This window comes from Streptomyces canus (genome assembly GCF_030815415.1).
In the GTDB taxonomy this organism is placed as follows: Bacteria; Actinomycetota; Actinomycetes; order Streptomycetales; family Streptomycetaceae; genus Streptomyces; species Streptomyces canus_F.
Genome location: NZ_JAUSWW010000001.1, coordinates 9,500,917 through 9,557,044 on the forward strand (window position 1 = coordinate 9,500,917; position 56,128 = coordinate 9,557,044).

Annotated in this window: 54 protein-coding genes and 6 pseudogenes (1 of these 60 cut by a window edge); 34 read left to right on the forward strand and 26 right to left on the reverse strand. The window is 69.0% G+C overall.

What is annotated here, in order from left to right:
• Positions 1–28: 28 nt before the first annotated feature.
• Positions 29–2,296 (forward strand): M4 family metallopeptidase, encoded by a 2,268-nt coding sequence (locus QF037_RS44120; protein WP_307035334.1) that lies wholly within the window; start codon positions 29–31, stop codon positions 2,294–2,296.
• Positions 2,297–2,429: 133 nt separating this feature from the next.
• A pseudogene (locus QF037_RS44125) lies at positions 2,430–2,753 on the forward strand (hypothetical protein); the annotation flags it as partial.
• Positions 2,754–2,807: 54 nt separating this feature from the next.
• On the opposite strand, the gene QF037_RS44130 reads toward QF037_RS44125, so the two are convergent.
• The 5 genes from QF037_RS44130 to QF037_RS44150 all read right to left on the reverse strand — a co-directional run bounded on the left by QF037_RS44130 (position 2,808) and on the right by QF037_RS44150 (position 8,849).
• Positions 2,808–3,446 carry a BlaI/MecI/CopY family transcriptional regulator gene (locus QF037_RS44130; protein WP_307035336.1) on the reverse strand — a complete coding sequence of 213 codons (639 nt, stop codon included), beginning with the start codon at positions 3,444–3,446 and terminating at the stop codon, positions 2,808–2,810.
• Positions 3,447–3,702: 256 nt separating this feature from the next.
• The gene (locus QF037_RS44135; protein ID WP_307035338.1) at positions 3,703–4,659 is read right to left on the reverse strand and encodes a phage baseplate protein; all 957 of its coding nucleotides are present in this window, start codon (positions 4,657–4,659) and stop codon (positions 3,703–3,705) included.
• A gap of 319 nt (positions 4,660–4,978) precedes the next feature.
• Positions 4,979–5,854, reverse strand: a complete 876-nt coding sequence (locus QF037_RS44140) for a geranyl diphosphate 2-C-methyltransferase (RefSeq protein ID WP_307035340.1) — start codon at positions 5,852–5,854, stop codon at positions 4,979–4,981.
• A 16-nt stretch (positions 5,855–5,870) separates the two neighbouring features.
• Positions 5,871–7,349 carry a family 2 encapsulin nanocompartment cargo protein terpene cyclase gene (locus QF037_RS44145; protein WP_307035342.1) on the reverse strand — a complete coding sequence of 493 codons (1,479 nt, stop codon included), beginning with the start codon at positions 7,347–7,349 and terminating at the stop codon, positions 5,871–5,873.
• A gap of 78 nt (positions 7,350–7,427) precedes the next feature.
• Complete coding sequence (locus QF037_RS44150) at positions 7,428–8,849, reverse strand: family 2B encapsulin nanocompartment shell protein (protein WP_307035344.1); 1,422 nt, start codon at positions 8,847–8,849, stop codon at positions 7,428–7,430.
• A 673-nt stretch (positions 8,850–9,522) separates the two neighbouring features.
• Here QF037_RS44150 and QF037_RS44155 point away from each other — a divergent pair.
• Positions 9,523–9,963: an OsmC family protein gene (locus QF037_RS44155; RefSeq protein WP_307035346.1), complete on the forward strand. Its 441-nt coding sequence runs from the start codon at positions 9,523–9,525 to the stop codon at positions 9,961–9,963.
• A gap of 297 nt (positions 9,964–10,260) precedes the next feature.
• Entirely contained in the window at positions 10,261–11,157 is an 897-nt protein-coding gene (locus tag QF037_RS44160) for an alpha/beta hydrolase (protein WP_307037688.1), read from the forward strand.
• A 191-nt stretch (positions 11,158–11,348) separates the two neighbouring features.
• Here the strand turns inward: QF037_RS44160 and QF037_RS51155 are convergent, their stop codons facing one another.
• Positions 11,349–11,564 (reverse strand): hypothetical protein, encoded by a 216-nt coding sequence (locus tag QF037_RS51155; protein ID WP_373464007.1) that lies wholly within the window; start codon positions 11,562–11,564, stop codon positions 11,349–11,351.
• Here QF037_RS51155 and QF037_RS44165 point away from each other — a divergent pair.
• From QF037_RS44165 to QF037_RS44175, 3 genes and pseudogenes are all read left to right on the forward strand, one after another.
• A pseudogene (locus QF037_RS44165) lies at positions 11,484–12,038 on the forward strand (AraC family transcriptional regulator); the annotation flags it as partial. The gene QF037_RS51155 and the pseudogene QF037_RS44165 sit on opposite strands and share 81 nt — an antisense overlap.
• Positions 12,039–12,245: 207 nt before the next feature.
• A complete protein-coding gene (locus QF037_RS44170) occupies positions 12,246–13,949 on the forward strand; it encodes a glycosyl hydrolase family 28-related protein (protein WP_307035348.1) in 1,704 nt (567 codons plus the stop codon).
• Positions 13,946–15,211, forward strand: a complete 1,266-nt coding sequence (locus QF037_RS44175) for an alginate lyase family protein (protein WP_307035350.1) — start codon at positions 13,946–13,948, stop codon at positions 15,209–15,211. Before QF037_RS44170 ends, QF037_RS44175 begins: the two co-directional genes overlap by 4 nt.
• A 34-nt stretch (positions 15,212–15,245) precedes the next feature.
• Here the strand turns inward: QF037_RS44175 and QF037_RS44180 are convergent, their stop codons facing one another.
• Positions 15,246–16,268 (reverse strand): S66 peptidase family protein, encoded by a 1,023-nt coding sequence (locus QF037_RS44180; protein WP_307035352.1) that lies wholly within the window; start codon positions 16,266–16,268, stop codon positions 15,246–15,248.
• A gap of 245 nt (positions 16,269–16,513) precedes the next feature.
• On the opposite strand from QF037_RS44180, the gene QF037_RS44185 reads away from it, so the two are divergent.
• Positions 16,514–17,161, forward strand: coding sequence for a DUF6461 domain-containing protein (locus QF037_RS44185; protein ID WP_307035354.1), 648 nt, complete (start codon positions 16,514–16,516; stop codon positions 17,159–17,161).
• A gap of 292 nt (positions 17,162–17,453) precedes the next feature.
• Here the strand turns inward: QF037_RS44185 and QF037_RS44190 are convergent, their stop codons facing one another.
• A complete protein-coding gene (locus QF037_RS44190) occupies positions 17,454–18,305 on the reverse strand; it encodes a class I SAM-dependent methyltransferase (RefSeq protein WP_307035356.1) in 852 nt (283 codons plus the stop codon).
• A 212-nt stretch (positions 18,306–18,517) separates the two neighbouring features.
• Here QF037_RS44190 and QF037_RS44195 point away from each other — a divergent pair, with 212 nt between their 5' ends.
• The 7 genes and pseudogenes from QF037_RS44195 to QF037_RS44225 all read left to right on the forward strand — a co-directional run bounded on the left by QF037_RS44195 (position 18,518) and on the right by QF037_RS44225 (position 24,820).
• On the forward strand, positions 18,518–18,988 hold the full coding sequence (locus tag QF037_RS44195) for a hypothetical protein (RefSeq protein ID WP_307035357.1): 471 nt from the start codon (positions 18,518–18,520) through the stop codon (positions 18,986–18,988).
• Between the two features lie 107 nt (positions 18,989–19,095).
• Positions 19,096–19,527 carry a hypothetical protein gene (locus tag QF037_RS44200; RefSeq protein ID WP_307035360.1) on the forward strand — a complete coding sequence of 144 codons (432 nt, stop codon included), beginning with the start codon at positions 19,096–19,098 and terminating at the stop codon, positions 19,525–19,527.
• Positions 19,528–19,698: 171 nt separating this feature from the next.
• Positions 19,699–20,820, forward strand: coding sequence for a lipid II:glycine glycyltransferase FemX (locus tag QF037_RS44205; RefSeq protein ID WP_307035362.1), 1,122 nt, complete (start codon positions 19,699–19,701; stop codon positions 20,818–20,820).
• A 193-nt stretch (positions 20,821–21,013) separates the two neighbouring features.
• Positions 21,014–21,881, forward strand: a pseudogene (locus QF037_RS44210) (MFS transporter).
• Positions 21,882–22,025: 144 nt separating this feature from the next.
• The gene (locus QF037_RS44215; RefSeq protein WP_373463894.1) at positions 22,026–23,366 is read left to right on the forward strand and encodes a ferredoxin reductase family protein; all 1,341 of its coding nucleotides are present in this window, start codon (positions 22,026–22,028) and stop codon (positions 23,364–23,366) included.
• A gap of 181 nt (positions 23,367–23,547) precedes the next feature.
• A complete protein-coding gene (locus QF037_RS44220; RefSeq protein WP_307035365.1) occupies positions 23,548–24,429 on the forward strand; it encodes a S66 peptidase family protein in 882 nt (293 codons plus the stop codon).
• 28 nt (positions 24,430–24,457) lie between these two features.
• Positions 24,458–24,820, forward strand: a complete 363-nt coding sequence (locus QF037_RS44225; RefSeq protein WP_307035367.1) for a nuclear transport factor 2 family protein — start codon at positions 24,458–24,460, stop codon at positions 24,818–24,820.
• Between the two features lie 63 nt (positions 24,821–24,883).
• Here the strand turns inward: QF037_RS44225 and QF037_RS44230 are convergent, their stop codons facing one another.
• The 3 genes from QF037_RS44230 to QF037_RS44240 all read right to left on the reverse strand — a co-directional run bounded on the left by QF037_RS44230 (position 24,884) and on the right by QF037_RS44240 (position 27,714).
• Positions 24,884–25,438 (reverse strand): hypothetical protein, encoded by a 555-nt coding sequence (locus QF037_RS44230; protein WP_307035370.1) that lies wholly within the window; start codon positions 25,436–25,438, stop codon positions 24,884–24,886.
• 52 nt (positions 25,439–25,490) lie between these two features.
• Entirely contained in the window at positions 25,491–26,672 is a 1,182-nt protein-coding gene (locus QF037_RS44235) for an LPXTG cell wall anchor domain-containing protein (RefSeq protein WP_307035371.1), read from the reverse strand.
• 535 nt (positions 26,673–27,207) lie between these two features.
• Entirely contained in the window at positions 27,208–27,714 is a 507-nt protein-coding gene (locus tag QF037_RS44240) for a MarR family winged helix-turn-helix transcriptional regulator (protein WP_307035373.1), read from the reverse strand.
• A 118-nt stretch (positions 27,715–27,832) separates the two neighbouring features.
• Between QF037_RS44240 and QF037_RS44245 the strand changes: the two genes are divergently transcribed.
• On the forward strand, positions 27,833–29,065 hold the full coding sequence (locus tag QF037_RS44245) for an MFS transporter (protein WP_307035374.1): 1,233 nt from the start codon (positions 27,833–27,835) through the stop codon (positions 29,063–29,065).
• Positions 29,066–29,127: 62 nt separating this feature from the next.
• A complete protein-coding gene (locus QF037_RS44250; protein ID WP_307035376.1) occupies positions 29,128–29,649 on the forward strand; it encodes a cupin domain-containing protein in 522 nt (173 codons plus the stop codon).
• Between the two features lie 149 nt (positions 29,650–29,798).
• Here the strand turns inward: QF037_RS44250 and QF037_RS44255 are convergent, their stop codons facing one another.
• Positions 29,799–31,244 (reverse strand): SulP family inorganic anion transporter, encoded by a 1,446-nt coding sequence (locus QF037_RS44255; protein ID WP_307037692.1) that lies wholly within the window; start codon positions 31,242–31,244, stop codon positions 29,799–29,801.
• A gap of 368 nt (positions 31,245–31,612) precedes the next feature.
• Between QF037_RS44255 and QF037_RS44260 the strand changes: the two genes are divergently transcribed.
• The 3 genes from QF037_RS44260 (at position 31,613) to QF037_RS44270 (ending at position 33,650) form a co-directional block, all read left to right on the forward strand.
• On the forward strand, positions 31,613–32,020 hold the full coding sequence (locus QF037_RS44260; RefSeq protein ID WP_307035378.1) for a MerR family transcriptional regulator: 408 nt from the start codon (positions 31,613–31,615) through the stop codon (positions 32,018–32,020).
• Positions 32,021–32,094: 74 nt separating this feature from the next.
• Positions 32,095–32,370, forward strand: a complete 276-nt coding sequence (locus QF037_RS44265) for a hypothetical protein (RefSeq protein WP_307035380.1) — start codon at positions 32,095–32,097, stop codon at positions 32,368–32,370.
• A 122-nt stretch (positions 32,371–32,492) separates the two neighbouring features.
• Positions 32,493–33,650 carry a serine hydrolase domain-containing protein gene (locus QF037_RS44270; protein WP_307035382.1) on the forward strand — a complete coding sequence of 386 codons (1,158 nt, stop codon included), beginning with the start codon at positions 32,493–32,495 and terminating at the stop codon, positions 33,648–33,650.
• Positions 33,651–33,773: 123 nt separating this feature from the next.
• On the opposite strand, the gene QF037_RS44275 is transcribed toward QF037_RS44270, so the two are convergent.
• Entirely contained in the window at positions 33,774–34,385 is a 612-nt protein-coding gene (locus tag QF037_RS44275; RefSeq protein WP_307035384.1) for a TetR/AcrR family transcriptional regulator, read from the reverse strand.
• Positions 34,386–34,454: 69 nt separating this feature from the next.
• On the opposite strand from QF037_RS44275, the gene QF037_RS44280 reads away from it, so the two are divergent.
• Both QF037_RS44280 and QF037_RS44285 read left to right on the forward strand, forming a co-directional pair.
• Positions 34,455–35,387 (forward strand): DMT family transporter, encoded by a 933-nt coding sequence (locus QF037_RS44280; RefSeq protein WP_307035386.1) that lies wholly within the window; start codon positions 34,455–34,457, stop codon positions 35,385–35,387.
• 10 nt (positions 35,388–35,397) lie between these two features.
• Positions 35,398–35,787, forward strand: a complete 390-nt coding sequence (locus tag QF037_RS44285; protein WP_307035388.1) for a hypothetical protein — start codon at positions 35,398–35,400, stop codon at positions 35,785–35,787.
• 61 nt (positions 35,788–35,848) lie between these two features.
• On the opposite strand, the gene QF037_RS44290 is transcribed toward QF037_RS44285, so the two are convergent.
• The gene (locus QF037_RS44290) at positions 35,849–36,664 is read right to left on the reverse strand and encodes a helix-turn-helix domain-containing protein (protein WP_307035390.1); all 816 of its coding nucleotides are present in this window, start codon (positions 36,662–36,664) and stop codon (positions 35,849–35,851) included.
• 61 nt (positions 36,665–36,725) lie between these two features.
• On the opposite strand from QF037_RS44290, the gene QF037_RS44295 reads away from it, so the two are divergent.
• Positions 36,726–37,316, forward strand: coding sequence for a TIGR03086 family metal-binding protein (locus QF037_RS44295; RefSeq protein ID WP_307035392.1), 591 nt, complete (start codon positions 36,726–36,728; stop codon positions 37,314–37,316).
• A 26-nt stretch (positions 37,317–37,342) separates the two neighbouring features.
• On the opposite strand, the gene QF037_RS44300 is transcribed toward QF037_RS44295, so the two are convergent.
• The 3 genes from QF037_RS44300 to QF037_RS44310 form a co-directional block, all read right to left on the reverse strand.
• The gene (locus QF037_RS44300) at positions 37,343–38,092 is read right to left on the reverse strand and encodes an alpha/beta fold hydrolase (protein ID WP_307035394.1); all 750 of its coding nucleotides are present in this window, start codon (positions 38,090–38,092) and stop codon (positions 37,343–37,345) included.
• 50 nt (positions 38,093–38,142) lie between these two features.
• Positions 38,143–39,339 (reverse strand): RNA-guided endonuclease InsQ/TnpB family protein, encoded by a 1,197-nt coding sequence (locus QF037_RS44305; RefSeq protein WP_307035396.1) that lies wholly within the window; start codon positions 39,337–39,339, stop codon positions 38,143–38,145.
• 290 nt (positions 39,340–39,629) lie between these two features.
• Positions 39,630–40,202: a TetR/AcrR family transcriptional regulator gene (locus tag QF037_RS44310; RefSeq protein WP_307035398.1), complete on the reverse strand. Its 573-nt coding sequence runs from the start codon at positions 40,200–40,202 to the stop codon at positions 39,630–39,632.
• Positions 40,203–40,326: 124 nt separating this feature from the next.
• Here QF037_RS44310 and QF037_RS44315 point away from each other — a divergent pair, with 124 nt between their 5' ends.
• The 4 genes from QF037_RS44315 to QF037_RS44330 all read left to right on the forward strand — a co-directional run bounded on the left by QF037_RS44315 (position 40,327) and on the right by QF037_RS44330 (position 43,143).
• A complete protein-coding gene (locus tag QF037_RS44315) occupies positions 40,327–41,121 on the forward strand; it encodes an amidase family protein (protein WP_307035400.1) in 795 nt (264 codons plus the stop codon).
• A 190-nt stretch (positions 41,122–41,311) separates the two neighbouring features.
• On the forward strand, positions 41,312–42,535 hold the full coding sequence (locus tag QF037_RS44320) for an RNA-guided endonuclease InsQ/TnpB family protein (protein WP_307037694.1): 1,224 nt from the start codon (positions 41,312–41,314) through the stop codon (positions 42,533–42,535).
• Between the two features lie 75 nt (positions 42,536–42,610).
• Positions 42,611–43,027 carry an AMP-binding protein gene (locus QF037_RS44325; RefSeq protein WP_307037696.1) on the forward strand — a complete coding sequence of 139 codons (417 nt, stop codon included), beginning with the start codon at positions 42,611–42,613 and terminating at the stop codon, positions 43,025–43,027.
• Positions 43,009–43,143, forward strand: coding sequence for a hypothetical protein (locus QF037_RS44330; RefSeq protein WP_307035402.1), 135 nt, complete (start codon positions 43,009–43,011; stop codon positions 43,141–43,143). The genes QF037_RS44325 and QF037_RS44330 overlap by 19 nt, the downstream gene beginning before the upstream one ends.
• Here the strand turns inward: QF037_RS44330 and QF037_RS44335 are convergent.
• The 6 genes and pseudogenes from QF037_RS44335 to QF037_RS44355 all read right to left on the reverse strand — a co-directional run bounded on the left by QF037_RS44335 (position 43,119) and on the right by QF037_RS44355 (position 47,482).
• Positions 43,119–43,742, reverse strand: a complete 624-nt coding sequence (locus tag QF037_RS44335; protein WP_307035404.1) for a winged helix-turn-helix transcriptional regulator — start codon at positions 43,740–43,742, stop codon at positions 43,119–43,121. The genes QF037_RS44330 and QF037_RS44335 overlap by 25 nt on opposite strands.
• A 137-nt stretch (positions 43,743–43,879) precedes the next feature.
• Positions 43,880–44,047, reverse strand: a complete 168-nt coding sequence (locus QF037_RS44340) for a hypothetical protein (protein WP_307035406.1) — start codon at positions 44,045–44,047, stop codon at positions 43,880–43,882.
• A 115-nt stretch (positions 44,048–44,162) separates the two neighbouring features.
• A pseudogene (locus QF037_RS51160) lies at positions 44,163–44,348 on the reverse strand (SDR family NAD(P)-dependent oxidoreductase); the annotation flags it as partial.
• A complete protein-coding gene (locus QF037_RS44345) occupies positions 44,349–44,516 on the reverse strand; it encodes an SDR family NAD(P)-dependent oxidoreductase (RefSeq protein ID WP_307035408.1) in 168 nt (55 codons plus the stop codon).
• 53 nt (positions 44,517–44,569) lie between these two features.
• Positions 44,570–46,459: a propionyl-CoA synthetase gene (locus QF037_RS44350; protein WP_307035410.1), complete on the reverse strand. Its 1,890-nt coding sequence runs from the start codon at positions 46,457–46,459 to the stop codon at positions 44,570–44,572.
• A 111-nt stretch (positions 46,460–46,570) separates the two neighbouring features.
• Positions 46,571–47,482: an alpha/beta hydrolase fold domain-containing protein gene (locus QF037_RS44355; RefSeq protein WP_307035412.1), complete on the reverse strand. Its 912-nt coding sequence runs from the start codon at positions 47,480–47,482 to the stop codon at positions 46,571–46,573.
• A 298-nt stretch (positions 47,483–47,780) separates the two neighbouring features.
• On the opposite strand from QF037_RS44355, the gene QF037_RS51525 reads away from it, so the two are divergent.
• Both QF037_RS51525 and QF037_RS44365 read left to right on the forward strand, forming a co-directional pair.
• Positions 47,781–47,939, forward strand: coding sequence for a hypothetical protein (locus tag QF037_RS51525; RefSeq protein ID WP_444972123.1), 159 nt, complete (start codon positions 47,781–47,783; stop codon positions 47,937–47,939).
• A 69-nt stretch (positions 47,940–48,008) separates the two neighbouring features.
• Positions 48,009–49,019: an enoyl-CoA hydratase/isomerase family protein gene (locus QF037_RS44365; protein WP_307035415.1), complete on the forward strand. Its 1,011-nt coding sequence runs from the start codon at positions 48,009–48,011 to the stop codon at positions 49,017–49,019.
• 146 nt (positions 49,020–49,165) lie between these two features.
• On the opposite strand, the gene QF037_RS44370 is transcribed toward QF037_RS44365, so the two are convergent.
• A complete protein-coding gene (locus QF037_RS44370; protein ID WP_307035417.1) occupies positions 49,166–50,179 on the reverse strand; it encodes an NADP-dependent oxidoreductase in 1,014 nt (337 codons plus the stop codon).
• Positions 50,180–50,477: 298 nt separating this feature from the next.
• Positions 50,478–51,056, reverse strand: a complete 579-nt coding sequence (locus QF037_RS44375) for a TetR/AcrR family transcriptional regulator (RefSeq protein WP_307035419.1) — start codon at positions 51,054–51,056, stop codon at positions 50,478–50,480.
• Between the two features lie 304 nt (positions 51,057–51,360).
• Here QF037_RS44375 and QF037_RS44380 point away from each other — a divergent pair, with 304 nt between their 5' ends.
• The 5 genes and pseudogenes from QF037_RS44380 to QF037_RS51165 form a co-directional block, all read left to right on the forward strand.
• The gene (locus QF037_RS44380; protein ID WP_307035421.1) at positions 51,361–52,152 is read left to right on the forward strand and encodes an SDR family NAD(P)-dependent oxidoreductase; all 792 of its coding nucleotides are present in this window, start codon (positions 51,361–51,363) and stop codon (positions 52,150–52,152) included.
• A 194-nt stretch (positions 52,153–52,346) separates the two neighbouring features.
• On the forward strand, positions 52,347–53,408 hold the full coding sequence (locus QF037_RS44385; protein ID WP_307035423.1) for an alkene reductase: 1,062 nt from the start codon (positions 52,347–52,349) through the stop codon (positions 53,406–53,408).
• 189 nt (positions 53,409–53,597) lie between these two features.
• Positions 53,598–54,026 (forward strand): ester cyclase, encoded by a 429-nt coding sequence (locus QF037_RS44390; protein ID WP_307035425.1) that lies wholly within the window; start codon positions 53,598–53,600, stop codon positions 54,024–54,026.
• A gap of 285 nt (positions 54,027–54,311) precedes the next feature.
• A pseudogene (locus QF037_RS44395) lies at positions 54,312–54,519 on the forward strand (TetR/AcrR family transcriptional regulator); the annotation flags it as partial.
• Positions 54,520–54,899: 380 nt separating this feature from the next.
• Positions 54,900–55,358: pseudogene (locus tag QF037_RS51165) on the forward strand (alpha/beta hydrolase fold domain-containing protein); the annotation flags it as partial.
• A 669-nt stretch (positions 55,359–56,027) separates the two neighbouring features.
• On the opposite strand, the gene QF037_RS44405 reads toward QF037_RS51165, so the two are convergent.
• Positions 56,028–56,128, reverse strand: the 3' end of a protein-coding gene (locus tag QF037_RS44405; protein WP_307035427.1) for a winged helix-turn-helix transcriptional regulator. Its footprint extends 367 nt past the window's final position; the window shows 101 of its 468 coding nt (coding positions 368–468); its start codon lies beyond the right edge, outside the window; its stop codon occupies positions 56,028–56,030.

Genomic DNA, 56,128 nt, shown 5'->3' on the forward strand with positions numbered 1-56,128 from the left:
GCCGGCCGTCGTTTCGAAGGAGAACTCGTTGCCCCTGCGACACCGCGCTCTTGTACGGCGCAGACGCGCCACCGCCCTCGCCCTCACGGCCGTAGGGTCCCTGCTCGCCCTGTCCGCCCCCGACGTCGCCGCCGCGGCCCCGGCGGACCCGGGCCCCACGCAGATCACCGCCACCCCCCGGGCCGGCGCCGCCCAGCCTTCCCTGACCCCCGCCCGCCGCACCGCCCTGATCAAGAGCGCCCGGTCCGCGGCGGCCGGCACGGCGCGGCACATCGGCCTCGGCGCCAAGGAGAAGCTCGTCGTCAAGGACGTCATCAAGGACGCCGACGGCACCCTGCACACCCGCTACGAGCGCACCTACGCCGGATTGCCCGTCCTCGGCGGCGACCTGGTCGTCCACGACAAGAGCGGTCGTACGACCGTCACCAGGGCGAACGCGGCCCGCCTCCAGGTGCCTTCGCTCAGCCCGAAGATCACGGCCGCCGGCGCCGCCGCCAAGGCCCTCACCGTCTCGAAGAACGCCGACGTCAAGGGTTCCGAGACGGAGCAGACGCCCCGCCTGGTGGTCTGGGCCGGCAGCGGAAAGCCCGTGCTGGCCTGGGAAACCGTCGTCGAGGGCGTCCAGGAGGACGGCACCCCCAGCGAACTCCAGATCGTCAGCGACGCCGCCACCGGCAAGCAGCTCCAGGCCGCCGAGCAGGTGCACACCGGCTCCGGCACGGGCCAGTACGCCGGCGAAGTCCCGCTGGGCAGCACCCTGTCCGGGTCGACGTACCAGCTCGTCGACCCCGACCGCGCCGGACAGAAGACGTACGACCTCAACCAGGGCACCTCGGGCACCGGCACCCTGTTCACGGACGACAACGATGTCTGGGGTGACGGCCAGCCGTCCAACCGCCAGACCGCCGGTGTCGACGTGGCCTTCGGCGCCGCGGCCACCTGGGACTACTTCAAGGACAACTACGGCCGCAACGGCATCCGCAACGACGGTGTCGCCGCCTACAGCCGCGCCCACTACGGCAACAACTACGTCAACGCCTTCTGGCAGGACTCCTGCTTCTGCATGACGTACGGCGACGGCTCGGGCAACACCCACCCGCTGACCGCGCTCGACGTGGCCGCCCACGAGATGAGCCACGGGGTCACCGCCGCCACCGCGGGCCTGGTCTACTCGGGCGAGTCCGGCGGCCTCAACGAGGCGACCTCCGACATCTTCGCCGCCGCCGTCGAGTTCTCCGAGAACCTGCCGGCCGACCCCGCCGACTACCTCGTCGGCGAGAAGATCGACATCAACGGTGACGGCACCCCGCTGCGCTACATGGACAAGCCCTCCAAGGATGGTGACTCCCGCGACAACTGGAGCCCCACCCTGGGCGGCATCGACGTCCACTACTCCTCCGGTCCCGCCAACCACTTCTTCTACCTGCTCTCCGAGGGCAGCGGCGCCAAGACCGTCAATGGCGTGGACTACGACAGCCCGACGTACGACGGCCTGCCTGTCACCGGCATCGGCGTCCAGAACGCCGCCGCCATCTGGTACCGCGCGCTCACGACGTACATGACCTCGACGACCGACTACGCCGGCGCCCGCACCGCCACCCTGTCGGCCACCGCCGACCTGTTCGGCGCCTACAGCCCCACCTACCTCGCCGTCGCCGACGCCTGGGCCGCGACGAACGTCGGCAACCGCGTCGCCCTCGGCGTCAATCTCGCCCCGACCGCCGACCAGATCAGCGGTGTCAACCAGACCGTCAACCTCCAACTGGACGCCTACACCACCAACACCGGCGCCTCCCTGACCTACGAGGCCTCCGGCCTGCCCGACGGCCTCAGCATCAGCCCGAACGGCCTGATCAGCGGCACACCCACCGCCCTCGGCACCAGCGACGTCACGATCACCGTGACCGACAGCACCGGGGCGACCGCCTCGGACACCTTCACCTGGCAGATCGCCTACGTCTACGCCAACGCCACCCGCGTGGACATCCCCGACAACGGCGCCGCCGTCGAGTCGCCGGTGACCATCACGGGCCGCGACGGCAACGCGTCCGCGACCACCACGGTCTACGTCAACATCGTCCACACCTACCGCGGTGACCTCACCGTCGACCTCGTCGGCCCGAACGGCACCGTCTACTCCCTGCTCAACCGCACGGGCGGCTCCGCCGACAACGTCGACCAGACCTTCACGGTCGACGCCTCCACACAACCGCTCAACGGCACCTGGACACTGCGCGTGCAGGACCGGGCGTCCATCGACGTCGGGTACATCGCACGCTGGCAGCTGACCCCCTGACCCCCTGACCCACACCAGCAGCACACCGCCGCCCGGATCCACGGGATCCGGGCGGCGGTGTGGTGTGCACCCGCCAGTTGGAGAACACCCGGCTCGCCGACCACCGTTTCCCGGGGCGGGAACGCCGCTGGTGTACGGCAAGCATGGCTCCTATGACGGTGCGCTGCTCAGCAACGGGGTGCTGGGTGGCGGCTCACGCGGTGATGACTACCGCGTCGACCTGCGGTCACCCACATCCCGGAGAGGACGCTGGAATCACACCTGCGCTTCGCCGTATTCACGTTCCGCGACATCGTGCACCACAGGCTCGGCGATCGAAACCCGTTCAGTAACGACCGGGTGCGGTACACAGATTCACACGACGGCAAGGCGCACTGAACGAAGGCGTCGAACGCTTCTCGCGGTCCGGCGTGACCTGTCCTACGACAGCGACCTCACCGGCCGGGTCTCGTCGCCACGCGGTCGGCGCGTGCGCCCTCTCGGGCGCACGCCGCCGGCGGTCCGGGGTGGGTTATGTGGCGGTGTCGGTCTGCGCGTCCGTCGACGCCTGCTCCTCGGCGGGCTGTGCCGCGTCGGAGGCGGTGTAGTAGACCGAACTACCCTGCTTGACGCGCTGAACCAGGCCCTTGGCCACGAGCCCTTCGAGAGTGGTCCGCACCACGGTGGCCTTGATACCGCGGTCAGGGTGGGTCTGGCCCATCGCGGCGGCGATCTCGGCCGTGGAGCGGGGTTCGCTCTGTGCGGCGAGGTGGTCGCGGATCAAGCTGACCAGTGTGGGCTCCGCCGACTTGGCTTCGGACTTCGCGGCGGCCGACGTGGAGGCCTTGGGAGCCTTGGGAGCCTTGGGAGTGGTGCCCTTCTTCGGCTGGCGGGACCGACGGGTGCCGGCCTTCTTGGCGGGAGCCGGTGCGGGGGAGGTGTCGGCCTCGGCGGTGGGCTCGGGCTCGGCGGTGGGCACAGTGAGGCCGAGTGCTTGGTGCATGTTCACGAGTACCGAGTGGTCCTGCTGCAAGGTGGCCAACTGCTGCTGCAGGGCGGCGATTTCCTGGTGGATGCGCTCCTGCTCTTTGAGGTTGCGCTCAAGGTCGGTGGTTACCTGGGCGGTGTACTGGGACGTTAGTTCCGTGGACGTGGTGGTGTTCTCGGACATGTTGTCGACCTCTCCTTGAACTCCCTGCCCAAGTACCTGCGGCAAGCGAGTTCCTGGGCGGATTGCGTACATGGCTCGCGGACGATGGACCATGTAGATGCAGAGTTGCTTGGTCTTGAGATACTACGTTCGGACGGAGCCAGTTGTTCCGCACGGTAGCTCACTGGACGGCTCAGGGGTGGGTGGGAGGCTCAGGACCACCCCGGAGCGCTTCGGTTGCCGCGGCACCATCCTGCTGGTGTTTACCACGAGTTGCTTACCCGGCGAGGTCGCTCTTGTAGAAGACGGTCGCCTGGAACTCGTCAGGGTTGACGGCAATCTTGCTGGAGAAGCCGAACGCGAGCCGCGGGCCGCTGGAGGACCGCCAGATCGCCATTCCCTGAGGTTCGCGCCCGGGCAGTGAGTTGCCCGCGGTCGTCGGGAACTTCTCGTTGTACTGCCCGCCGGTCTGGTTCATGTCGAGACGGACCAGATAGGACGGCCTGGCAGGATCCGAGGGCGTCGCGGGTCCACCACCGTAGGACAGGTAGGCGTACTGGCCGTACGAGGTCACGCCCTGGAAGAGGTCGGACTCGCTGAGACCCAGTTGGGCGTTGGTCGGCAAGGCGCGCTTGGCCTGGGGCTTCGTGCTGTCGTTGATGCCCCGCGCTATGACGTCGGAGAGGTGGAACAGCGCGAGGCGCCATGGACTTGTCGTCCCCATGTACCGCAGAAGCAGCATGTTCGTGTAGGGGTCGATCGACGGTCTCGGACAGTCCAGGAAATCGGAGAGGCCGATCTTGAATTCCGTGATGCCGGCACTGGTGTGGTAGTCGAGCAGCCCGCCGTCCTGGTACTTGATGCGGCAGATCGTGTGGCTGTTGGGGGCGGTGCCGGAGCTCAGGCTCCGGTAGTCGCCGGCGAGCCAGATGTAGGGAGAGCCGGACGTATCCGGCTGGATGCCGATCGAGGAGCCGTGGTCGAACGAGTGCAGAGCCATGGAGCCCAGTACGTTGCCGCTGAAGTCGGTCCTGCTCACCCAGAGGTCGCCGGTACTGCTTCCGGGCTTGGTCTGCACGAAGTAGATGTGCCCGTGGACATGGTCGAAGGCGAAGGACTGCATCGCCCAGTAGGGCTGGTGGAGGGTCTTTCGTACGACGGGATCGTCGCCGTCCCCTTCGAAGACGAAGTACTGCGAAGGGTCGACCACCGCGTGCGCCGTCTGTGCCGTCAACAACGAAAAGCCGCCGCTCGCGGCGGCGACTATTCCGGTGCCGGTCCGAAGGAGCGTGCGGCGGCTTATGTCGCTCCCTCTACCGCTTTGGTCTGTTTCGCTCAATTTCGTCACCATATCCCCTAGTTCGGCCCTTCTCGCTGGGCGCGATCAACTTAGCAACCGGGCCTTTGGACGTCGACATGCCGAACTGCAGGCGGGATGCGCCCTCTTCACCCGTCAGAAGCCATATCCCGTACCGGGCACCGGGATCCGGACGTGGCGGCCCAGGGTGGGCCGCCACGCGCACTGGCTGCCGTGTGCGGCGTCTGATGGTGTGTCAGACGCGGTCGGCCGCGATCAGCACGTACTGGAAGGAGCCGTCCCGGTACGACTCGATGAACGCCTCCTCGATCCCGGTGACCAGTGAGGACGTGGCCCGCAACTCCCAGTACGGCAGCGTGTCGGGGGTCAGGTCGATCACGGTCTGCGGCACGAGGCGGTTGTCGGCCATGGCCCGCAGGTATTCACGGCGGGAGTGGATGTTGCACTCGAAGTGGGCGTTGATCTGGGAGACCCACTTCGAGGGCTGGCCGTAGCGGGGATTCCAGCAGCCGGTGATGGTCACGTACCGGCCGCCCACCTTGAGGAAGCGTGAGTGCTCGGCGAACAGGTCGTGCAGGTCGACGTACATGGTCGACTCGTTGTTCCACGAGGCGGTGACGCTGCCCTTCTCGAAGGGGGTGTCGAGCATGTTGCACACCCGGGAGCGCACGTGGTCCTGGATACGGAGCTCCTGTGCTCGCCCGTTGCCGAAGTCGGCCTGGGCGGAGGAGAGGGTGACGCCCTCGACCTTGCAGCCGAAGCGCTGATGGGCCATGACCATGGATCCGCCACGCCCGCAGCCGGCATCGACGAGAGTGTCCTTGGGCGTGATGGGGCCGAGGTGGCCCAGGAGGAAATCGGCCTGGGCGGACTCGAGCCGGTGCAACTCGGCGATCAGCTTTTTCTCGTACGCGCTGTGCTCCGGATCGCCGAGCGCGGAATGGTCGACGGCGCCGATGCCGTAGTGGTGGTGGTAGAGCCCGTCCACATCACCGAGGCGCAGGTTCACCGGCCGTGCCTCGGTGTTCCAGTACCGGGCGATGTCCCCTTGGTAGGGGGTTGCCGGGGCCGGAATCGTCGCGGAGACGGTGGGGGTGATTTCTGTGGTCACTGAGGTGTCCGTTTCCTTACCAGAAGGCGGGCAGGCTGTATCGGTAGGTGTTGGTGCGGTGCCAGTCGTGGTTGCCGTCGACCCACGCGGCGACGCCCTTGAGGAAGCGCACCACGGGGGGCAGGGGGCAGGCCGCGGCGAGGTCGGCCGCTGCCGCCTCGAAGGCGTGCATGAGTTCGTTGTGGACCTCGACCGCCTTGAGATAGCCGTTGCGCTCCGAGAGCTGTTCGCGTTCGGCGATCACCACCGGCAGGTTCAGATGGCGGCCGGGGGCGGCGAGTTCCTTGGTGTAGGAGTACAGGTCGTTGACGATGGTGGTCGCGTTCCCGGCCAGCGCGATGACCCGCTGCATCTCGGGCCGCGCGTGCAGGTCCGCTGGGAGCTCGTAGCCTCCGATGGTGTCGGTGATGGTGGGGCAGGGGCGGAAGTTGTTGAACTGGCGCATCGCCAGGTACTCCCACACCTCAGGGACGTGATCGGTCTCGGCCCAGGCGGCCTCGGCCAGATAGCCCAGATGCAGCCGGGCCATGTCGTGGCGGTAGCGGTCGATCTGGGAGGGCGTGGCCATCCGGACGAAGTAGTCCATCGCGCTGCGATAGGCGCGCCGCGGAGGGTCCGAGCCGAGCGACTCCTCCCACGCCGGTGCGTATTCCGGGGTGGTGTGGAGAGGATCGAGCGCGGTGTGCGCCAGGAGAAGGCGTCCGCCGAGGCCGATGGGCGAGCCGCCGAGGTCCTCGCAGTAGCAGTCGTCGACGGCGTTCTCCGCGACCATCAGCCGGGTGGCGATCATCAAGTGATCGACCGTGGGAGCGTCCGGGTGGCAGCCGACCATGTACCGCCCGACGGAGAAGCCGTCGAACTGGCCTTCCCACTCCTCGGGGTAGAGCTGGACTTCGTCCTCGGCCCAGCGCTTGATCCGGGAACTCACCTCCTCGACACGTACCGGATCGGGCTCCGGGACCGGGTGGTGGTACAGCCCGGGAACGGCCTGGCCCTCGGCGGGCGGTCTGGCGGCGGGGAGCACCGGGGCGGATTCGGGCAGCAGCCGCCGCGGAGTGTGGGCCAGGGACAGCGAGGTCGTGCCCAGGCCGGTCGGCCCGCCCAGGACCCGCTGAAATGCAGGGTCGCTTACGGGAGCCGCGGCCGCTTCGGCCGAAGCGGCCGGCGGATGCCGAGGAGGGGGCTGCGGTGTGCTCGTCGGCTGCGAAGTGCCCGCCAGGGACAGCGAGGTCGTGCCCAGGCCCGTCGGTCCGCCCAGGACCCGCTGAAGGGAGGGCTCGGCGGCGGGGAGGGGCGGCGTGGCGGGCAGCGTGCCGGTGGCCGGCGGGGGAGGGGGCGGCGGAGTGATCGGCCGACGCGGTAGTGCCGCGAGGCCAAAGGCCGCCGCTGCGGTCGGAAGATCGGGGATCGCCGGCGTGGGGACGTCCGGCACAGCGGTCGTCGCCTTCGACCGCTGCCCGGGGATCGACGGGTCAAGGGGCCCGGAATCGGGCATCTGCTACTCCTTACTGCGATGGCGCGAGCGCACGTACGGCGTGGACGGGGGCGTCAGCCCGTTCCGCGTGGCATGCCCTCAGCCACGTCCGCGGGCGATCTGCACGTTCTCCATCACGCCGAGCGCGTCGGGCAGGAGCACCGCGGCGGAGTAGTACGTGCTGACGAGATAGGAGATGACCGCCTGCTCGTTGACGCCCATGAACCGTGCTGAGAGCCCCGGCTCGACCTCGTCCGGCAGCCCTGTCTGCCACAGGCCGATGACTCCTTGGTTCTTCTCTCCCGTACGCATGGCGAGGATGGAGCTGGTCTGCTCCTTGCTGATCGGGATCTTGTTGCAGGGCAGGATCGGGACCCCGCGCCAGGCCGGCACGGACTGCCCGCCGAGATCGACGTGGTCCGGGTAGAGCCCGCAGGCGTTGAAGCCGCGTCCGATCGCGGCGATCGTCCTCGGGTGGGCGAGGAAGAACTTGGTGCCGCGGCGGCGACACAGCAGCTCATCCATGTCGTCCGGGGTCGGCGGGCCGGAATGCGTCTGGATGCGTTGCTTGAAGTCGGCGTTGTGCAGCAGCCCGAACTCACGGTTGTTGATGAGCTCGTGCTCCTGGCGCTCGCGCAACGCCTCGATGGTCAGCCGGAGTTGCTCCTCGGTCTGGTTCATCGGACCGTTGTAGAGGTCGCAGACCCGAGTGTGGATCCTCAGAACGGTCTGCGCGACGGAGAGTTCGTACTCACGTGGCTTGAGCTCGTAATCGACGAAGGCGCTCGGCAGATCGGCCTCGCCGACATGGCCGGCCGACATGGCGATCTCGGCCTCACCGTGCTTGTTCTGCCGTCGCCGGGTGCCGGAAGCGAACTCGGTGACGTGGGCGCGGAGAAGGGGCGCGGAGTCCTGCACGGCGGCGAAGTCGCTACGGGAGAGGGTGAGCAGGGTGCCGGACGTCTCGGCGGTGGCCGTGTAGTCGTAGTGGGCGTCGGCGTCCAGGAGGGCATGCTCACCGAAGTGGTCGCCGTCCGCGAGCACCGCGAGGATGATCTCTCCGCCGTACTTGCCCTCGGCGCACTGGCTGATGCGTCCGTGGGCGATCAGATGGATCCGGTCCGCCGGGCTGCCGCGCTCGACGATGACCTCGCCGACAGTGAAGTCGCGCTGTGTGCAGCGCTCGGCGAGGGCGGTGAGGGCGTCCAGGTCCTCGAAGCCCCGCAGCAAGGCCAGTTCACCGAGTTCGCGGGGGATCACACGGACCGTGGAGCCTTCCTGCACGAACTCGATGCGCCCGTCGCCGACGGTATGACGCAACCGTCGGTTGACCCGGTAGGCACCGCCGTTGGTCTCGACCCAGGGGAGCATCCGCAGCAACCAGCGGGAGGTGATCTCCTGCATCTGCGGGGCGGACTTCGTGGTGGTGGTGAGGTTGCGTGCGGCGGCGGTACTCAGGGACTGCTGCGGCACGGGCGCGGCTGGTGCGGCCTGGGTTTCCGGGCTGCTGTCCACGGTCATCGGGGTGGGCTGCTCCTTGCGTGGCCGGGCGGCCGGCGCACAGGTGTACGCCGGTAAGGGGACAGGGAGAACTCGGCAGTGGGAAGGGAGGACTTGAGTGATCCATCCACGTGCAGGACGGTAAAGGCCGGTTGAGCCGCCCGCCCGAAGATCCCAGCGGCTTCCTTCGAAGCGGTGACAATCAATCGAATCCGGTTTGTCGGACCAAGGAGCGACATTGCGCCACCCTCATCGAGCAGCGACGGGTCCCGCAGGGCTCAGCGTGGTCCCGCGTCGAGGCAGCGCTTGACGCTGGGGGAGAGGCGAGCGACCACCCAAGGCGGCTTGCCCCCCGAGCCGGCCCGCGACGGCGAGCAGGAAGTGATCCGATCAGCGGTACGGACTCTGTTCCGTGGGTGCACCGACAGGTGCGGCTCATACGACGCTCAGGTGCCCGCGTCCGGCCGGGAAGCCGGAGACGCTGGACGCCCGCGCCGGCGACGGGCATGGGCACTTCGACTTCCGGCGATTCCGCTACCAGGACAGAATCCCTCGCCGCGAGTCCGGCACCCGACCATGCCGCCGGGACCGGACCAAGTCCGAATCGGTGCGATCAGAAGGTCAGCCGGCGGGACACTTCGACTCGCCTCACCGCCTCCTCCGAGCTGCCCGCCACCCGGATAGTCTCGACGGCATGACCGACAACTCCCTGCGCTCCGTCACCGTCGAGCGAACCAGCCTCGGCCACTTCACCGCGACGAACGCGCGCGGCAGCACGATCAGCTTCGGTACCGGTTCCGATGCCGAGGGGGATGCCGTTTTCACGCCGGTGGAGCTGTTGCTCGCCGCGATCGGAGGCTGCACGGCGGTGGACGTCGATGTGGCGACCAGCCGCCACGCGGAGCCGGTCAAGTTCTCCGTCGAGGTGACGGGGAACAAGGTCGGCGACGAGCTCGGCAACAGGATGACCGACCTGGTCGTCACGTTCTCCGTCGACTTTCCGGACGGCGAAGGCGCGGAACGGGCCCGGATCGTGTTTCCCCGGGCGGTCAAGGCCTCCCACGACCGGCTCTGCACGGTGAGCCGCACCGTCGAGATCGGCACGCCCGTCAAGGCGGTGATCGAGGGCGCCTGACCGCTTCGAGGCGCGCGGGTCGCCGAATGCGATGCACATGGGGGGAGCGATCGCCTGTGTACGGGGCCTTCGGGAGCGCATCCGAATGCAGGCGGCCGAGTTGCCGGTCCTGGCCCTGTCCCCGGAACGGCCGCATGGGAAGGTGGTGCTGGGTCCACCCCCGTGGTGGTGCTGGACCGCTGGCAGGACAAGCGGCCCGTTCATAGCGTCGTCCTCATGACGGATGACACGAACGAAGAACGAACAGGTGCGACCAGGCGGACGGCATTGCGTGGGCTGGGACTGGCGGTGGGGGGCATGGCACTGGCCACCGGGCTCGGTACCTCGCCGGCCGCGGCGAACCCGCGTCGCGGGCCCACCACCTACGTGTTGGTGCACGGTACGCACAGCGCCGGCGCGTTCTGGATGCCGATCGCGCGGGAGCTGACGCTGCGCGGTCACCGCGTCGTCATGGTGGACCAGCCGCACCATGGCGCGGAGGCTTTCGTGCCGGAGTCGTATCAGCGGCAGGACCTCGAAGCGATGGCGGCCGAGCCTTCTCCGCTGAAGGGGATCGGGCTGGAGGACTACGAGGCGCGGGTCACGGGCATCGTGCGGCGGGCGGCTCGCAACGGCCCGGTGGTGCTGGTCGGGCACAGCCTGGGTGGCGTATCGGTCAGCCGTGTCGGCGATGCCGTCCCGCATCTGCTGCACCACATTTGCTACATGGCGGCGTTCTGTCCCAGCCGCGCCCTGCCCACAGCGGACGCCTGCACGGCGGCACCCGAGAACGCGAACGCCGTCAGTCCGGTCGAGCTGGCGGTGGGTGACCTGGACCGGCTCGGTGTATTCCGACTGAACTTCCGGACAGGTGACAGCCGTGCGCTGGCCCTCCTGAGGGAGATGATCTGCGCGGACTACCCCGACGCCGAATTCCGCCGGATGCTGGCCGGCATGCAGACCGACGAGCCCATCACCGCGTATGCGGGCCGAGCGGTCGGCCGCGCCGGTAGCTGGGGACGCATTCCCCGCACCTACCTGCGTTTCGGCAAGGACCGGACGATCGCCACCGCCCTCCAGGACAGAATGATCGCGGAAGCCGACGCGTTCACACCCGGCAACAGCTTCCGCGTGCACGACTTTCCCGAGGCGTCACACGTCGGCCCTCTGGATCCCATCCCGGTCGCGGAGATCCTGGACACGCTCGCAGGGTAGGGGGACAGGCCACGCGAAGAAATCGCAGGCCACGGGTGCCGGTGCCGCTCGGAGCGTGGAGGGTCCTCGCGGAGCCGGGTGGCCAATCGCCCCTCGTACCAGGACAGTTCGGGGGACTCGGTGCCCGTGACCCCCGCCGATCGACCGATGGGCCGAGCGCGAGCTCACGTTCGCGGTGGTGTTCCAGATGGTCAGGCGTTCCGGACACCCTCGCGGGCGGCGGCCTCGACATAGTCGGAGAAGTCCCGGGGAGCGCGGCCCAACGCACGCTGGACGCCGTCGCCGAGCGAGGCCAGGCCGCCGGAGCGGACGTGCTCGTACAGGCCGATGGACAGCTGCGGCTGCTCGCGGCCCTGCCACCGCCGGCCGTGATCGAGGCGTCCGTGGGGACCTGTCCGGTCAGTCACTCGACCTTCGCAGAGATCACCCGTGAAGAACCCGGGCAGCGGATCCTGCTGGACCGGACGATGGACCTGCTGCTGATCACAGCCCTACGTGCCTGGTTCACCCGCCCAGACGCCCAACTCCCCACCTGGTACCGGGCCCAGAGCGACCCTGTGGTCGGCTCCGCACTGCGCTTGTTGCAGGCCGACCCCGCCCACCCGTGGACGCTGCCCGCTCTCGCGGCGAAGGCCGGCGTGTCACGGGCCCACCTCGCCCGACGCTTCACCGCCCTGGCCGGACAACCGCCCATGACCTACCTGCGGCAACACCGCCCGGCGCTCGCCGCCGACCTGCTGCGTGAGCCCGACACGACCCTCGCTGTGGTGGCCGACCGCGTCGGCTTCGCCAACGCCTTCGCCTTCAGCAACGCGTTCAAGAAAGAACACGGCATCAGCCCGAGCGAATACCGCATGCGCGAGACACGGTCGGCGAGCTGACGCCACTCACCCACTTTGCCCGGCTGGGCCGGTCCCGCGCCAGGTCTGTACCAGAAACCTGTGCGCGACCTCTTTCGTCGGCATGGGGTGCGTGGCATGCTCACCGCTCGACACGGACTTGAACCTCGTTCACATCCATGAAAGCGCATGGAAGGGCGGACGGATATGGGGATTACGAGAGCGGGCACCGAAGACTCCCGGAATGTCATGAGCCTGACAAGGCGAACCCTGCTGGGTGGCGCCGTCGCCGTGGCGGCAGGAGCCGGGACTGTGACGGCCGGAGCCCACTCCGCGGCAGCGACCGGACCCGGAGCCGGTACGACGACCGAAGTACCGCGGCTGTGGGGCGAGTTCACCCGCACGCCCCTCACCCACCCCCAGATCCCCTTCGTCGGGCGGGCAGGCTGCCGCGGCGGGGCGAGCCGCCTCCCGCGCTACCGGGTCGTCGCCGACGTCCGTGACTTCGGCGCCGTGGCGGACGGCACGACGGACTGCGCACCCGCGATCAACCGTGCCATCGCCGCTGCCGGTCGGGCCGGCGGTGGCACGGTCACCATCCCGCCGGGCACATACCGCATCGACGACGTGATCCGCATCGGCCACTGCCACGTGGTCCTCCGCGGCGCCGGCAGCGGCCGCACCACGCTCCGCGCGACCAAGAGCCTCACCGAACTCATCGGGGTGTACGGCTCCCGCTACGGCGGCGACAAGTCCTCCTGGTCCTGGGCGGGCGGCCTGATCTGGCTGGCCCCCGAAGCCCGCTGGACCACCCTCGTCGCCGCGATCCGGGCCCGCGCCTGGCCCTTCGAGGGCTGGACCGGAAACCGCCGCGACGAATGGCGCCCGCTCACCGCCCTGGATCCGGCCCGCCAAGGCTCCTGGACGGTGACGGCCGCCGACCCATCGTCGCTGCGCCCCGGCGACCTGGTCCTGCTGCGACTGTCCGACGACACCGACCACACGCTGCTGGAGCACATGTGCGGCGGCGGCCCCGGACCCCAGGGCTACGTCTGGGACGACAAGACGAAACTGACCTCGTACGTCCCCTACGAATGGCCCGTACGCATCACCCGCGTCCGCGGCCGCCGGATCACCCTCGAACGACCGCTCCCTTTGGACCTGCGCCCGCAGTGGAACCCGCAACTCACCACCCACGTAAAGGCGTTGACCGGCGCAGGAGTGGAAGGCCTGGCCCTGGAGGCCGTGCAGACCCCGCAGCAGCCGCATCTGCTCGACACCGGCTACAACGGCGTCGTCCTGCAGTGCGCCTACGACTGCTGGGTGGACGACGTCACCGTCCGCCACGTCGACAACGGCTTCGGACTGGTGGCCGCCTCCGCGTGCACCCTGCGCCGCACGAAGGTCACGGGCCGCGGCTCCCACCACCCCTACTTCTGCCGCGAGGGCTCGCACGACAATCTCGTCGAGGACTTCACCATCGAGGAGCGCACCACCCCGGCCCCGGCCAACACCCAACTGCACGGCATCAACGTCGAGGGGCTGTCGTCGTACAACGTATGGACGCGCGGCGAGATGCGGATGGGCACCTTCGACAGCCACCGCGGCCTTCCCTTCGCCAACGTCCGCACCGACATCACCGTCAACAACACCGGCCGCCACGGCGGGGACGCGAGCGCCGGACCGCTCTTCGGCGCCCGCTTCGTCCACTGGAACATCCGCGTCACCAACCACCGCGCGGGCCTGGTGCGGATCGACGGCCTGGCCCCCTACTCCGCGACCGTCGGCATCGACGAGGTCGAGGAGTTCGACCAGATCGACGTACCCGACTTCACGGGCGACCTGCACACACGTCTGGAGCTGTACGGCAGCCCGCACGCCGTTCGGCCGCCGAACCTGTACGAGGCCCAACGCAGACTCGCACCCACCGACAGGGACGAGGGCCGACGATGAGCACGCGCTCCCGCCTCTGCCTCCTCGTCATGGTCCTCGCCGCCTGTACCACCGGCCTCTCGGCGCCGACAGCTGCTCACAGCACGCCGCGCCTCCCGTACACGGTGGTCCTGGACGGCCCCCGGATGCAGCAGACCAAGCTGCGCCTGGACCGCGGGGACCGACAACTCCGGCGCACCGTAGCGGCGTTGACGGCCCACGCCGACCGATGGCTGGACCAGGGCCCCTGGACGGTCGTCGACAAGCCCCGCCCCGCGCCCGGTGGCGACGTCCACGACTACCTCAGCCAGGCCCCCTACTGGTGGCCCAGCCAAGCCCCCACCACCGACAACCCCTGGGGCTGCCCGTACGTCCAGCGCGACGGCGAGCGCAACCCCGAGGTCGACTCCGGCACCGACCGCCAGGACGTCGAGAAGACCTTCGACTCCGCCTACGACCTCTCCCTCGCCTGGTACTACACCGGCGACCGGCGCTACGCCGAGAAGGCCGGGCAGGTGCTGCGCACCTGGTTCCTGGACCCCGACACCCGGATGAACCCGAACCTGGACCACGCGCAGTCCATCCCCTGCAAATACGACGGCCGGGCCATCGGCATCATCGACTTCTCCCAGTCCTACACCGCCGTCCTCGACGCGATCGCCCTGCTGGAAACCGGCGCACCGGGCTGGAGCCGAACCGACCGCACCGCCATGACGCGATGGAACGCCGACTTCCTCGACTGGCTCGCGCACAGCGACTTCGGTACGCAGGAGGCCGCCGCCACCAACAACCACGGCACCTTCTACGACCTGCTGCTCGCCGGTCTCGCCTACGCGACCGGCGACAAGGGCCTCGCCCGCCGGACCGTGCTGGACGCCCGTGCCCGGCGCATCGCACCGCAGATCGCCGCCGACGGCAGCCAGCCCCAGGAACTGGCCCGGACCAGGAGCTGGCACTACTCCACCTTCGACCTCGTGGCCTACACCCGGCTCGCTGACATCGGACGCCACGTCGGGGTGGATCTGTGGGCCTACCGGGGACCCGACGGACAGAGCCTGTTCAAAGCGGTGGACTACCTGCTGCCCGCGGCGACGGCCACGGCCCCCTGGCCACATCCGGAGTTGGACTTCCACCGGTACGCGGCCACCGACGTGGTGCACGCGGCCGCCGACGCCGGAGGCAACCGGGCCCGGCGCGCGGTCCCCCTGCTCCAGGAACCGCCGGGCGGCGACCTGTGGGCGCTGCGCCCGGCGGCGGAGCAGCTGGACTCGATCGCGGGCTGACCGGCCAGGACGCCCGCCGGACCACGGACCGGGCTCAGCCGCCCGGCGCGGTCGCCGCGAGCGGGCGTACCGCCGGTTCGAGCAGCGACAAGGTCCGCTGGTGCGCGTCGAGGGCGACGCGAATACCGACGGGCATCGGCAGATTCGGGCCGGCATGACCGAACTCGACGTTGCCCACGACCGGGATGTCCCGGTCGCCGAGGACATCGAGGACGATCTCACGCAGGGTCGGTGACGCGTCGGGCGAGTCGAGTCCGTCGATCGCGTGCGGGATGCCCACGACCATGCCGGAGATCCGATCGAGGATTCCGGCATGGCGCAGTACCTGGAGATAACTCCACACGTACGCGGCCTGGCCGCCCGCCTCCTCCCAGAACAGCACCGCGCCGTCGAACCGTTCGAGCGGCAGCGCGAAAGGCGTCGCCTGCGCCAGCACGATGCGATTGATCACCCCGCCGATGAGGCGGCCTTCGGCGCGACCGGTACGCCAGCACTCCCACGACGGGGTGGCCGGCAGCGCACCGATCGGCTCCGTACCGGTCAGCAGCGTCGAGTAGAGCTTCTCCAGTTCCGTGCTGCGTGCTGCGGGCGCGCGCTGCCAGTGCCCGCCGAGTCCCGGGGTGGCCAGGTCGGTATGGAAGCCGACCAGACCCGTGCGCGCGTAGAGCACCAGATGCAACAGGGAGATGTCGCTGTAGCCCAGGATCGGCTTGGGATCGGCGGCAATCGCCTCCACGTCGATCAGGTCGAGGTAGCCGAGCACGCTCTGGCCGCCGTCATGCGCGATGATGGCGCGCACCTCGGGATCGCGCAGCAGTCCATTGAACTCCTCGGCGATCTCCGCCGGTCGAGCCGCGCTCCACCAACGATGCCGCCCCGCTTCGAGCAGCGGCGCCCGACGCACACGGAAACCCATCCGCTCGAGCACGACCACCGCCTGCTCGAGGTCGGGCTCGTTCACGGCGTGGAGCGGCCCTGACAGCGCTGCGATCACGACGAGATCGCCGATCCTCAGGGCGCGAGGACGAAGCAGTTGAGGCAACGCGGTAAGGCTCACCGAGGAAGTATCCCGACACTCTCAGCACCACGCGACACAATTGGCCGACCGGCTGCGCGTCTTGGGGCAGGACCACCCGGGCACCCTCAACACCCGTGTTCAGCTTGTCTATTGGCGGGAGCAGGCCAGGAGCGTCTGCGTGAAGCTGTGACGTCGTCGAGGCGGTCCTGGTCAAGTTGCCATAGCCTCGACGGTCAACAGGCAGGACCGGTGAGCGGTACTGAGGTGAACGACGGGGGCAGGGCATGAGGACAGGCGCGGACACGGATTCATTGCGCTGGGCGGTGGCCTGGATGTGCGTCACCTTCACCCGCGACCTGAACACCGAGGAGGTCTTCACCCGGTACGGGGCCGATCCGGAACAGGCACGCCCGCTCGACTGGGACACGGCCTCGGACCTGGTCCCGGGTGACTCCGGTGACGGCATGGTCTCGCTGCTGCGGGCAGGCAGGATCGGTGAATGGGCGTTCTGCGTCGAGGAGGAAGGCGGCATCGGCTTCGGGGAAGGGACGCTCGCGGGACTGTCCCGTGGCACTGAGACGTACAGCCTGGCGACGACCGACGGCATCGACGTCTTCCAGTACTGGCGTGACGGCGAGTGCGTCGAGTACTTCGAGCCCGGCATGGAGCACACCCGGTCCGAACCGCTGGGTCCCTGGTGGGATCGGGTCGAAACGGCGCTTGCCGCGCACGAAGGCGAGGATGCCGGGATGGCACCTGCGGTGGCCCTCGTACTGGACCACCTCGGCATCACCCTGGACGACGCCACCCTCGCCAGACCCTGGCCCACTCTGACGCTCGTCGAGGACGACGGGCCGTCGGCGCCACTGGGGGATACCTACGCGGGCGAGGGACCGGTTCCGCCTGGGACTGTCGAGATCCATCGGCGATGAGAGCCTCGGCGGGCCCCTGCGGGGTCGGCTGATCATGGGGTTGGAGGCCTGTCGCATACTGACCGGAAGGACAGCGCCTCCATCCGGGACTTCTATGACGCGGTCGCGGAGGTGTACGCACACGAGTCTGCCTTGATCCACGTGCCGTCAGCCGCAGGCTACTGCCGCGGATCTCGTCCTCTTTCCTGCCCGAGCCGGAGACTCCCTGCGCTCGCGCCCGGCCCTGCACACTGTCCCGCTGACAGTGACCCACGCACTGCGCAATCGATCTTGCGGGGAACGGGGAGGCGCTCTACGGGCGGACCGCCGAGATCAGTCCGCCGGGTCCCTCCTCGTGCTGCGGCGGGGCGCTGATCGGGCGGCCGTAGGCGGCAGCGCGCTCGCGCAGGGTGTGGCTGTCGGCCTCCCAGCCGTGCCCGGCCAGCCAGACCACCGGGTCGTCGGGCATCTCCGAGACCCACATGGACGCCGCCGATCCCGGCGCGGCGTCCGCGCCGAAGCGCTCGATCACGCCGCGCGAGCCCAACGTCAGGCCCATCCGACTGCCCGGCGCCGACTGCGTGCTGATCCGGGCCAGAAGCAGCTCCACCGCGTCCTCCGGCAGATAGATCAGCAGTCCCTCGGCGATCCACACGGTGGGCACCGTCGGGTCGTGGCCTGCGGCGGCCAGCGCGCCGGGCCAGTCCTCCCGCAGATCCACCGGGACGGGGATCCGCTCGCAGCGTGCGACGGCCCGCTCCTGGCGCAGCACCGCAGCCTTGAAATCCAGTGGCGCGGCGGTGTCGACCTCGAACAGCCGGGTGTTCTCGGGCCAGTTCATCCGGAAGGCCCGGCTGTCCATGCCGGCGCCGAGCAGCACGACCTGCCGGACCCCGGACGCGGAGGCCTGCTGCAACAAGTCGTCGAGGAACCGCGTCCTGATGACGATGGAGAACGACACGGCCAGTCGGCGGCGTCGCGTCGCCTCATCGTCGGGCAGCGGCGGCGAGGAGGGCCACAGGCCGCCTGCGGTGGCGAAGGCCTGTGCCAGTGGGTCGCGGAACAGCGCGTTCTCCCGCTCGGTCTCCAGCGCCCGCACCCTGGCCACCCCCACGGCCGTGGCCCACACTCCCGACGGCTGCACCCGCTCCTGCTCATCAGTCACCGCGCCAGCCTAGAAGGTCGATTCCAAGGGTCCTTATGAGGGGAGCCGGCCGGGGCGGGCGCTCACCGTGACAGTGGGGCCTGTCGCAACTGCGTTCTGGGACGGGGTTGCCCTGACAAGTGTCAGGAGCTGAGCGGCCGCTGTCTGGCTATGGTCTGTCCACGTCGCTGTTTGTAGGACTGATCCTCTACTTCCGAGACGAGGGGGAACCCATGAGTCGCTCCATGGACCGCAGGATGTTGTTGAGGTCGGCCGGGTCCGCGGCGGTGGCGGGATCGCTGGGCGCGCTGGGTGTCGCGGCCTTCGCCACACCCGCGCACGCGGCACCCGCAACGATCAACACCGACCAGGTAATGGCCACCACCAATCGCGTGACCCACGCCCCGAACCAGCGCGGCACCATCGGCATCGAGCTCCGCTCCGGCACGTACAACGGCTACCAGTACGGCTGGGGGCGCCTCGTCGGCTCCGGCTGGGACCTGCGCGGCTGGATCTGGCTGGACATCAGCACGGACGGTGGCAGGACCTGGTCCTTCGCCGACGGCACCTACCTTTCGGACGGCACCGGCTACGCGCACACGTCCGGTTGGCTCACCCAGTCCGACCCGAACTATGTGTTCAGGGCCAGCTACGACAGCAATTTCCGGGCCGTCAACCCGTATGTCCAGAGCGGCGTCTGGTGACAGCCGTGCGATCGGCGGCCTGCGTCGCGGGCCGCCTGACCGTCGCGTCCGCAGCCGCGGTGTGCACTCCACTCAAGTCCTGGATCAGGCGGCAGGAGCAGTTCGGGATGGATGTCAAGAAGAGCATGGGGACGGCCCTCGCGGCCGCGGTGATGGCGACCGGGACTCTCGTCGGGGCCTCGCCGGCCTCTGCGGCGGCCGGCTGCTCGGGGGCGGGCCCGAGGGTCACCGACTACGCCGGAACCACGTGGAACACGACGTACTGCTACAACTACCAGAGCGGCGATGTGGGCCGCGGCAGCAACTCCGCGTACTTGAAGACGGGTTACCTCTACGCGGGTACCAACTGGTTCGCCTGTCAGAAGCGAATCCCGGACTGGGAGAACCCGGCGGTCGGAAACGCTCGTAACAACTGGTGGCTGTGGACCCAGGGCGACGAAGCCGTACAGTACGGCGGCTGGGGCTGGTTCCCCGCCACCAAGGTCTCCGGAGGCAACAACTACGAGCCGGTTCCCGGACTTCCTCTCTGCCCCGCCTGACAAGGCAGAGCGGGGCCCTTCAGTTCGGTGTCGCATGAGGGTCCGTCAGTTTGCTGGCGGACCCTTGGTCCCGTCGGCGTTCTCGGCGGTCCGCGCGTCCGTTGTGCACGGCGAACCTGGATGTGACGTACGCCTCAGTATGCTTGTGCATCGAGCTAAGGAGCGCTGCGCATGAGCTTTCGCCTGAAGGCGATCACCCGTGAGGATCACCTGGCCTTCGTCCGGGCCCGGCCTGCGGTCAGTCACATGCAGGTTCCCTCGTGGGGCGATGTGAAGCCGGACTGGCGGGCGGAGAGCCTGGGATGGTTCGACGAGAGCGACCGTCTCGTCGGCGCGGGACTGGTACTGCTGCGGCCGTTGCCGAAGCTGAAGCGCTACCTGGCCTACCTGCCCGAGGGGCCGGTCATCGACTGGGCCGCGCCGGATCTGGAGCGATGGCTCGAGCCGATGCTCGCGTACCTGAAGGAGCGGGGCGCGGTCTCGGTGAAGATGGGGCCGCCCGTGGTGGCTCGCCGCTGGAGTGCCGAGGCGGTCAAGGCGGCGATCGCCGACCCGCGGGCGGGGCGACTGCGGGACGTGGAGGCGACCGTGCGCGAGCCGCGCGCCTTCGACCTCGCCGACCGGCTGCGCCGGATGGGCTGGCAGCAGACCGAGCCCGGAGGCGAGGACGGCTTCGCCGCGGGCCAACCGCGCTACGTCTTCCAAGTGCCCTTCGCCGGGCGGTCGTTGGAGGAGGTCCAGCGGGGCCTGAACCAGCAGTGGCGCCGCAACATCAAGAAGGCGGAGAAGGCCGGCGTCAAGGTCGTCCAGGGCGGATACGAGGACCTGCCCGCCTTCTACGAGATCTATGTGGAGACCGCCGAGCGGGACCGGTTCATTCCCCGCCCGCCAGCCTACTTCCAGCGGATGTGGACCGCGCTCAAGGCCGAGGACCCTGACCGCATGCGCCTCTACCTCGCCCAGCACGAAGGCGAGGTGCTCGCGGCGGCCACGATGCTGATGGTCGGCGAGCACGCCTGGTACTCCTACGGCGCCTCCACCAGCCGCAAGCGCGAGGTCCAGCCGAACAACGCCATCCAGTGGCGGATGATGAGCGACGCCCACGCGCTCGGAGCTGCCGTCTACGACTTCCGCGGCATCACCGACACCCTGGAGGAGAGCAACCACCTGCTGGGACTGCTGCGGTTCAAGGTCGGCACCGGCGGCGAGGCCGTCGAATACCTCGGCGAGTGGGACTTCCCCATCAGCAAGGTGCTGCACAAGGCTCTCGACCTCTACATGTCCCGCCGCTGACGCTGCGGTTGCCGCGTGCTGATCGTCGACGCGGATGCGCCGCCGGATGCGGTTGCAGTGGGATGGGGGAGGTCGGTGAGGTAGCTCCATGGACGGTGCCACGGAGCAGGCCCGACGGGCGAGGCCAGGACGAAACCGCGGGACTGCGACGCACCCGGGTCCATGGCACAGGCCGGCGGTGCTCGGGGGCCTGATGCTGGCCGCCTTCACCTTCAATACGGCGGAGAACCTGCCCGTCGGCCTGCTGGAACTCATCTCCGAAGGCCTGCGGGTGCCTCTGCCGGCGGTCGGCTTCCTGGTCACGGGATACGGCGTGACGGTGGCCGAGGCATCCGTGCCGCTCGCCCACGCCGTACGGGCCGTCCCGCGACGTCATGTGCTCACGGGGGCCCTCGCCGCCCTGGTCGTGTCCAGTCTCATGGCCGCGCTGGCGACCTCGTACTGGCTGCTCCTGGCGGCGCGGCTGCTGACCGCGCTCGCTCAGGCGCCGTTCTGGGCTGTGATGGGACCGGTCGCGGTAGGCCTGTTCGCGCCCGAGGTCCGCGGCCGTGTCGTGGCGGCACTGTCGGTTGCCGGCTCGCTCGCGCTCGTACTCGGTGTTCCCGTCGGGACCTGGCTGGGCCGGCAGAGCCACTGGCAAGCACCCGTCGCCGTACTGGCGGTCCTGGGACTCGTCTCTCTTGTGACCATCGCCGTGCTGTTGCCGACCTCGTGTCCGGGAGAAGAGGTGTTGCCTGTCTGGCCGGGGTGAGCATGACCGGGGTGCTGCTGGACCGCTTTCCGCAGGCCGCGCTGACTGCTGATGGGCGGTACTCTCGGGCCGGTGTTCAATGACCACCCAGAACGCGATGCTGCATTGCGCACCGGGCCGTACCGACATCGCCCTCGCGGCGAACTCCGGCGCCTACAACGCCGGCATCGCGGCGGGCGCCGCGCTCGGCGGACTGATCCTGTCGCTCGCCGATGTGCGTGCCGCCATCCTCGCAGGAGGGCTGCTGACTGTCGTGGCCTGCACGGTACTGCTCGTCGGGGGCTGTATGCGCCGATTGGCGGTCAGATAGGAAGGTTCCGGCATGAACGGAACCGGCCCATCGGCCGTATTCTTACGCGATCGAGGTGCGTATCCGGCCAAAATCCTCGGTCTTCATGGGTTTGTGCACACGGGTCGCACGCGTACCGCGGCCCCGGGGGAGTGAGGGGCAACCATGGTGGCGGAGAGTCATACGGTGCGGACGGGCACTGTGCTTCCGGTGGACGCGGCGCGCTGGGCGATGTGGACATTCGTCATCGCCAACGTGGTGATCGTCGAGGCGCTGTTCGTCAGTGCCGGATCGGGCAAGAACGAGGTGCTCACGGTCGCCAAGTTCTTCGGACTGCACGCGGCCCTGCTGATGCTGCTGCAACTGCTTCTCGTGGCCCGGCTGCCGTGGCTGGACCGCCGTATCGGCATGGACCGGCTCACGGTGTGGCATCGCTGGGTCGGCTTCACCCTGCTGTGGACCGTCCTGACCCACGCGACACTCGTGGTCCTCGGCTACGCGACACTCGACGACACCTCCATGGCGAAGACGTTCGTCGCGCTGAGCGGGGTGCCGGCCTCACTGCTGGGCATGCTGGCCGCGGCCGTCATCGTCGTGATCGCCCTGGTCTCCACCCGGTCCCTGCGCAGGCGGTTGCGGTACGAGGTCTGGCACGGTCTGCACCTGCTGCTCTACGTGGCCCTGGGCCTGGCGTTCGTACACCAGTTGCAGGAGACGACCACGTTCACGTCCTCCGCTTTCGCCACCGCCTACTGGTGGATCCTGTGGCTGTTCGCCTTCGGCGCGCTGCTGACCGGGCGCCTCGTCGTGCCGCTGTGGCGCAACGCCTACCACCGGTTCAGCGTGGCGGCCGTGGTGCCGGAGTCGCACGACGTGGTCTCCGTGTATGTCACCGGCCGACACCTCGACAAACTCCCGGCCCGGGCGGGTCAGTTCTGCATCTGGCGGTTCCCCGGCCACAACCACTGGTGGCTCGCGAACCCCTTCTCGCTCTCGGCGGCGCCCGACGGGCGCGGACTGCGCCTCACGGCGAAGGCCGTGGGCAGCGCCAGCGCCGGCCTGCGCAACCTCCCCGTCGGCAGCCGCGCCTACGTCGAAGGACCCTACGGCGCGTTCACCTCGCTGCACCGGAGCCGACCCGGGGCCTTGCTGATCGCCGGTGGCGTGGGGATCACGCCGGTGCGGGCCATGCTGGAGGAGCAGACGAGCGGTGACGTCGTCGTGCTGTACCGGGTGCGCAGTGAGGCCGAAGCCGTCCTGCTGAACGAGGTGCGCCGCCTGTTGGCCCTGCGGGGCGGACGCCTCCGCCTGCTCACCGGCCGGACCGGCGAGGGTGGCGTCCCGCCGTTCGGCGCGGGCAGCCTGTACCAGTTGGTTCCCGACATCACCACGCGCGACGTATACGTGTGCGGGCCGCCGGCCATGACGGCGGCCGTCCTGGCCGGCCTGCGCGACCTGCGCGTCCCCGCACGACAGGTGCACGCCGAGAGGTTCGGGTTGGCCTGACCGGACGGGGTCACGCCTGGAGACGTAGGGCGTCGAACTGGGCTGCACGCCGGTGTGGACGCGGTCGTCCCTTGGTGAAACCGTTGCCCGGTTGCGGGCTCGGTCCGCGCAGAATCGTCGGATGGATCACTCCCGGAATCCGCAAGTATTGAGGGCGCCGCGGGTGCGGTCCGGAGATCGGGTGCGGATCGTCGCTCCGGCCGGTTCGCCGAGTCGGGAAGAAGTCGCCCGGGGTGTCGAACTGCTCACCTCGTGGGGCCTTCGGGTCGAGCTGGGCGAGCACGTCTTCGATCAGTGGGGCTACATGGCCGGCCGCGACGAGGACCGTGTCTTCGACCTGAACGCGGCGTTCCGCGATCCGGGGGTGCGCGCCGTGATCGCCGCTCGGGGCGGCAAAGGCGCCTACCGCATTGTCGACGACCTCGCCACGGACGCCCTCCGACGTGACCCCAAACCTGTCGTCGGCTTCAGCGACATCACCCACCTCCACCTCGCCGTGTGGTCACGATGCCGTCTGGCCAGCTTCCTCGGCCCCTTCGCCAAATCCCACGACACCTACACCGGGCCCGCGTCCGCCGAGTCCCTGCGCTGCGCGCTGATGACCACCGACCCGGTGACCCTGCATCGCGACGCGTCCGAGGCCACCGTGGACGTCACCGTGGACGGCACAGCCACGGGCATCCTGATGGGCGGCAACCTCATCGCGATCCGCACGGAGACGGGAGCCGGCCTGCCCAGCCTGCAGGGGGCGATTCTCTTCCTCGAACACCAGCGAGGAACCGGGCTCGGTGAGGTCGATCGCGCACTGACCCAGCTCACTCGCTCCCGGGCGCTCGACGGGCTGCGCGGCGTCGCCCTCGGCCAGTTCCTCGGTTTCGACCGCGACGCCGAGGACCCGGCACTCGGCGGATGGGGCATCCGCGACGTACTGCACGACCGACTGGCCGCACTCGGCGTCCCCGTCCTGGGCGGACTCCCCGCAGGGCACGGCAACCATCCCCCGACCATCCCCCCTGGGCACCCGGGCGACCATCGACACAGCCACCGGAACCCTCACCGTTGAGCCGGCAGTCGTCTAGGGTCTCAGCGTGATGGATGAGAGGGAGCAGGCTGTGCAAGCGGCCATCGATGGAGAGTTGCGGCTTCTCGACCCCGAGGTGCGTGCTTCTCCGGCCCGTGTCCTGGCGCTTTTGGACTCGGAGTTCACCGAGATCGGCGCTTCTGGGCGCCGATGGGATGTGGAGTCGATCCTCAGCGTCACGAGCGGAGGCTCGGTGTCTGCGGACTCTCCTGTGGAGGTCAGTGAGATGTCCGGTGCCGTGCTTGCTCCGGGCGTCGTCCACCTCACGTACTTGGCGGAGAACCAAGGCCGCCGGACTTGGCGTAGTTCGTTGTGGCGCCTGACGGACACGGGCTGGCGGATGTACTTCCACCAGGGAACCTTGACCAGCTGAACACGGGTCCGCCCCGCAGTCGATCTCGCACGTACGCGCTCTGCGACCGAGACGGGATGGCTGTCACGCGCCGACAGATCCTCTGTCTCCCGCCTCTTGCCCGGCAGCGGATGCCGTTCCTGCCACTGTCCATATCGCCATGCCCCACAGAGAGAGCCCAGAAGTGAGGCCCACTACAAGGCGAACGGTTTCGTCGGGGACATCGGTGAGCCAGACGATCATGCCCGCCGTGCCGGAAGCGATCAACAAGGCGGCCGGTGTGCGCAGTCGGGGCTGCTCGAACACCGCTGCCAGTGGCAGGAAGTGGAGCCCGACCACGATCGCGACCAGTGGGGGGACGAGCACCGGCGCGCCGATGTGACGGCAGACTGCGACGATCACGAGGATCAACAGCCACTGGAGTCCGTTGATCTGGTTGAACCGCCGACGTCGGTCGACGGGGAACGGTCCCCCTGCCGACGAGGGAAGGAAGCGGCGCGCGGAAAGCATCAGCGCCGCCGTGACGGCACAGCCGACCGCGATCAGAACCAGCCGCGTCAACCCGTCGAACGCGCTCGAGCCCAGCAGCCACCAGCCGAGCCCGAACAACGCGAGGAACCCCACCCCTGATCTGAACACGCTCGAGATCCTAGGCCGAAGAGCATCTCTCCGGCCCAAGGATTCTCCTGCGTCAGCTCGCTCCCTGGTTACGGCGGCGGCGCACGATGAGGAGCGTGGCCGCACCCGTGATCACTGCCGCGGCGGCCGCGCCGGTGAGCGGGAGCGTCGAGGAGCCGGTCTCTGCCAAGTAGCCGCCGTTCGGCGTCGTCTCGTTGCCGCCGGTCGACGACGACCCGCCGGCCGAGCTGTCGGAGCCAGGGGTGGGGCTGTCCGTCGGGCCGGCCGACTCCCCGCCTGTGACGTCCAGCGTGATGTCGGCCTTGTCGTTGTCCTTGTCGGGGTCGAACGGCCGCGCTTCCGTGCTCAGCGCCACCGAGCCCTTGGCGCCCGACACCCGCTTGTCGATCTTCAGCTCGAAGGTGTAGGTCTCTCCGCTGCCCTCATAGAGCGACCGCATGCCGCAGAAGTACGTCCTGCCCTCCGCGCGGCAGAACTGGCCGCGCTTGACGACGGACGTTCCGGCGGGAGGTGTGATGATGACCTGGACGGACTTGTCCCCTTGCCTGGGCTGAACCCAGGCGGGCCCGGCGTTGGTGAACGTCGCCTTCATCGTCACCGTGTCACCGACGCTCCCCTTCAGCGCGGCACCCGTCACCTGGTAGTCGGCCGTGTTGACCGCGGTGACGGGGACAGTGACAACTCCTGTGGTCCCCGCACTCCCGGCCTGTCCCTCGACCAGTTTCACCGCCGGTGCGGTTCCCGTCACCGGTGTTGTGCCGTTGTCGTCAACTCCGGGTTCGACGTCCGCGACGCGCACGCGCAGCTCCTCGTTGAGCGCACGGTCCAGTGTCGTGACACGCAGCAGCTTTTCGGGTGTATAGACGACGCCCGGCTCCACCACCTGGTCGAACCCGCACGCCGCCGTCCATCTCTCGGGCATCTCGTCGTAGGGCCGGACGTGCTGTACCCAGCAGTTGGAGGGAACCTCCGCGAAGTCGAGTCCTCGGGTGACGTAGTAGGACACCCACACCTTCTCCGCCGCTACGGTGCTCTTGTTCGCCACGGTGACCGGCAGATCGAAGCTGCTCCCCGGCTTCACCCCGTCGAGTGCTTTGATGCCTCCAACGACCAATTCGGGTGCGGGTTCATCGCCGTAGGCAGCGGGAGCCGCGCCCAGCGCGAGCAGGCCCGCAGCGCCGAGGACGGCGACTGCGGCACGGGAGGCGCGACGGTTGTGCGGCGCTATTGGCATGGATGGATCCTCTGTTGGAGCGCAGGTGGACGGACGGAGTCTGCCAGGAGAACAGTCCTTCGGTCGCTAGACTCCTGCCGATCTCGGAGGGTTGCACGTCCGGCGCATCCTCTGCTGATGATCACCTCATCGCACGCCGTCCGGCGCGGACTCAGGGTGACGGGATCGCCTCCGTCGCGCCCCGCGCCCCGAGGTCTACGAGGCCGCCCCGGCGCCGGAATTGGCGGAGCTCAGGGATTCGTTCACGCCGACGTACGCCGATCTGGACCACACCCTCGCCTTCCTGCGCCTGGCGAGAGGGGGCCCGAGCGATCCGGCGCCCTTGAAGTGGGCGACGCCGGAGCTGTTCCGGTGGTACTACGTGCGGGACGAGGGCCTGGCGGTCAGGCGGGCGGGCGTCGATCTGGCCCTCTCGCATGGCGTCGAGGCCGTGTCCGTGAGGCGGCCGTTGACCACCTCGGGCGCAGGCCCGTGTGGTCCGAGCCGCCGCCGGAAGGCCCCCGAGCAGCCTGGCCGGACCGGGGGAAGTGGGCCGTCACTTGATGGCGGTATCGCCGAGGGCCTCCAGCATCTGCCGGAGGGCGTCGGCGGTCTTGTCGACCAGGTCGCGGTCCACGTCGGCGAGCAGTTGTGCGTAGTTCGCCAGATGGTCGGCGAAGGCGGTCCGGGTGACCTCGTGTCCGTGCGGGGTGAGGCGGATCTTGACGGTGCGCCGGTCGTCGCCTTCGCGCACCCGCTCGACCAGGCCCTTGGCCTCCATCTTGTCGATGCGGTTGGTGATGGCGCCGGAGGTCACCATGGACGCCTTGAGGAAGGCGCCGGCGGTGAGGGCGTAGGGAGGTCCGGAGCGCTGCAGCGTGGTGAGCACGTCGAACTCGCCGTGCTCCACTCCGTGTGCGGCGGCTGAGGCCTTGGCGGTCTTGTCGATGACCCGGGCCAGCCGCTGGATCCGCGCGAAGAGTTCCACCGGCCACAGGTCCTCCACCACATCGGGGCGCTCCTTGGCCCACTGGCCGATGATCGCGTCCACGGCATCGCTCATCTCCGCTGTTCCTCCCCAGGAAAACTCTTTCAACGTTAAGAGACTTGACGTTGAAAGAGTCGGGCTGCTTTTATCTCAACGTTGAGATTATCAAGGTTGAACGACAGGAGCACCCCCGATGCCCGAGCTCGCCCTTCGCCCCGCCGCGCAGACCCCGCACCCCGCCGCCCCGCAGGCGCTGCCGCAAGTCTCTGCCGGATGGCTGGCGTTGCTGGCCACCCCGCTCGCCGCGAGCGCCAACGCCCCGGTGCTGATCCTCCCCGACATGGCCGACTCGCTCGGCATCCACACGGCCTCGGCGACCTGGCTCGTCACGGTCTTCGCCTGGGCCCTGGCAGTCGGCACCCCGTTGATGGCGGGCTTACTGCGCCGCCGCGGGCTGCACAGCGTGCTCCGGCTGAGCGCGGCCCTGATCGTGGCCGGCACCGCGATCGTCGCCGTGGCGCCCTGGCTGCCGCTGGCGATGGCGGGCCGGGCGGCCCAGGCGGTGGGCGGCGCGGGCCTGGTCACCGCGGCGATGAGCCTGGCGGGCTCCGTTCGCAGGATGGGCGTGATCACGGCGGGCTTCGGGGTGCTGGGGGCGGCCGGGCCACTGCTCGGCTCGGCGATCGCGGGCATAACCTCCTGGCGGGTGTCCCTCGCGGTGGGGGCGGTCGCGCTCCTCGCCCTGCCGGCGATCATGCGCCAAGCCGCATCGAGCCCACCGCGAGCGAGCTCCCCCTTCGACGGCCGGGGTGCCGCCCTTCTGATCCTGATGGCGACGGCACTGGTGCTCGTCACGCGCTATCCGCTCCCGGCCGTGGCCGCCTCCTTGGTGATGGCCGCGCTGCTGGCCCTGCATATCCGGTCCCGCCCCGCGGGCTTCGTCCCGGCAGCACTGTTGCGCAGCCGGACATTCGTCCTCTCCGCGCTGCTCGCCTGCACCCTCGCGACCTCGTACTTCACGCTGCTCTTCACCATCCCGCAGCTGCTCGGCGACCGTACCGGCTGGTCGACCTCCACCATCGGCACCGGCCAGATGGCCGCCCTCCTCGCGGGCTCGGCGCTCTCCATCGTCCTGGCCGCGGCCTCCGCCCGGATGAGCCGCCCGCGGGTGCTGACGATCCTGCTCACGGTCGGAGCGCTGGCCCCGCTCACGGCCGTACTGACCCCGTGGGCGCCGCTGCTCCTGATCGTCGCGACGCTGGCCGTCTTCGCGACGAGCGCGGGCCAGGCGACCCTCGCGGTGTACGCCATCCAGGCCGCGCCCGCCGCCCAGCGCCCCATGGCGATCGGGCTGTTCAACCTCTGCTACCAGCTGGGCGGCGCCTTCGGCCCGGCGATCGCGGCCCTGATCACGCTGGGCGCCTGAAACACCCGGCACGGACCTCTCACATCCACCCGAAGACCACTCAAGGCCCCAGGAGCATCAGCATGAACGAGAAGACACCCGCCATGTCCGCGACCGACACTCCCTCTGCGGCGACGCTGACCCGCCACGCAGACGCCGAGACCTGTTCCGACCCGAGCAGCGTGATGACCCTTCTGGCCGATTCGGACGGCACCGCAGGCGGCTTCACGAGCTACCGCTCCACCTTCGCGAAGGGCGCGGCAGGGGCGCCGGCCCACTTCCACACCAGGGCGACGGAACTGTTCTTCGTGATCAGCGGGTCTCTGCAGGTGCTGGTCGGCGAGGACATCACGCTCCTGAACGCAGGCGACTTCCTCGCGGTGCCGCCTCACACCCCGCACGCCTTCGCGGCCGCCCCGGGCTGTGAGGCAGACGTTCTGTTCGTCTTCACTCCCGGGATGGGCAGGTTCGACTACCTGCGCCTGCTCAGCCGGGTGATGCGCGGCGAGGCCGATCCGAAGGAGATCGCCGAGTCCTCGGAACGCTTCGACAACCACTACGTCGACAGCCCTGTCTGGCGTGCCGCCCTGGAGGGTTCCGGATGACCGACTCCATGACCCGGATCCGGGCGGACCGGCCCCGGGATGGAGCGGACCACTGAACGGGCGCCCGGCGAACCCGACTTGCTCATGGGGTCGGATCGCCGGGCGCCGTCATGCACTGCCGAGCCGCGGCCCTCGTGTGTCTACGCCGGTCAGTGGTCGGTGAGTTCGCCGCTGAGTCTGCGGTGGATCCGGGCGCTGGGTTCGTTCAGGCCGATGATCTCGACGGACTTGCCGCGCTGGGCGTACTTGGTCTCGATGGCGTCGAGGGCGGCGACCGAGGAGGCGTCCCAGATATGGGCGGCGGAGAGGTCGATGACGACCTCGTCGGGGTCGGTGGCGTAGCCGAACCGGCCGACGAGGTCGTTGGACGAGGCGAAGAACAGCTCGCCGGTGACCCGGTAGACGACGGGGCCGCCGTCGGGGTCGGTGACGGCGGTGACCTCGGCGAGGTGGGCGACACGCTTGGCGAAGATGACCATCGCGGTGACCGAGCCGACGACGACACCGATGGCGAGGTTGTGGGTGGCGACGACGCAGACGACGGTCACCGCCATGACGGCGATCTCCCCGGCGGGCATCCGCCTGAGAGTCTTCGGGGCGATGGAGTGCCAGTCGAAGGTGGCGACCGACACCATGACCATCACCGCGACGAGCGCGGCCATGGGAATGTCGGAGACGACCGGTCCGAAGACGACGCACAGCACCATCAGGAGCGCGCCCGCCAGGAACGTCGACAGCCGGGTGCGGGCTCCGGACACTCGTACGTTGATCATCGTCTGGCCGATCATCGCGCAGCCCCCCATGCCGCCGAAGAAGCCGGTGACGATGTTGGCGATGCCCTGGCCGATGGACTCGCGGGTCTTGGAGGAGTGGGTGTCGGTGATGTCGTCGACCAGTTTGGCGGTCATCAGCGACTCCATGAGTCCGACAAGGGCCATGGCGAGCGCGTAGGGGGCGATGGTGGTGAGGGTGTCGAGGGTGAAGGGCACGTCCGGCAGGCCGGGTACGGGCAGGGAGGACGGCAGGTCGCCCTTGTCGCCCACGGTCGGCACCGCGATGCCGGCCGCGACCGTGACGACCGTGAGGATCACGATCGACACCAGCGGCGCCGGGATCACCTTGGTGACCTTCGGGAAGAACACCATCAGCGCCAGGCCGGCCGCGATCAGCGGATAGACCGGCCAGGGCACGTTCGTCATCTCCGGCACCTGCGCCATGAAGATGAGGATGGCGAGGGAGTTGACGAAGCCGACCATCACGCTGCGCGGCACGAACCGCATCAGTCTGGCCACTCCGAGCGCGCCCAGGACGATCTGGAGGACACCGGCCAGGATGACGGCCGCGACGAGGTAGCCGAAGCCGTGCTCGCGGTTCAGCGGGGCGATGACCAGGGCGACGGCACCGGTGGCCGCCGAGATCATGGCCGGCCGGCCGCCGACGACGGCGATGGTCACGGCCATGGTGAACGAGGCGAACAGACCGATGGCCGGATCGACTCCGGCGATGATCGAGAACGAGATCGCCTCCGGGATCAGCGCCAGGGCGACCACGAGACCGGCCAGCACCTCGGTGCGCAGCACCTTCGGGTCGGACATCCAGGTCGGGCGCCGGGAACCGCGCAACCACGCGGCCGGGGACAGTACGGAGGAAGACAAGATGAGAGGAACCTGTCGTGCTCGGGCACACCCTGCATCACGGCGGGCACGCGGAAGGGCGTGGAGCACCGGGGCGGTCCTCCATGAAGTCCGCGAGCGCGGACCGAAGTCGGGCAACAGCCGAACGACCCGCGAGGGCACCGGCGCCGCCTGCGGACCATGGTCTTCGCCGGGGGCTTCATCGGCCCCGACACGGCTGACGGACACGGCAGGCAGCCGACCCGACGCCAGACAACTCTACTCTAACGTTAGGGTAGAGATCGGTGCGGCCGCCCGCGGTCGCAGTGAGAGACGAGGAAGGCCCCCGCGTGAGCAGCGAGCACATGCAGATCGGCGAGGTCGCCGCCCGGACCGAGCTGTCGCTGCGCACCATCCGGCACTACGAGGACACCGGCCTCGTCATCCCCTCCGCGCGCTCTCAGGGCGGCTTCCGCCTCTACACCGAGTCCGACGTCGCCCGCCTGATGGTCATCCGCCGTATGAAGCCGCTCGGCTTCACCCTCGACGAGATGGGCGCCCTGCTCGACGCCACCGACCGCCTCGACTCCGCCGAGGAACCGGCGCCCGGGGAGCGCGAGGAACTCCTGGAGCGGATCCGCGGCTTCGAGCAGGCTACCCAGCAGCGGGTCGCCGATCTGCGCACCCAGCTGGCCCGCGCCGAGGAATTCGCGGCCACCCTGGCCGCGCGCCTCGTACGACGGACACCCACTCCCTGACCCCGTAGGCCGCCCCGCGCCGCGACCGTTGGCGCCTGACGACCCGGGCGCTGATCCGCGGCGAGCTGCCCGTGGTGCGCGACGGACCGGCCGGCGCGCTGGCCCGCGAGCCGGATATCGACGTCGTCGCGACCACCGGAGACGGCACGGACGCACTCGCCCTGGCCGGGCCGTACACGCCCGACGTACTGATCGCCGACATCCGTCTGGTCCGGCGCTCCGGCCTGGAGGTCGCCGCGGAGGCCACCGGCCCGGCGTGGCCGGCACCGTGCCCCTGCCTGTCGGCACCCGAGACCGGAAGGAGCTGGCGTTGTTGGCGGCGCCTGCGCGGAGACCGGGCCGGGCGATGATGGTGTGGACGCCTGCCACGTCACTGGCCTGCTCATGCCATCGACAGGCGCCGGTGGGGTCAGGGATACCTGGGGGACATCCCGGATGCCCGGGGTGTGGAGCCGTCGGCAGCATGAGTTCCATGGACTCTCAGTCGATCTCCCGACGTTCCCTGGCCCGTGGTGCTGTGGCCGGTGCCGTGCTGGTCGCGGCCGGAAGTGCGGCTTCCCGGGCGGAGGCGGACTCCGCCGGGCCCGGGGAGCTGGACACCGGCGCCTTACACGCGGCGATCTCCGACCTCTCCCACCCGCCGGCCACCTCCGCCCAACTACGTGCAGCCCACGGCACGGACCACTGGTACGGCACCACGGGCCGGGCCGACCTCACCACCGGACGTGCCGCACGCCCCGACGACAAGTTCCGCGCGGGCAGCGTCACCAAGCCCTTCGTGGCCACGGTGGTGCTCCAGTTGTGGACAGAGGGCCGCGTGGAGCTGGACGCACCGATCGGGCGCTACCTTCCAGGGCTGCTCCCGCCCGGCTTCGCTCGCATCACCATCACCCAACTCCTCAATCACACCAGCGGAATCCCCGACCACCAGGGCATCCCCGACACGAGCACGCCGGAGGCCGTCCTTCGGCACCGGTTCGACCACTGGACGCCGTACGAGTGGGTGCGGACCGTGACACACGGCCCGCTGAAGTTCCGCCCGGGCACCAAGCAGGAGTACCGGGGCATCAACTACGTACTCCTTGCCCTCCTCGTCGAGAAGCTGACCGGGCAGCCCTACGGCGAGGCGATCGGCTCCCGCGTCCTGCGACCCCTCGGCCTGACACGCACGCTCACGCCGGGCGACGACCCCCGGCTGCACGGTCCGCAGGTGCACGGCTACCTGCGGATGACCGACGGCTCCCTGCGCGACGTCACCGTCTACAACCCGTCAAGCACCTGGGGAGAGGGCGAACTGGTCTCCACCGTCGACGACCTCTTCGCATTCCAACAGGCCTTGTTCTCCGGCGACTTGCTGCCACCCCGGGCGCTGGACAAGCTCTGCACCCTGCCCCCGGCCGACGTCGTCATGTGGAAGGACGGCAGCCCCGCCCGCTACAGCATGGGCCTGCAGACGGCCACGGTGAACGGCGTGACGTTCTGGGGAAAGACCGGCGAGATGTACGGCTACCGCACCCGCATGTTCTCCACCCTCGACCTCCGGCTCCGCTTCGTCCTGTCCTACACCCCGACCCCGTTGACCACGGACGAGGACATGATCAACCGAGTGGTCACCACACTCACCTCCTGAGCACTTGTGAGCATGTGGAACCGGCCGCAACGGCTCGCCCTGACCGGCCCTCGCGATGTCGGCGGACGTCCATCGCCGCTCAGGCTCAAGTGCCAAGCTTTTCAGCCGCGTTGACGGCGTCGATCACGTACCGCACAAACCCGGCCCCACAGTGGTGGCGAGGAGGGCTCGCGCCTGTTCGCGGGCATGGCTGATGGGGTCCGCGAGGATGTGCAGGCCGTGGGCGACGAGCGCTCCTTCGTGAAGCAGCATGAGTGTCCGGCCCAGATGCTCGGCCCCGTCCGGACTGATGTCCCCGGCGAGATCGGTGAACAGGGCGAGCATCCACTGCTTCTGCCCGGTGATGATCGCGTACGCCGGGTGGGCCGGATCGCTGATCTCCGCGTGGGCGTTGACCATGCTGCACCCCTTGGGGCTGTTGAGCTCCGACCACGCGCGTGAGGCATCGAAGACGGCCAGGACGCGCGCTGCCGACGCCGGCTCTGCGGCGTCGAGGTGCTGGGCGAGGAAGACCCGCCAGCGTTCGTCACGATCCGCGAGGTACTCCACGACGATCTGCTCCTTGGAACCGAACCGGTCGTAGAGGGTCTTCTTCGTCACCCCGGCCCCGTCCGCGATCAGGTCCACCCCGACGGCATGGATGCCGCGCTCGTAGAACAGCCTCGCGGCGGCCTCCAGGACGCGCCGTGCGGCAGGCGTCATCGTGACCCGTCGCGGCCCCTCAGTAATGCCCATACCTCAACACTATACCGATCTGTATAGTGGATTGGAGGGTATACCGATCTGTCTAGTGGAGGGTCTGGCGTGAACTTCCTGCTCTCGATCGCCTTCGTGATCTGCTGGAGTTCCGGGTTCATCGGAGCCAAACTCGGAGCGGGCAGTGCGTCCGCGATCACGATCCTGATGTGGCGGTTCCTGCCCTTGGCCGTCCTCCTGATCGCCGTCGCCACCGTCTCCAGAACGTCATGGCGGGACCTCTCGGTGCGGGACGTGGCCCGGCAGGCAGTGATCGGCACGCTGTCGCAGAGCGGCTATCTGCTCACCGTCTACTACGCGATCCAACTCGGCGTCTCCAGCGGCACCACAGCCCTGATCGACGGCGTCCAGCCCCTCGTCGCCGGAGCACTCGCCGGACCGTTGTTGCGCCAATACGTCTCCCGCAAGCAGTGGCTCGGCCTGTGCCTGGGGGTGAGCGGCGTCGCCATCGTCACCCTGGCCGACGCCGCGGCCGGCACCGGTGCGGCTTGGTGGGCCTATCTCATCCCCTTCCTCGGCATGTTCTCGCTGGTGGCGGCCACGTTCCTCGAAAGCCGCTCCCGCACACAGGTCGCGCCCGCCGTGTCACTGACCGTCCACTGCGCCACCAGTGCCGTCATCTTCACGGCACTCGCCGTGAGCATCGGAGCCGCGAAGCCGCCCGCTGAACTCTCGTTCTGGGCCGCGATCATCTGGCTCGTGGCCTTGTCGACCTTCGGCGGATACGGGCTGTACTGGCTCATTCTCAGGCGCTCTGGAGTCACCAAGGTCAACACGCTCATGTTCCTCATGGCCCCGGTCACGGCAGTCTGGGGAGCCCTCATGTTCGGCGAGACATTCGGTCCGCAGACCGCCCTCGGCCTGGCCGTCGGCCTCGCAGCCGTCGTCATCGTCCATCGAGGTGACACCCCATCCACCAGGGTGCGCGCGCGGGATACGGACACGGCCGAGGCCGCGACGCCGGCCGAGCGCGGCGCCTGATAGCAAACTCATGAGGTTCGCGGTTTCGCCCGTCGCGGTGGCGGGGTCCGTCGTGGCCGTTGCCGCCGGGCCCGCGTCCGCGACTTCCAGCGCCAGTTATTACGGATGCCCGTACGGAGCCGTGTGCATCTACAACAACGCCGACCCGAACTCGGGTATCCAAAACGGCGGTGTCTACTGGGCCTATGGCGCCCATAACCTCAGCAACCAGTACGGCGACCACTACGTGGTGAACAACCAGTACGGTGGCGCCTGGGGTGAGCTGTGCACCGGCTACAACGGCACCGGCAACGGCGAGTCGATCCTCTTCGGCGCGCCGTACGGCAACGTCGAGAATCTGAGCCCGATCAACTCCATCGTGCTCGGCACCGGCAACAACTATCCCTGTAGCCCTCCGTGATCTGCTCGTAGCCTCGGCTTGATCGTGGCACTGGTGGCGGTGCTCGCGGTGGTACCGCTGGCTAGCGTGCGGCCTGGGCGTAGGCGGTCGGTGTGGCGCCCACCGTGGCGGTGAAGTCCCGTACGAGGTGGGCCTGGTCGGCGTAGCCGAGGTCGGCGGCGAGGGTGGCCCAGTCGATGTCGCTGCGGGTGCCGGCCAGTTCCAGGGCCTCGTGGATGCGGTAGCGCAGGATGACCCATTTGGGGCTGACACCGACGTGCGCGGAGAAGAGCCGTTGCAGCGCCCGCACGGACAGGCCCTGTGTGCGGGCGAAGTCGCCGACGCGGCGCACCGTGCGGTCCGCGCGGATGACCTGGACGAGGTCCCGGGCGAGGTCGGCCTGCGGATCGGGGGTGGGGTCGAGGGAGAGCAGGAAGGTGTCGAGGGCGGCGACGCGGGCGCGGTCGTCGACGGGGGTGACGATCGACCGTGCGGTGTCCTCGGTGGTCTGCGGGAACACGTCCTGGGCGGCCAGCACGCGGCCGGTCCAGTGCGACACCGGTACCTGCGGTGCGTAGGGGCGGAAGGCGCCGGGCCGGAACTTCGCCCCGCACACCCGGCCCCGCCCGGTCAGCTTGCGGGTGTACAGGCTGAGCGCGACGCCCGTGACCTCGCCGTAGGGCGGGCCTTGGTCCTCTTCCCACTGGAAGGTGAGGTGGACGGAAGGGTGCGGGACGACATGGGAGGCGTACGGCGCGGGCAGGTCCCAGTCGATGAGCCAGTACCACTCGATGTAGCGGCGCAGCGGCTCGGCGGGCTCGTGGCGGCGGAACCGCACGCGGGTCAGCAGCCCGGACGGGTCGACGATCCCGCGGGTGTCGCGGCGGGGTGCGGCCATGACCGGATCGTATGTCGCGTTTCTTCAAGAGGGCAGCGGTGGATGTGCCTACGGTCGACGCATGGACACGAACCCTGTGGAGACGTACGGCATCGGCGAGGTGCTGGACATGGCGCGAAAGAGGGCGGTTCCGGTGCTCCGGGGCATCCCGGACGCGGCTCTGTCCGCCCCCACACCCTGTGCCGAGTACGACGTGAAAGCGCTGGTCAACCACCTCTTTCAGGTCATCGTGCAGTTCCAGCGGCTGGCCGTGAAGGAGGCGTCGGACTTCGGTCAGACGCCCGAGGGGATCACGGAAAGTCCCCAGTGGCGTGAGCGGCTCATGGACGAGGCGGACCGGCTGGTGGAGGCCTGGTCCACGCCCGGCGCCGAGGAGGGGACGACGGGCGCGATGAACATGCCCGCGCGACTGGTCGGCTCGATGGCGCTGCTCGATCTGACCGTGCATGTGTGGGACCTGGCGCGGGCGACGGGCCAGGACTACCCGGGTGCCGACGAGGCGGTCGTGGCGGAACTGTCCGGCGCGGTGGATGAACTGGCGCCGACGGCCAGGACGATGGGGGTGTTCGGAGAGCCCGTGCCGGAGGCCGAGGGCGCGTCGGTCTTCGAGCGGCTGCTGGCCCGGACCGGCAGGGATCCGTACGGAAGATAGCCCCCGACCGGCCGCCGTTCTTCAGCTCAAGACGCGAGGAAGTCGAGCGCATGTGCCACAAACTCATCGTGGTACTGGAAGACTCCCCCGTGTCCGGCATCCGGGAAAAGCGGGACCAGCTCGCCCCGGGGGAGGCGCGCGGCCAGGTCGAGTGTGTTCCGGCTGGGCACCATCCGGTCGTCCTCACCGCTTGCCACGAGGACCGGTTGGTGAATCTTCGACAGGTCCGACGGCGCCTGGCGGCCCCAGCGCTTGACGGCCTTCAACTGGGCGCGGATCGACATCGGTGAGACGGACTTGTCGCGGTTCTGCGTGCGCTCCTTCAGCCGTTCCAGGACAGCTCGTCCAGCCTGCCTGCCGCCTGCGGTCTCGGTGAAGAAGAGGGAGAGCTTGGGATCCTGGCGGGTGAGGGCGCCCTTGAGTGTGGCCTGGATGGTGAGTGCCGGGACCTTGTCGATGCCGGGGCCCCCGGCGGGCCCCGTGCCGGCGAGGATGACCTTGCGGACGAGGTGCGGTTCCCTTTCCGCGATGACCTGTGCGTTGAACGAGGAGATCGAGCGCCACCACGTGCCGGTGCTCAGGACGTACCCGTTCGCGTCGCAGGGGCCGTAGTCCCCACAGGTTCGGCTCTTCACCTGGGAGAACTTCTCACCTGGCTGCACCCGCTCCACCACCACGGAGCAGTGCGTGCCGTCCGACGACGCCGAGGCTGACGCCTGCGGTGCGAGTCCGACGAGGCCGACGAACGAAGCCGCCACGCTCAGCGTGGCGGCCATACGCGTGTACAGGGACTTGACATCCTCCCCTCCCTAAAGGGAGGGGATTCCTACGGCTCGCGCCGTGGGTGTTTCTGCTTCGTCGCCGACTGCCCGCCCGGAGAACTCCGTTGAGGTCTTACACCAGCTCCACAGACAGATGCGGTCAGCCCGACCGCCAGAATGTTCTTCGCCGCGTTCACGTCCCGGTCGTGGGTCGTGCCGCAGTCGCATGTCCACTCACGGACATGCAGGGGCATCTTCGATGCGATGGTGCCGCAGGCGGAGCACAGTTTGGACGAGGGGAACCACCGGTCGATGGTGATCAGTTCCCGTCCGTACCACTGGGCCTTGTACTCCAGCATGGTGCGCATCTCGCGCCAGGCCGCGTCACTGATGGCGCGGGCCAGACTGTGGTTCTTGACCATGTTGCGCACGGTCAGGTCCTCGATCACGATCGTTTGGTTCTCACGAACGAGCCGAGTGGTGATCTTGTGCAGGTGGTCCCGGCGCCGGTCGGCGATCCGGGCATGGACCTTCGCGACCTTGATGCGGGCCTTGCGCCGGTTCGCGCCGTCACCCTTGGCCTTGCGGGCCAGGTTCTTGTGAGCTTTGGCCAGGCGGCGCCGGTCGACCCGCTCGCATTTCGGATTGGTGATCTTCTCGCCGGTCGAGAGGGTCAGGAGGCTGGTGATACCGGCGTCGATGCCGACAGCGGTGTCCAGTACGGGCAGCGGCTCGACGGACATGTCGTCGCACAGCATCGACACGAACCAGCGCCCGGCCGCGTCCTGCGACACCGTTACCGTGGACGGCACCGTGCCCTCGGGAAGAGGCCGGGACCAGACAATGTCCAGCGGCTCCGTCATCTTGGCGAGGGTGAGCTTGCCATCCCGGAACCGGAATGCCGAGGACGTGTACTCGGCGGACTTGCGGGACTTCTTCTTCGACTTGAAGCGCGGGTACTTGGCCCGCTTGGCGAAAAAGTTGGAGTACGCCGTCTGCACGTGCCGAAGTGCCTGCTGCAACGGGACGCTGGAGACCTCGCACAGGAAGGCCAGCTCCTCGGTCTTCTTCCACGCCGTGAGCATTGCCGAGGTCTGGTTGTAGTTGACCCGCTCCTGACGCGTGAACGCCTCCGACCTCGCGGCCAGGGCAAGGTTGTAGACCTTCCGGACGCACCCGAACGTGCGCGACAGCTCGGCTGCCTGCGCATCGGTCGGATAGAAGCGACACTTGAACGCCCGCTTCACGCCGGCCGTGGTCACGGTCACAAACTAGACTGCAGTCCTGTAAAGATCAAACCTGCGGGTCAGAGCACCGCGGTCCGCCCAGGGGGCGAATCGCAGCCCGCTGCCCCGCTCCGCAGGAGCTTCGTTTCCTCCCCCACCTAAAGGTGGGGGTATCCACGAAGGACTCCCGATGACGCTCCTCGCGGCTGGGCTGACGGGCGTTGCGCACCGCAAGCCTAGGAAGGCGAATCGCGCAGCGGTCCCTGACGGACGTCAGGGGCCGGGGCGGGCAGACGGTGCCGGCGTGCTGCCAGGCGACCACCCGCTCAGTGCATCAATGCCAGGGCGTTCCCGATTCCCTGCTCAAGGACCTCGTCGGCGAACTTCCGGTCGGAGAGGGCGCGGGCCAGCTGCAAAGTCCCCACCATCATGGTGTAGAGCCCGATGGCCGTGCCGCGGGCGGACTGCGGGTCCTCGGGTGTCAGGCGGGCGGCGATCTCTTCCACGATGGCCTTCGCGCCGTCGGTGTAGGCCTGCTTGGTCCCGTCCCCGCAGCGGCCGATCTCGTCGAGCAAGGCGGCGGAGGGGCATCCGAGGCCGGGGTGGTCCCGGTGCTCGGGCGACAGGTACTGGTGAACGAGGTCCTCGAGTCCCGGGCGGCCCGGCCGCAGCGCGCTGAACGCTTCGGCCTGTGCGCGGAGTTCGCCTGCGACGACGTTGGCCACCAGGTCGTCCTTGGACTCGAAGTGGGCGTAGAACGCTCCGTTGGTGAGCCCGGCGTCCGACATCAGCGTGGAGATGCCCGAGCCGTCGATGCCGTCCTGCTTGAACCGGTGGCCGGCCGTCTCGATGATCCGTTGCCGGGTCACCTGCTTGTGCTCCTTGGCGTAGCGCGCCACAGGGTTTCTCCATTCGCTCCGCGGGGCCATTGCCTCGCACTCCATCCTAATCTATGGTCTGACGTGCGTAATATTATGGTCGACATTCAATTGTGTCGGCCACCGTCCAGAGATGAGGCGTGCCGTGAGCGACGTTCCCTTCCAGTCCGCCGTGGAGCAGTCACGCGCGCTGGCGGCGGGTGAGATCTCGAGCCGGGAGCTGGTCGAGCTCTATCTCGATCGGATCGCCACCCACAACCCCGCACTGAACGCGGTGGTGACCCTCGATCCCGAGCGTGCCCGTCGCGAGGCCGGGGAAGCGGACGCCGCGCGGGCGGCGGGGCGGGACCTCGGTCCGCTGCACGGTGTGCCGATCACGGTCAAGGACAGCTTCGAGACAGCCGGGATGCGCACCGTCTGCGGGCGCAGGGATCTCAAGGACTACGTCCCCGACCAGGACGCCGAGGCGGTTAGGCGGCTGCGTTCGGCCGGTGCCGTGATCATGGGGAAGAGCAACATGCCGCCGGGCAACCAGGACGTCCAGGCCGACAACCCGGTGTTCGGTCCCTCCTCCAACCCGTGGGACACCACCCGCACTTCGGGCGGGTCCGCCGGAGGCGGCGCCGTCGCGACCGCGGCGGGTCTCACGGCCTTCGACTTCGGCTCGGAGATCGGCGGATCGACCAGGATCCCGTCCCACTTCAACGGCCTGTACGGGCACAAGTCGACCTGGCGGTTGATTTCGCTGATCGGCCACGTTCCCGGTGGCCCGGGCACAGGACGATGGACGAACCCCGACATGGCCTGCGGTGGCGCGCAGGTCCGCGACGCCCGTGACCTCGTCCCGATCCTGCGGGCAACGACCGGAACGGCCGACTACGACGGAGGCTTCAGCTACCGGGCTTCATTCGCAGTGCTTCGGCCTTCAGGCCGGGGATGAAGCGAATCTGATGACAGCGGCGCGGAGCGCCGCCGCATCCGCTCCGGCGGAGCCGGACAATGCGCGCCCCACCCGTGGCGCGGAGCGCCGCGAGGGCTGCTCCCGGCGGAGCCACATCACGAAAGTGCAGTGCCGCCCGGTTCTGATCTTCCGCATGTCGGCCATGACGCAGGTATGTATCGTGATGGTCATGCAGCTCCGGTACGCCTTCAGGCTGTACCCGGACATCGTCCAACGCAGCGCGCTGGCCAGGGCGTTCGGGTGTGCCCGGGTGGTGTTCAACGACGCGGTGCGCGCCCGCGAGGACGCCCGCGCGGAGGGAGAGCCGTTCCCGACGGCCGGTGAGCTGTCCAGGAAGCTGATCACCGAGGCGAAACAGACACCTGAGCGGTCCTGGCTGGGCGAGGTCTCCGCTGTCGTGCTCCAGCAGTCGTTGCGGGACGCGGAGGCCGCCTACAGGAACTTCTTCGCCTCCCTCAAAGGGGCCCGCAAGGGTCCGAAGATGGGTGCGCCGCGGTTCAAGTCCCGCAAGGACAGCCGTCAGTCGCTCCGCTTCACCGCCAACGCCCGCTGGTCGATCACCGATTCCGGGCGGCTGAACCTTCCCAAGGTCGGGGCGGTGAAGGTGAAGTGGTCCCGCACCCTGCCCGCCAGGCCTTCCTCCGTCACCGTGATCAAGGACGCGGCCGGACGGTACTTCGCCTCCTTCGTCATCGACACCGACCCGCACACCGACGCGCACTGGATGCCCGACACCGACCAGACGACCGGCATCGACCTGGGCCTCACCCACTTCGCCGTCCTCTCCAACGGCACGAAGATCGATTCCCCGCGGTTCCTGCGCCGCGCGGAGAAACAACTCAAGAAGGCCCAGCGGGAGCTGTCCCGCAAAGAAAAAGGATCGAAGAACCGGGAGAAAGCCCGCCTCAGGGTCGCCCGCGCGCACGCACAAGTGGCCGACGCCCGCCGTGAGTTCCACCACCAGCTCTCCACGAAGCTGATCCGCGACAACCAAGCGATCGGCGTGGAAGACCTGGCGGTCAAAGCACTGGCACGCACCAGGCTGGCGAAGAGTGTGCACGACGCGGGCTGGACACAGTTCGTGCACATGCTGGAATACAAGGCGGTTCGGTACGGGCGGACCCTGGTGAAGATCGGCCGGTACGAGCCGACCAGCCAGACCTGCTCCACCTGCGGGGCCAAGGACGGGCCCAAGCCCCTGCACATCAGGACCTGGACCTGTGCCGTCTGTGGTGCGGTCCACGACCGGGACCACAATGCCGCGAAGAACGTGAAAACGGCCGCCGGACTGGCGGTCACAGCCTGTGGAGCGCAGGTAAGACCAGGACTCGTCCCGGCACAGCGCAGCGAAGCAGGAAGCCACGGATTCCCGTCCGAAACCTGTGCCGCGTAGCGGCGCAGCAACGGAAGAGAAGGCCAGAATCCCCGGGCTTCAGCCCGAGGAGCAAGTCAACCGCAGCGCACCGCGATCGTCTTCGGCGACGACCGCGTCACCTACGCCGCCCTCGACGCCGCGGCCAACCAGGTCGCCAACCTGCTCGTCGCGCGCGGCGTCCGGCCAGGTGACAAGGTCGCGCTGTCCTGCCCCAACCTGTCGCACTTCTCCAGCATCTACTTCGGCATCCTCAAGGCCGGAGGCGCGGTCGTGCCACTGAACATGCTGCTGAAGGCCCGCGAGGTCGCCTACCACCTCACCGACTCCGACGCGAAGGCGTACTTCGCGTTCGCGGGAACGCCGGAGCTGCCGATCGGACAGGCCGCCTGGGAGGGGTTCCGGGCGAGCGCGGACTGCACCGAGTTCTTCCTGATCGGGAATGGCGGCGCGCCGTGGTCCGGGGACGGACGCCGGAGTCGTACGCCTCGGCCGTGGCCGACCAGCCCGTGACGTTCCGGACGGTCGACCGCGACGAGGACGACCCCGCGGTGGTCCTCTACACCTCCGGCACCCCGGCCCCCTGGCGAGGTCGAGAAGGACGTCAGGTCGCCAAGGGGGCCGGCTGAACCGCGACGTGTCGTCGAGCCGCGTCCGCGAAGACCTCGAAGAGACGACTGACCGCCGCGCTGTCACCACCTGTCGTGAGGCGGCCGGAGCTGACGGCGGCGGACGGCATCTCACTGCCGAGGGACAGCTCGATGAAGGTTCCCGCGTCGCAGACGATCGTCGAGGCAGACGACGCGGGGGACGGTCCGGACCGGACCTGGAGGACTCCGTCGCGGACGGACATGGAGAACCTCTCGCCGGCATCGACGTCGCACTCAAGAGCGAGGCCGGCCAGGCGACCGGGATCCGCCGCCTCGGTCATGCACAGCGCCACCATGTCAGGACGGGCGGTCGAGGAGTCGACACCACCGCTCATCAGGCCCAGGCCCCACAGGCCGAGTCCGATGATCGGGGTCCGCAGCCCTTCGCCGAACTCGGTCAGGGCGTACTCGGGTGCCGGCTCGGCCTTGGCGACGACGCCGATCGTGTGCAGCGTGCGCAGCCGGTCGGTGAGGCGATTCGGACCGATTGACGGCATGCGACCGAGGATCTCGGTGAACCGCTTCGGGCCCAGCAACAGCTCGCGGACGATGAGTACGGTCCACCGCTCGCCCAGCACATCCTTCGCCGTGGCGACGGGGCAGGCCTACCCGTATCTGCGTACCGCTCCCATGCGTTCCACTCTACTGACCTGTACCGACCGGTCAACGGGAGGGCCAGGGCGTTCCCTTCGCCTTGGCCCTCGTGCGACGGCTGCTACCTGACCCCGCGATCTTCGAGCTTGCCGAGCAGTGCGCGTACCTTGAGATCGTCGGCCAGACGCGCGTCGATCGCCGGGTTGATCATCCCTCGCAGGACGGACAGCGGTGTCCAGCGGGCCGGCCGGAGACCGGAGCACGCGGGGTGAACGGTGCTCGATGGCATGCGCGATGGCGTGAGCGGCCTGGTCCGGTGCGAGGCGCTTGAGCAGCGGTCGCGGCGTCGTCCTGGCCAGGAGCTTGCCGATCGTCGGGTCTTCGTCGACACCGTTTCTGATCATGTCTGTCTGGATCAGCGAGAAGTAGACCGTGGTGGCAGAAGCACCGTGCGGGGCGAGTTCCACGCGGAGTCCGCGTCCGAGCTGCTCGACCGCGGCCATGCTCATGGCGTAGGGAATTGCCCCCATGCCGTTGAGGAAGGCGAACATCGAACTGATCGGCACGACCTGACCCTGGTTGGCGACGATCTACTTCATCGCCGCGTTCACGGTGTTGACGGCACCGTTGACGTTGACGGCCAGCACTTTGTCGACAGCGGGCGCGGGCATGGTGCGCAGGGTGGAGCCACGGCCCATGATCCCGGCGTTCGCGATCACGACGTCGACCCGCCCGAACCGCTCGCAGATGTGGGCCACGGCGGCATCCCCACGCGCCCCTTCGCCACCGCGGCCAGGCCGTCAGACGGTGCTCAGGGGGTGCGGTCGGCGCGACGGAGAACGGGGCGCAGGTCCTCGATGACGGCGGGGTCGTCCACCGTGGAGGGGATGGGTTCGTCGTGGCCGTCGGCGATGCCCCGCATCGTCTTGCGCAGGATCTTTCCCGAGCGGGTCTTGGGCAGGGCGGCCACGACCGCGACCTCCTTGAGGGAGGCGACGGCGCCGATGCGCTCGCGTACGAGCTGGACGAGTTCGGCCTCCACCTCGCTCGGCTCGCGTGTGCTGCCGGCTTTGAGGACGACGAAACCGCGCGGTACCTGTCCCTTCAGGGTGTCGGCGACGCCGATGACGGCACATTCGGCGACGTCGGGATGGGCGGCCAGGGCCTCTTCCATGCTGCCGGTGGACAGACGGTGGCCGGCGACGTTGATGACGTCGTCGGTGCGTCCCATGACGAAGACGTAGCCGTCGTCGTCGATGTGACCGCTGTCGCCGGTGAGGTAGTAGCCGTCGTAGGCGGACAGATAGGAGGCGACGTAGCGGTCGTCGTCGTTCCAGAGGGTGGGGAGCGCGCCGGGTGGCAGGGGGAGCCTCACGACGATCGCCCCGTCGGTGCCCGGGGGCGCCGGCTCGCCCGAGGCGTCGAGGACACGGACGTCCCAGCCGGGCAGCGGGCGGGTGGGGGAGCCGGGTTTGAGGGGAGCGGCCTCGATGCCCACGGGGTTGGCGACGATGGGCCAGCCGGTCTCGGTCTGCCACCAGTGGTCGATGACCGGGACGCCGAGGAGCGCGCCCGCCCAGTGGTAGGTCTCCGGGTCGAGACGCTCGCCGGCGAGGAAGAGATAGCGCAGGCCGGAGAGGTCGTACCCGGTACTGAGGACGCCCTTCGGGTCCTCCTTGCGGATGGCCCGGAAGGCGGTGGGGGCCGTGAACATGGTCTTCACGCCGTACTCGGCGGCGACCCGCCAGAACTGGCCCGCGTCCGGGGTGCCGACCGGCTTGCCCTCGTACAGGACCGTCGTCGCGCCGGCCAGCAGAGGCGCGTAGACGATGTACGAGTGCCCGACGACCCAGCCGACGTCGGAGCCGGTGAACATCGTCTCGCCCGGTCCCACGTCGTAGACGGCCCTCATAGACCAGTGCAGGGCGACCGCGTAGCCGCCGCAGTCACGCACGACTCCCTTGGGCTTCCCGGTAGTTCCGGACGTGTAGAGGATGTAGAGCGGATCGGTCGCGGCGACGGCAACGCAGTCGGCCGGCGGCGCGGCGGCGACCAGCTCGTTCCAGTCGAGATCGTCGGGTCCCAACTCGGCCGGTTCCTGCGGGCGTTGCAGGATCACGCTCTTCTCCGGCTTGTGGGCGGCGAGTTCGATCGCCCGGTCGAGCAGGGGCTTGTACGCGATGACGCGCTTGCCCTCGATGCCGCAGGAGGCGGAGACGACCACCTTGGGGGCCGCGTCGTCGATGCGCAGGGCGAGTTCGCGCGGCGCGAACCCGCCGAAGACGACCGAGTGGACCGCGCCGATACGTGCACAGGCCAGCATCGCGACGACGGCCTCGGGGACCATTGGCATGTAGATCACCACACGGTCGCCGTGTCCCGCACCGAGCTGCGTGAGCGCCCCGGCGAACGCCGCCACCTCGTCCGTCAGCTGCGCGTAGGTGTACGTGCGGCGGGTGTCGGTCACGGGGGAGTCGTAGACGAGCGCGGGTTGTCCGCCGCGGCCGGCTTCCACGTGCCGGTCGAGCGCGTTGAAGCAGACGTTGAGCCGTCCGTCGGGAAACCAGCGGTAGAACGGCGCGCCCGAGGAGTCCAGGGCTCGGCGCGGAGGGACATCCCAGTCGATGCCCTCCGCCGCCTTCAGCCAGAAGCTCTCCGGGTCTTCGGTGCTGGCGCGGAAGACATCCTCGTACGTTCCCATCGCACACTCCTTTGTGGCTTCGGGGTCTGCTGCCTTGAGGTCGGACGACGGCGGCAGCGTACAGAGCGGTGTGGGACACGACTACCGCGTGTCACCGAGCGGTTCTGCCGATCAGGCGCCGAGGTGCTTGCGGAGCCACTGCCCCATCACCCCGATCGCCTCGTCCACCTCGGGCACGCGGCCCGCGCCCAGGACGAACGAGTGCTGTCCCTCGGGCACCGCGTGGACCTCGGAGGTGACCTTGAAGTCGGCGAGCCGGCGCCCGAGTTCGGCACCGTCGTCGGCGAGGGTCTCGTACGCGCCGTAGTAGACGATCGTGGGCGGCAATCCCGTCAGGTCGGCGTTGGCGATGCTGACCTGCGGGTCGGCGAAGTCCAGTGTGGGGTCCTGCAGCCAGGCCCCTCGGAAGAGTTCGAGGGTGGCGCGGCTGAGCATCTTGTCGTTGTCCTCGTTCTCGTCGACCGACGCGTTCTGGATGGTGAGGTCGGTCCACGGCGAGACGCTGACGATCGCGCCCGGCGTCGCCTCGCCCTTCGCGAGCAGACGCAGCGGCAGCAGCACCGCGAGGGTGCCGCCGATCGAGTGGCCCGTGCTGCCGATGTTCCGCGGCTCGTAGCCCTGGGAGAGCAGCCACCGGTAGGCGGTCTCCGCGTCGTCGAGCTGCGCGGGGTGGGGGTGCTCGGGCGCCAGACGGAAGTCCACGACGAGGGAACGGGCGCCGGCGGCCTTCGCGATGTGGCCGGCGGCCTTGCGGTCGGAGTGCATCGACGCGGTGACGGATCCGCCGAAGTGGAAGTGGAGCAGCGCCTTGTCGGGGTCGGCACCCTCGGGGATGGCCCACAGGGCGGGGACCCCGCCCGCGTCGACCTCGGCGTAGGTGACGCCTTCCGGTTCGGTCGACGCCTTGTGGTTCGAGTCGACGATGTCGCGGATCACGGCCAGGTCGAGGCCGGGCGTCGACGACTTCGCGCTCACGCTCTCGAGGAAGTCCGCGAACTGCTGTGCCTCGGGGCTTGCTCCCATGGTGGTGCTCCTTCACAGGTCGCTGCCACGCCCGCTTTTGCGTGGAGCCGGGTTGATGTACCGGTCATGACGTTACTGGCTGAGGCTGAGTATAAGAAAGTAAACTCAGGTGGAGATGGCTCTGCCGTCACCGCACCGGAAACACCCTGACGTTCACTCCGCAGGCCGGCATCGCCTTCTCCAACTCCAGCGTGGCGCTGGTGCACGGCATGAGCCGCCCGCCACCGACGGCGACAGCGACGCCTTGGCCGCCGACCGGCTCGTGGAGGCGCTCCGAGCCCTGTGCAAGGATCTTGAGGTGCCCACACCTCAAGCCCACGGCATCGACAAGGATGAGTGGTTCGGCCTGTTGCCCCTCATGGCCGAGCAGGCGCTCGCGTCCGCATCCCCCGCCAACGACCCCGTCGTACCCACCGTGGACGAGATCCAGGATCTCTACGCGCAGAGCCACGCCTGACAGGCGACGAGTGAGGAAAACCCCCATGGCCATGACAGCCAGGTCACGCGGACGGCGAGTTGACGACCGATGACTGAAACCGCTGCCGCCGACATCCTCGCCGACGTCCACCGGGGCGTCGGCCGGATCCTTCTGAACCGGCCCAAGGCGCTCAACGCCCTGACGACAGACATGGTCGTCGCCATCGACCGCGTGCTCGCCGGTTGGGAGCACACTCCGCTGTCCGCTGTGGTGCTCGCCAGTACCAGCACGAAGGCGTTCTGCGCCGGCGGAGACATCCGCACGATCCGCGAGCACAGCCTCGCCGGCGATGCCGAGGCCAGCGAGCGGTTCTTCGCCTCCGAGTACCGGCTCAACGCCCGCATCGCCGAATATCCCGTGCCGGTCGTGTCGCTCATCGACGGGGTGTGCATGGGCGGCGGCCTCGGCCTGTCCATCCACGGCGCCTTCCGCGTCGTCACCGAGCGCGCGGTGCTGGCGATGCCCGAGACCGCGATCGGGTTCTTCCCGGACATCGGGGCCAGCTACTTCTTGCCGAGGCTGCCCGGTGCGATCGGGATGTACCTGGGACTGACGGGGCACCGGCTCGACGCGGCCGACGCCCTGTACACGGGGCTGGCCACGCACTTCGTCCCCTCAGGCGGGCTCGATGCGGTGGGGGAGGCCCTGGCCGACAGCCCCGGTGACCCGGTGGACCTGGTCCTGAACCGCCTCTCCGGCCCGTCCCCGGTGGCGGCCAGCAAGCTGGCGGAGGCGCGCGCGGACGTGGACCGGGCGTTCGGCGCGCCCAGCCTCGGCGAGATCGAGAAACGCCTGCGCCACCTCGACACCCCTTGGGCGGCAGCCGCGTCGGCCGCTCTGGAGTCCGCCTCGCCGCAGAGCCTGGAGATCACTCACGCCCTGCTGGCGCGGGGCAGGCAGCAGACGCTGCGCGAGTGCCTCGACACGGAACTGGCCCTCGCACGCACGACCATCCGGACGCCGGACTTCGTGGAGGGCGTCCGCGCGGCCCTGGTCGACAGGGACCGCACGCCCCGCTGGCAACGTGCGTCGCTCGGCGAAGGGCCGCTGCCGTCCTGAGCAGGTCCGCCGTGTGCAGGACGCTGCCGCGCGCGGGGGCCGATCGTGCAGGAGGGGCGCGCTTCGACGAGACGTGAGCGCGCCCCCGCCGACCAGGTTGTCAGGGAAGCGGGAGCGGATGGCGCTGTCGGTCGGGTGTACGGGGCTCAGGAGTGGTCGGGCACCATCGAGACCACGACCTTGCCTGCCTTGGTGCGGCCCTGCTCGACATGGGCCATCGCTTGGAGCGTCTGGTCGAACGGGAAGGTGCTGTCGATGACTGGGCGGAGCTTTCCGCTGTCGTAGAGGGCGGCGAGTTTGCGCAGCTGGGAGCCGTTGGCCCGCATGAAGAAGGGCTCGTAGCGCACGCCCAGCGCCTTCGCCTGCTTACGCACCTTGCGGCTGAGGATGTTCATGACGACCCCCAGGAACGAGGGGGCGCCGAGCTGCTTGCCGAAGGCGGCGTCGGGCGGGCCGACGACACTGATCGCCATGCCGCCGGGCTTCAGCACGGTCAGTGACTTCTCGAGGCTCGCCGCGCCCAGGGAGTCCAGTACCAGGTCGTAGCCGGACAGCACCTGCGAGAAGTCTTCCTTGGTGTAGTCGACGACGACGTCGGCGCCGAGGCTCCTGACCAACTTCTCGGATTCGGTGTTCGCGGTGGTCGCCACCGTGGCGCCGAGGTGTTTGGCGAGCTGGATGACCGTTGAGCCGAGTCCGCCGGCACCGGCGTGGACGAGCACCTTCTGTCCCGGCTTCACATTGGCGCGCTCGACGAGAATCTGCCAGGCGGACAAGGCCACCAGCGGCACCGCGGCCGCCTCTTGGAGAGTGAGCGAGGCCGGCTTGGGCGCGACATCGTCCATGTCGATCGCGATGAACTCCGCGAAGGCTCCGATTCGCAGGTCGCGCGGACGGGCGTAGACCTCGTCGCCGACTTCGAGACCGTGTACGGCGGAGCCGACGCGCGTCACGACACCGGCCACGTCATGGCCGAGCACGAACGGGCGCTTGTACTTCAGGAGCTGCTTGAACTCCCCGTCGCGGACCATCTTGTCCAGCGGGTTGATGCTGGCGGCGCTCACCCTGACCAGGACGTCACGGTCCCCGACGGTGGGCTCGGGTACCTCCGCGGCGCGTATGCCGTCCTTGCCGTACTTCTCGACGATGAATGCCTTCATGTCGGCCGCCCTTGTCTGTGGGGTGTTCCGGTGGTCGATGCGATTCTTCGCGCAGGTCCCCCTCGCGCCCGTTTTCGCGTGCGGCTGGGTTGATGTGCTGCTGGCTACGACGTTACTAGCTGAGTATAGAAAAGTAAACTCAGACGGATAAGGGTCGCCCCATATGGCCATCACGGACAAACGTTGGGGCCTGCCCGGGGAGTACGTCCTTACCGATGCGCGGAAACCAACGCCCTACAGGGGCCCAACAGCCCCTTGATCAAAGGGTGTTGGGCCCCAGTCGTCGCACAGGCCGTGTTCAGGATGCGGGTCGCGACTCCTGTGGCGCGGTGAGGGCTTTGTGGGTCGACTCCAGGATCTTCTCCGACAGCTCTGTGCCCGCCGTGGCCCGGGCCAGCAGGATCGCGCCGACCAGCGTGGCCACCATGGGAAGGCCGTCGTTGACGTCGGCGGACATCCACCCGGCGAATTCCTCGACTCCGGCCGCGTACGTTTCGCGAACCTCGCCGGCTGTGGGCTCGCGCGCCACGTCCCCGGCGAATCCCGCGGTGGGGCAACCGGTGCCTGGCTGGTCGCGGTGCTCGGCCGAGAGGTAGAAGTCGAGGAGGGCGCCGCGTGCGGTGTCGTGATCGCCGTGGGCCGCGTCGAACGACGCCAGGAGTGCGTCGAGGTCCCCGAAAGCGGCCTGGGCCGCCTCGGCGATCAGGGCCTCCTTGGAGGGGAACTGCTTGTAGAAGCCGCCCGTGGTCAGCCCGATGGACTTCATCAGATCGGCGACGCTGATGCCGTTCACGCCGCGCTCCCGGAAGAGCTGGGAGGCCGCGGCGACCGCGCGCCTGCGGTTCTCGAGTGCTTGTGCTTGCGAAACGCGACTCATCAGTCACCTACCACGTTAGATAGTGAAGCACATCTATCATATGCGAAGTGTGGCGGAGCCTGTTCGGCGCCTTTCGTGACAGGTGGGCCCTGTCTACGTGGGCGGCTTGCGTCGCGCTCGGCGTGTCCGCGCGCCCGTTCCGACGGCAGTACGCGAAACCGTCCGCGGCAGCCGCGTGTTCGAGGAGTCTCCATCCGCCGACCCCGGAGGCTGTTGACGGGACGCTTTTAGATACCTATCGTAATCTAAAGCAGGGCCGGTGCTTCGGCCCACCTCATCCGTCACAAGAAATGAGATCCAACCCATGACCACGCAGAACAAGACCGCCGTCGTCACCGGCGCGTCCGCCGGCCTGGGTACGGCCTACGCGCAGCGGCTTGCCGACCGGGGCTACGACCTGATCCTGGTGGCCCGGAACGCCGGGCGGCTGGAGAAGCTGGCGGCGGACATCCGCGGCCGCACCGGCCGTGCGGTGGACGTCATCGCCGCCGACCTCACCGATGCGGCGCAGATCTCCGTGGTCGAGGAGCGTCTGCGGACCGACGAAAGCATCGAGGTCCTGATCAACAACGCCGGCGGGGGGTTGTTCACGCCGTTGGCAGTCTCCGACGCGGCGGCCTCCGAGGCGCTGATCAATCTGAACGTGACCTCGCTGACCAGGCTGACCACCGCGGTCCTGCCGGGCCTGACGGGTCGCGGCCGCGGCACCGTGGTGAACATCTCCTCTGCCCTGGCTCTCAACATCCTGCCCGTCAGCGCCGTCTACAGCGGCACCAAGAGCTACGTGCTGACATTCACTCAGGCCCTGCAGCAGGAACTCGCCGAGAGTCCCGTCGTCGTGCAGGCCGTGCTGCCGGGTGCCGTGCGCACGGAGTTCTGGGACGGCTCCGGCGCCGACCTCGAGGCGTTCCCCGACGAGTGGATCATGAGCGCGGAGGACACCGTCGACGCGGCGCTCGCCGGCCTCGACGCCGGGGAGCCCGTCACCATCCCGTCGCTGCCGGAGATCAGCGACTGGGAATCGTTCGAGAAGGCGCGCCAGGCGCTCGTCCCGAACCTCTCGCTGAAGGTCCCGGCCGCTCGCTACCGCGGCTGACAATCGCGGCAACTCCGTTGCGGGCGTGGCTTTGTGGCGCCCGCACGGCAGAGGCCGCACACGACCCAAGGGTTCTACGGCGTCCAGGCCGGCACTGCAATGGCGGCGGCCGTGTGCCCGCCAAGCGCGGCGCAGCGGTCACTCCGCCGCTCTCTCATCCCTTCATCTCGCACCCTTCATTTGAGGAATCATCCATGTCGAACGCCCTGTGGAATCCGATCGTCGTCGGCGAAATCCCCTTGCCGCACCGGCTGGCGATGGCCCCCATGACGCGGAACCGGTCCACGCCGAAAGGCGTTCCGACCGAGCTGAACGCCGACTACTACGCCCAGCGGGCCTCCCACGCGCTCATCATCACCGAGGGCACCCAGCCCTCCGCCGACGGCCAGGGCTACCCGGTGACCCCGGGCATCCACACCGACGAGCACATCGCCGGGTGGCGCAAGGTCACCGACGCCGTGCACAAGGCCGACGGGCGCATCGTCATCCAGCTCATGCACGCCGGGCGGATGTCCCACCCCGACAACACCCCGCACCACCGGCAGCCGGTCGCCCCCTCGCCGGTCCAGCCGGCGGGCACCATGTTCACCGCCTCGGGGCTCCAGCAGATGCCGGTACCGCGCGAACTGTCCACCGAGGAAGTCGCCGCCACGGTCGACGACTTCCGCCGCGCCGCCGCAGCCGCCATCGCGGCCGGTGCCGACGGCGTCGAGATCCACGGCGCCAACGGCTACCTCCTGCACCAGTTCCTCGCCGACAACACCAACCAGCGCACCGACGGCTACGGCGGCTCCATCGAGAACCGCATCCGCTTCGCCGTCGAGGTCGCCACCGCCGTGGCCGAGGAGATCGGCGCCGGCCGCACCGGCCTGCGGATCTCTCCGGGCAACCCGTTCAACGACATCGCGGAGAGCGACACCCACGAGCTGTACCCGGCACTCGTGCGCGCCCTCGCGCCGCTCGACCTCGCCTACCTGCACATCGGCCACGGCGGCGACGACGACCTTCTGCGCACTCTGCGCAAGCTGTGGCCGACCACGCTGGTCCTCAACCGGGCCGGCACCGACATCGCCACCCGCGCCAAGGACATCGAAGACGGCCTGGCCGACGTCGTCACCGTCGGCGTGATGGCCATCGCCAACCCCGACCTGGCCGAGCGCGTACGCACCGGCGCGCCGCTGAACGACCCTGACCCCGCCACGTTCTACGGCGGCGGCGAGGCCGGTTACACCGACTACGCCGCCCTCTCCGCCTGACGAGCCTCACGCTCTGCGTCTGAACCCACCTCTGTCATACCGGTCTTCGCCGACCGGTATGCCCAAATGGCCCCGCTCCTCGGCCACTCCGGCGTGCCAGGCCCTGCTCGTCCACCCCCCTGGTTCGGCTCGATTCCACTGTCCGTCACCGGGGTGGAGCCGCTCCGGCCGCCCATATTGGAGAAGCACATGTCTCACTCGAACGTTCAAACCCCAGCGTCCACCGCCGACCTGCACAGGCTTGCCGATGAGTACGTAAGGCGCGTCAACCTGCGTGACCTCGACGCCCTGTTCTCTCTGTACGCGCCGGACTTCCGTTCCCACGCCGCCGACGGCACCACCACCGGCGTCGAGGAGACCCGCGCGGTGCTGACGTCGTTCCTCGACGCGGTCCCCGACTTCGCCGCCACGCCGGTCCGTGTCGTCGCCGAGGACGATTGGTTCGCGATCAGCTTCGTCCTCACCGGCACGAACACCGGGTCCTTCAACGGCACTCCCGCCACCGGCCGATCGATCAAGGTGCTGGAGCTCCGCATGTTCAAGGTGGCCGACGGGAAGCTCACCGAGCACTGGGGCCTCATCGACCTGGCGACGCTCTTCGCCCAATTGCAGTCCTGAGAGGGATACCTGAGCCGATGCCGGTTTCACCCTTACGGAAGGGGCAGGCGGGCCGGCCGTAGCGGCGCCGGGCGGCTACGGCCGCGGCTGCGTGAAGAAGATCCGCTCGGTCTTGACCAGGATTCCGTGCTCGGTCAGCCGCTCGAGCTTCAGGCGGGTGTTGTCGATGACCCTGGGTGAGAAGGTACGCGCAGGTGAGCGGCAGCCGGGGCGCAAGCTCCGGCTGTGACGAAGGAACACATCGTGCGGTACGTGAAGGAACACAAGCAGGAGACCCGGTAGCGGATCATCACCACGGCCGGCCGCCGGCTCAAACGCGATGGCATCGACGGCTCCGGGGCTGCGATCCTCATGAAGGATGCGGGCCTGACCGACGGCACTCAGGCGGCGCCCGGCCGTGCCGGCCTCCAGCAGATGATTCGCTGTACTTCTCCCCCCAGCAGCGCGACACCATCGAGGACGGCTGCCCAACGCCGCCCTCCTCGACGAGGTAGCCCTGCGCCATCCGCGCATCGATCAGAAGCCGGTCCGGTCGAACGAGACCGGCGGCTGACTCGACAACCGCATCCACTTCGCCGTCGAGGCCGCCACCGCCATGGCAGACGAGATCGGCTACGCCGGCTACCCCACCCACACCGGCCCTGGCCAGCCGGTATGTCCAAAGCCCCCATGGAGGCACCACATGTCTCAGCACGTCGCAGTCCAACTGAGCCCGGAAGCAATCCAATTCGCGGATTGGCTGGCCGCAGGGGCGAATCCCCCGTCGGAGCTGGATGCGGCACGTATCCAGGCGGAGCAAGTCCATCTCGCCGCACGGGAGCCGGAAGGCGTCACCTACCGTGAGGTGGACGCGGGCGGCGTTCTGGGCATCTGGTGCGAACCCGTCGACGCCAACACCGACCACGTCCTCCTGCACACGCGCGCCGGGGGGTCCGTGCTGGCGTCGGCACACGTCGACCGAAAGCTCGCCGGCCATATCGCCAAGGCCGCCGGGCCCCCGTACTGGTCCTGGACTTCCGGCGGGCACCGGAACACAAGTACCCGGCTCAGGTCGACGACGCGGAGGCGGCCTTCAACTGGCTGCTCTCCGAAGGGTATGAGCCGGGGAACATCATCACGATCGGCCACTCGATCGGCGGGTTCATCGCCGTCGCTCTGGCGCTTCGCCTCCGCGACAAGAAGCAGCTCCTGCCCGGCGCCATCGTGTCGATCTCTCCCTGGTGCGACCTCGAAATCGCCAATGAGACCATCACGGCCAACGCCGGGACCGACAAGATCCTCGGCAAGGAACTGCTGGAGTTCTTCCGGGACGCCTGGATCGGTGGCACCGGCATCGAGTTCACGGACACCAGGATCAATCTGAACCGCGCGGACCTGAGCGGCCTGCCCCCCCACCCTCGTCTCCTGGGGCACGTACGAGGTTCTGGCCGGCGAGGACGAGGAGTTCGCCGCCCGCGTCAAGGAAGCCGGAATCGACACGGCGACCGTGATGGTCCCCGGAGGCCAGCACTCGTACGTCTACGGCGCCGGCCGCATTCCGGAGACCGACGCCGCCATCGCCGAGATCGGCGCGTGGGTCCGGGAGAAGGCGAAGATCTGACCGAGCGGCCAGGGCGCGGCAGTCGCAAGACCCGCGCACCCGCCCGGGATGTCGTCACGCCGCCGCAGTTCGTTGGTTCGAGACCCATCTGGGCACGTTCACGAGTTTCACACGGCTGCGCGCCGGCCTCACCCTCATAGGCTCCGTCGCACCGGCCACCCGCCGGGCTATCCCGTACAAGGACCGGCCTCACCGCCGGTGACGCGTTCTCCGAGCTGGGGGACCTCCTGCTGGACGGGCTCAGCGCAGGACAGGGAACATCCGAGCCGGACTCCGCGGTCGTCCGCTCACCCCGGGTCACGTCTCGGCGCCTGGATAGGGCCCGGCGGAAAGACGGCCAGGTCCGACGCGACGCCCACTGGAGAACCGCGCATCGATGCGGCCAGGGTGCCGGCGATGGCTCACGCCCGGAGGCGGGCGCCTGTTCCCAGCCGGGCGGTGACTTCCCTGGGGGTGAGGGTGGCGTGGTCCGCGGAGCATTCGACGACGACGCGGACCGGGG

What these genes read in the sequence shown, in the direction of transcription:
- QF037_RS44130 (WP_307035336.1), bottom strand. Translation starts at nt 3,446, where the DNA reads ATGTCCGAGAACACCACCACGTCCACGGAACTAACGTCCCAGTACACC.
- QF037_RS44145 (WP_307035342.1), bottom strand. Translation starts at nt 7,349, where the DNA reads ATGCCCGATTCCGGGCCCCTTGACCCGTCGATCCCCGGGCAGCGGTCG.
- QF037_RS44150 (WP_307035344.1), bottom strand. Translation starts at nt 8,849, where the DNA reads ATGACCGTGGACAGCAGCCCGGAAACCCAGGCCGCACCAGCCGCGCCC.
- QF037_RS44155 (WP_307035346.1), top strand. Translation starts at nt 9,523, where the DNA reads ATGACCGACAACTCCCTGCGCTCCGTCACCGTCGAGCGAACCAGCCTC.
- QF037_RS44160 (WP_307037688.1), top strand. Translation starts at nt 10,261, where the DNA reads ATGGCACTGGCCACCGGGCTCGGTACCTCGCCGGCCGCGGCGAACCCG.
- QF037_RS44170 (WP_307035348.1), top strand. Translation starts at nt 12,246, where the DNA reads ATGAGCCTGACAAGGCGAACCCTGCTGGGTGGCGCCGTCGCCGTGGCG.
- QF037_RS44175 (WP_307035350.1), top strand. Translation starts at nt 13,946, where the DNA reads ATGAGCACGCGCTCCCGCCTCTGCCTCCTCGTCATGGTCCTCGCCGCC.
- QF037_RS44185 (WP_307035354.1), top strand. Translation starts at nt 16,514, where the DNA reads ATGAGGACAGGCGCGGACACGGATTCATTGCGCTGGGCGGTGGCCTGG.
- QF037_RS44195 (WP_307035357.1), top strand. Translation starts at nt 18,518, where the DNA reads ATGAGTCGCTCCATGGACCGCAGGATGTTGTTGAGGTCGGCCGGGTCC.
- QF037_RS44200 (WP_307035360.1), top strand. Translation starts at nt 19,096, where the DNA reads ATGGATGTCAAGAAGAGCATGGGGACGGCCCTCGCGGCCGCGGTGATG.
- QF037_RS44205 (WP_307035362.1), top strand. Translation starts at nt 19,699, where the DNA reads ATGAGCTTTCGCCTGAAGGCGATCACCCGTGAGGATCACCTGGCCTTC.
- QF037_RS44215 (WP_373463894.1), top strand. Translation starts at nt 22,026, where the DNA reads ATGGTGGCGGAGAGTCATACGGTGCGGACGGGCACTGTGCTTCCGGTG.
- QF037_RS44225 (WP_307035367.1), top strand. Translation starts at nt 24,458, where the DNA reads ATGGATGAGAGGGAGCAGGCTGTGCAAGCGGCCATCGATGGAGAGTTG.
- QF037_RS44235 (WP_307035371.1), bottom strand. Translation starts at nt 26,672, where the DNA reads ATGCCAATAGCGCCGCACAACCGTCGCGCCTCCCGTGCCGCAGTCGCC.
- QF037_RS44240 (WP_307035373.1), bottom strand. Translation starts at nt 27,714, where the DNA reads ATGAGCGATGCCGTGGACGCGATCATCGGCCAGTGGGCCAAGGAGCGC.
- QF037_RS44245 (WP_307035374.1), top strand. Translation starts at nt 27,833, where the DNA reads ATGCCCGAGCTCGCCCTTCGCCCCGCCGCGCAGACCCCGCACCCCGCC.
- QF037_RS44250 (WP_307035376.1), top strand. Translation starts at nt 29,128, where the DNA reads ATGAACGAGAAGACACCCGCCATGTCCGCGACCGACACTCCCTCTGCG.
- QF037_RS44255 (WP_307037692.1), bottom strand. Translation starts at nt 31,244, where the DNA reads ATGTCCGACCCGAAGGTGCTGCGCACCGAGGTGCTGGCCGGTCTCGTG.
- QF037_RS44270 (WP_307035382.1), top strand. Translation starts at nt 32,493, where the DNA reads ATGGACTCTCAGTCGATCTCCCGACGTTCCCTGGCCCGTGGTGCTGTG.
- QF037_RS44275 (WP_307035384.1), bottom strand. Translation starts at nt 34,385, where the DNA reads ATGGGCATTACTGAGGGGCCGCGACGGGTCACGATGACGCCTGCCGCA.
- QF037_RS44285 (WP_307035388.1), top strand. Translation starts at nt 35,398, where the DNA reads ATGAGGTTCGCGGTTTCGCCCGTCGCGGTGGCGGGGTCCGTCGTGGCC.
- QF037_RS44290 (WP_307035390.1), bottom strand. Translation starts at nt 36,664, where the DNA reads ATGGCCGCACCCCGCCGCGACACCCGCGGGATCGTCGACCCGTCCGGG.
- QF037_RS44295 (WP_307035392.1), top strand. Translation starts at nt 36,726, where the DNA reads ATGGACACGAACCCTGTGGAGACGTACGGCATCGGCGAGGTGCTGGAC.
- QF037_RS44300 (WP_307035394.1), bottom strand. Translation starts at nt 38,092, where the DNA reads ATGGCCGCCACGCTGAGCGTGGCGGCTTCGTTCGTCGGCCTCGTCGGA.
- QF037_RS44320 (WP_307037694.1), top strand. Translation starts at nt 41,312, where the DNA reads ATGCAGCTCCGGTACGCCTTCAGGCTGTACCCGGACATCGTCCAACGC.
- QF037_RS44340 (WP_307035406.1), bottom strand. Translation starts at nt 44,047, where the DNA reads ATGCCATCGAGCACCGTTCACCCCGCGTGCTCCGGTCTCCGGCCGGCC.
- QF037_RS44350 (WP_307035410.1), bottom strand. Translation starts at nt 46,459, where the DNA reads ATGGGAACGTACGAGGATGTCTTCCGCGCCAGCACCGAAGACCCGGAG.
- QF037_RS44355 (WP_307035412.1), bottom strand. Translation starts at nt 47,482, where the DNA reads ATGGGAGCAAGCCCCGAGGCACAGCAGTTCGCGGACTTCCTCGAGAGC.
- QF037_RS44365 (WP_307035415.1), top strand. Translation starts at nt 48,009, where the DNA reads ATGACTGAAACCGCTGCCGCCGACATCCTCGCCGACGTCCACCGGGGC.
- QF037_RS44370 (WP_307035417.1), bottom strand. Translation starts at nt 50,179, where the DNA reads ATGAAGGCATTCATCGTCGAGAAGTACGGCAAGGACGGCATACGCGCC.
- QF037_RS44375 (WP_307035419.1), bottom strand. Translation starts at nt 51,056, where the DNA reads ATGAGTCGCGTTTCGCAAGCACAAGCACTCGAGAACCGCAGGCGCGCG.
- QF037_RS44380 (WP_307035421.1), top strand. Translation starts at nt 51,361, where the DNA reads ATGACCACGCAGAACAAGACCGCCGTCGTCACCGGCGCGTCCGCCGGC.
- QF037_RS44385 (WP_307035423.1), top strand. Translation starts at nt 52,347, where the DNA reads ATGTCGAACGCCCTGTGGAATCCGATCGTCGTCGGCGAAATCCCCTTG.
- QF037_RS44390 (WP_307035425.1), top strand. Translation starts at nt 53,598, where the DNA reads ATGTCTCACTCGAACGTTCAAACCCCAGCGTCCACCGCCGACCTGCAC.